The following is a 56,960-nucleotide window of genomic DNA, read 5'->3' on the forward strand; positions in this document are numbered from 1 at the left end:
CCGCCGGACAGGGCACAATACAGGCCGCCGACGATCGCGCCCGCGTTCCGCGCCGCGCCCACGGTCGCAGCACCGCTACCGCCACCGCCACGTCCCCAGCAGCGTGATCTGACGCCGCTCGCGATCGGTGCGGGCGTGGTGGCCGGTGCCGTGATCGGCGCGACCATCGCCGACATCCACGGCCAGCGACGGGAGACCATCGAAGGCGGCCGCACCGTCTACACCGAGCCGGACCGGATCATCGTCCGCGATCCGGGCGGGCAGGCCTATGTCCGCGGCAACGACCTCTATCGCTTCCGCTATGGCGCCCGCGACATTCGCACCGACACCGTCGGCGGCGAGACCCGCACGGTCGTGATCCGTCCAGATGGCAGCGAGATCATCACTGTCGTCGGTACCGACGGGCGGCTGATGCGGCGCATCCGCAGGGATCCTCGCGGGCGTGAGATCGTCATCATCGACAACACCTACCGCGATCCGCGGGCGGTCGGCGGCTTCTACGTCGACGTGCCGCCGCCGGTGGTCAGCATCCCCTATGATCGCTACATCGTCGACGCCCAGGAGGCACCGCCGCAGGTGATCTACGACACGATGCGGGCCCCGCCGGTACAGCGGATCGATCGGCGCTACTCGCTCGACGAGATCCGCTACAGCCCGAACGTTCGCATGCAGATGCCGAGCATCGATGTCAACACGATCAACTTCGAGACGGGATCGTGGACCATTCCGCCGGATCAGGCGGCGCGGCTGCAGGTGATCGCCGATGGCATCAACCAGGCGATCCAGGCCAACCCACAGGAGGTGTTCCTGATCGAGGGCCACACCGACGCGGTCGGCAACGAGGTCGACAATCTGTCACTGTCGGACCGCCGCGCGCAGGCTGCAGCCGAATTGCTGACCCAGCAGTTCAACGTGCCGGCGGAGAACCTGACGTCGCAGGGCTATGGCGAGCAATACCTGAAGGAGCAGAGCCAGGGTCCGAGCCTGATCAACCGGCGCGTCACCGTCCGCCGCATCACGCCGCTGCTCAATGGCGACCAGGCCAACGCGGCACCACCGCCGCGGCAGTAAAAACCTTCGCGAAAAGAAAATGGCCGGGAGCAATCCCGGCCATTCTGTTTTGCGCGTGTCTCGATCACTGCGCGGCAGCAAGTCCGAGCGCATCGGCGATGACGCGAAATACTTCTGTGTTGTCCATAGAACCCTGCACCCGCTCGCTGCCCGGCCCGGTCGCGGTCAGGATGACGTCCTCGCCCGAATGTACGCTGGCGCCGATCATCGCCGACAGATTGCCAGGCCGCAGCAGAGCGCCTGGTACATCCTTGTATTTGTCGTTGGCCTTGAAGGTCCCGTCGTCGCCGGCCTTCACGGTCGGCTCGTTCGGACTGTCGAGCTTCGGGCGAAACGTCTCGTAGTGATCCGGCAGGCTGGCCGAGAAGATGGCGAGCCGACGGCTGACATCGACCCGTGAAGGATAGCCTTCCGCATCCGGCGCCGGGTAATTGGGAAACCCGGCCTTGTCGTAGACGCCGACGCGCTCGCGCAAGGGAACGTTGGGCGCCGTGCCCATGCCGTCACTCACCGTGCCGACGAGACTGTTGGGATGATTGTGGTCCGCCGCCACGAGGATGAGGGTGTCGTCACCCCGCGCCCGCGCCCATTCGCGCGTCTGGCGCACCGCGTTGTCGAGCATGATCGTATCGTAGACGGCGCGCTCCATGTCGAGCAAATGCGCGTATTTGTCGATCATCCCGGACTCGACCATCAGGAAGAAGCCGTTCTCGTTCTTCGCGAGGATGTTCAGCGCCGCCCGCACCTGCTCGGTCAGGTCAGGCTGCTCGGGGAATTTCTTGACGCCGCCGCCCTTGAGGAATTTGCGATCCAGCACGCCGTCCATGTTGCCGGTGGCGAACAGGCCGAGCAGCTTGCTCGTGTCCGGCTTTGCGGCAGAAGCACTGAGCTCACCCGCAGTGGTCGCAACCTGATAGCCGGCGTCGCGAAACTTCGCGATGTAGTCGGTCTCATCCTTGCGCTTCGAGTCGGCGGCCGACTTCGGCAGGAAGTTCGCGCTGCCTCCGCCCATCAGCACATCCGGCTTCGCCGCGAAGAACTGCTCGACGATCTCATCATAGGCGGCGCGTCGGCGGGTGTGCGCGACCATCGCGGCGGGCGTCGCGTCTTCGACCTCGGTATTGGTGACGATGCCGATCGCCATGGCGAGCCGGCGCTTGGCAAGGCTCGTGATAGTTTCGACCTTGGGATCGTCGAACGCGCTCAAAGAGCGGTCCGCGTAGACGCCGAGGGCGTTGACGGCGCTCTTGTGCCCGGTCGCATAGGCGCTCGCGGAGTTTGCGGAATCCGTGATGATCGAGTCCGAGCCGGCGGTTGCCACCAGCGCCATATGAGGCATGTCGTCGATCGCGAGCTTGCCGCGGCTCTTGCCCTCCGCGATTCCCTTGGACAGGATTCGCGCGGCGATCCGATGCGCCGGCGACATGCCGTCGCCGATGAACAGGATGACGTTCTTCGCCTTGCGCGGACCGGTGTCGTAGACGGTCCATGTGACACTGCGCTGGCGCGTGCCGTCGCTCACCTCAACCGCAACGCTGCCCGGCTTGGTCAGCGTAACGTCGCGCAGGATCAGCGCCGACTGCTCCTTGCCGTCCTCGCGCTCGATCAAGGTCCCGGAACGGCCGAACGCGGCGGCATAGTCCGCGCCGTTCACCGTCACCTTCAACTTGGCGGGATCAACTAGCCCGGGCAGTTCGACCTTGAAGTCGAATCGGGCCCCGGCCAGGATCTCGGCGCGATCGATCGGATAGATCGTTTGTGCCGACAGAGACGATGTCCAACAGAGGACGATGAGAGAGGCGAGGGCCGAATTCTTGATCATGCGCGGTGCTCCGCAATCCAGTTCCGATAGGAACAGAAAGCGTAGCGATCGAGAATGACACCGTCATCACATATGGCGCGAGACAAATGGGCGACGGGTCGCAGGCCGGGGGCGATACCGGCCCTCTCAACTGCATCACGTGGTCAACGCCTCTGGCGACAGGCAGGCCTCGCAAACGGCGGCGATATGCCGGTGATCGGTGCCGCAACAGCCGCCGAGAATCCGCATGCCGGGGAAGGCGCGCCTGAGCGAAAGGTAACGGCGGCCGAGATCGGCGGGATCACCGCTGTCGAGCGTCTCGGACTCGTCGAGCTCGGCATGGCTTTTGGTCGACGCATTGGCTCTGACGCCGTGAATGCGCTGAACCCACGCCTCGCCGCCCGCGAGCGCGTTCTCGAAATGGGTCGGGTGCGCGCAGTTGATCAGGAAATATTCGCAAGCCCGCTCCGTCGCTTCGTCGACAGTTTCAATCGCTTCGCGCAGGGATTCCCCCCTGACCAGGCGACCATCCGTCTCGACCGTGAAGGAGATCGCGACCGGAATGTCCTGCCGCTTGGCCGCGCGCACGACGCCGACGGCTTCGTTGATGCTGTTCAGCGTGAACGCGGTCACCATGTCGGCGCCTGCCTCGGCGAATGCCGCGATCTGAGCCGAGTGGTAGGCTTCCGCCTCCGCCGCGTCCATGTTGCCGGCCTTGTAGCCGTCGCCGCGCGGGCCGATCGCGCCGTTGATCACGCATGGTGCGCCGGAAGTCTCCCATTCGCCGCGCAATTCCTCCAGAAAGCCGATGGCGCGCATGTTGACCGCCTTGAGCCCGGCCGCATCATAGCCGAGCTTGGCAGCCCAATCGGGATTGGCGCGCCAGGTCGGGCTGTCGAGCAGGAAGCCGAGCGCATGCCGCTGCGCGATGCGGAGATAGGCTTCGTAGTAGCGTTTCAGATGCGCGCGACCGTCCGCGCTATCGAGCAGCACGAAAGCCGCGAAATGAGCCAGCTCCAGCCCTTCGTGAAAGATCAGGGTCGTTTCCATGCCGCCATCGGTCAGGAAAATGCCGCCGCGGTGCTGCGGCAGGTCGCATCTGTATCTTGCCATTGATCGCTCCATCAATTTGCACGGCCGCTCTCATCGTGAGTCGCGTCATGCCGGCCCTCGGTTCTCGGGCCATTGGTGGCGCACAATGTCGCGCTGCTCGCGCAGGCTATCCGCCGCGCGAGACTATCGATCCCGGCGATTCGGTTCCTAGCCCGATCGGGCTGCAATCAACCCCTGTCGCTTTCGAGCCGGAATATCTGCGAGCCTTCGCTGCCCGAGAGCAGGCCGGTATCGCTGTAGAGCTTCAGCTTGGTGCGGGTGTCGGCGATGTCGAGATTGCGCATGGTGAGCTGGCCGATGCGGTCGGCCGGCGTGAACGCTGCGTCCTCGACCTTCTCCATGCTAAGCCGTTCCGGCGCGTAGGTGAGATTGGGGCTCTCGGTGTTGAGGATCGAATAGTCGTTGCCGCGGCGCAGCTCCAGCGTGACCTCACCGGTCACGGCGCGCGCGACCCAGCGCTGCGCGGTCTCGCGCAGCATGAGCGCCTGCGAGTCGAACCAGCGCCCCTGATAGAGCAGCCGTCCCAGGCGCATGCCGCTGATACGGTACTGCTCGATGGTGTCCTCGTTGTGGATGCCGGTTACGAGGCGCTCATAGGCGATGTGCAGCAGCGCCATGCCGGGCGCTTCATAGATACCGCGGCTCTTGGCCTCGATGATGCGATTCTCGATCTGGTCGCTCATGCCGAGGCCGTGACGGCCGCCGATCGCGTTGGCTTCGAGGAACAGCGCGACGGGATCGGAGAAGGTCTGGCCGTTGAGCGCCGTGGGCTGGCCTTCCTCGAAACGCACCACGACCTTCTCGGCCTTCACTGTGCAGTCGTCGCGCCAGAACGGCACGCCCATGATCGGGTTGACGATCTTGATGCCGCTGTCGAGGCTCTCGAGATCCTTGGCTTCGTGCGTGGCGCCGAGCAGATTGCTGTCGGTCGAATAGGCCTTCTCGGCGCTCATCTTGTAGGCGAAGCCCTGCGCGGTCATGAACGCCGACATCTCGGCACGGCCGCCGAGCTCATCGATGAACTGCTGGTCGAGCCAGGGCTTGTAGATCTTCAGGCCGGGATTGGTGAGCAGGCCGTAGCGGTAGAAGCGCTCGATGTCGTTGCCCTTGAAGGTCGAGCCGTCGCCCCAGATGTTGACGCCGTCTTCCTTCATCGCCGCGACCAGCATCGTGCCGGTGACGGCGCGGCCGAGCGGAGTGGTGTTGAAATAGGTGATGCCGCCGGTCGAGATGTGGAAGGCGCCCGACTGGATCGCGGCAATGCCCTCGTGGACGAGCTGCGTGCGGCAATCGACCAGCCGCGCCTTCTCAGCGCCGAACTCCGTCGCCTTGCGCGGGATCTCGTTGTAGTCGGCTTCATCCGGCTGGCCGAGATTGGCAGTGTAAGCGTAGCAGCGCGCGCCCTTCTGCTTCATCCAGAGCAGCGCCGCGCTGGTGTCGAGGCCGCCGGAGAAAGCGATGCCGACTTTCTCACCCTTGGGCAGGCTTTTCAGGATCGTGGTCATGGCGCTTCCAATCGGGTCTCAAGGGCTGTTGTGAGTGCGGTTTGACCGCGCGAATATCAAATTTCGCAGGACTCGGCACCCATTTAATGGGCTCAAGCCGAGGCCTCGGGGGCGGGCTTGCGGCCGAACAGGCGCTGGCGGAGCCGGTAGCCGGGCATGGCCAGCCGGGTCAGGGCTGCATCGACCGCCTCGTCCGAAAACCGCGCCCGCGGCCAGCGGTAGATCAGGGCATAGGCGAACCAGATCACGACGAAGCTGACGAGGCCGGCAATCGCCACATCGGTGAAGAAGTGTCCGCCGAACGCCATGCGCAGGCCGCTGGTGACGGCGCCGAACACCACGGCGCCGGCATAAGCGAGCGGCCGCCATGCCGGCGGAGCCAGCGCGGCAGGCGCCAGCGTCCAGAACGCGGTCGCGCCCTCGCCCGAGAAGAACGAGCAATTGCGCGCGCAGTCCCCGCGCGGGTCCCACCACGGCACGAACTGCTGCTCGCCGGCAAACTGCGTCACCACCACCGGACGCGGCCGTCCCCAATAGGTCTTGAAGGTCAGGTTGGTGAGAATGCCGGCCGACATGATGATCGTGACCAGCAGGAACACCATCGCGCGACCCGACACCAGCAGCGGCCGGTCCGGGCGGATCATCTTGACCACGAGCGCGACCAGCGACGGCACCACGAAGGCCCAGGCAATCCACATCGCCGCATCGCGCGCGAAGCTGGCCCAGCCGTTCAGCTTGAGCGGAAAGGTGTTAGTCGCGGGATCGAAGAACAGCGCGGCGAGCTTGAGATCGAGTTCGGGATAAAGGCCGAAGACGACGCCGATCAAAAGCCACAGCGCCAGGGCGATGAAAAGTCCGGTCCGGTTCATGGCGCGCGGTTTAGCGGAGTAGAGCCGAGATGAAAACCCTCACCGCGCATCCGGCCGAGACTGCGACGGCAATGGCGGCGGCGGTCTCCGCACCGGCGGTGGCTCGCGCCAGGCGCCGGCGTTGCGGCCGGCGATCAGCCAGTAGACCACGCCAGCGGCGATGCCCGCGCCCGTCATGATCTCCAGATGCCGCCGCACGATGCCCTCGAATTGGAGCGTGTCGGGGTGAAAGGGGACGAGACCGAGATAGCAGGCGAGCCCGACGAGCCCGCCACCGAGGGCATAGGCAAGGGCGCTCCGGATGTAGAGCGCCTCGGTGATCGCGACGATCACCGCCGCCGGCACCAGCGCGAAGCCTGAGACGAAGATGAAACCGAAGCCGAGCAGAATGTCGATCGTGCCCTGATCGACGGGACCGGCGCCGAGGTCGGCGAATTCCGGAAACAGCAGCGCGACAACCACGATCATGCCGCCGACGAAGCAGGCGGCGAGGAAGCCGATGAAGATGACGACGAGGCGGCCGATCAGGGACATGAGAGAAACGCCAACTTCATCGTCATTGCGAGCGCAGCGAAGCAATCCGGAAATGCGTCAGCGGAGGCAATCAGGATTGCTTCGTCGCTTCGCTCCTCGCAATGACGAGGATGCGAGAGCGTGGGCATAACAGACTAGTCCGTCATCGCCATGGCGCGCAGCGCCTGGCGCTCGCGGGCGGAGAGCTTCTCGGTTTCCGACTTGAGCTGGCCGCAGGCGGCGAGGATGTCGCGGCCGCGTGGGGTGCGGACCGGCGAGGAATAGCCGGCATTGAAGATGTATTCGGAGAATTTCTCGATCTGGTCCCAGTCCGAGCATTCATAGGCGGTGCCGGGCCAGGGATTGAACGGGATCAGATTGATCTTGGCCGGAATGCCCTTGAGCATCTTCACCAGCAGCTTCGCGTCATCGAGCGAATCGTTGACACCCTTGAGCATCACATATTCGAAGGTGATGCGCCGCGCGTTCGAGGCGCCGGGATAGTCGCGGCAGGCCTGCAGCAGCTCCTTGATCGGATATTTGCGGTTGAGCGGCACCAGCTCGTTGCGCAGTTCGTCGCGCACGGCATGCAGCGAGATCGCGAGCATGACGCCGATCTCCTCGCCGGCGCGGACGATGTTCGGCACCACGCCGGACGTCGACAGCGTGATGCGGCGGCGCGAGATGCCGATGCCTTCATTGTCGCCGACGATCAGCAGCGCATCGCGCACGGCGTCGAAATTGTAGAGCGGCTCGCCCATGCCCATCATCACGATGTTGGTGACGCGGCGGGTGCCGTCCTCCCGGTCAGCCCAATCATTGAGGCGATCCCGCGCGACCATCACCTGTCCCACGATCTCGCCGGCGGTGAGATTGCGCACCAGGCGCTGCGTGCCGGTGTGGCAGAACGAACAGTTCAGGGTGCAGCCGACCTGCGAGGAGACACAGAGCGTGCCGCGATCGGTCTCTGGGATGTAGACGCACTCGACCTCATGCGCCTTCTGAACGGAATCGCCGCTCGGCAGCCGCAGCAGCCATTTGCGGGTGCCGTCGTTGGAAATCTGCTCGGCCACGACTTCGGGCCGATCCACGGTGAAGTGTTGCGCGAGCTCGGCGCGGATGCTCTTCGAGATCGACGTCATGTCGTCAAAACTCTGGGCGCCGCGGAAATAGAGCCAGTGCCACAGCTGCTGCACCCGCATCTTGCGCTGCGCCGGCGCGACGCCGATGTCGCCGAGACGATCGGCAAGCTCGGTGCGCGACAGACCGATCAGCGACGGCTTGGCCGGCGGCACATAGGTCTCGAGTGGAGTCTTCTCCACCAATGTTGCGTTGTGCGGCTCGGCAGTCGGTTGCATTGAATGGACCTGGGATTACTGCTGTTTGAATTCGTCATGCCCGGGCTTGATCCGGGCATCCACGTCTTTCGTCAATCGTGGTTGCGCGTGGATGGCCGGGTCAAGCCCGGCCATGACGGCCGAAATTGCGGAACCGGCCCTATATAGCAATCGGGACCGCCGATTGCGACCGTAGCCGTGGCTTAGTCTTACCGCCGGCAGCCTTACCGCCTGCAATCCTGCGCGATCCGGTCGAGGGCCTGGGCAAGGCCCTTCAACGAGAAGGTGTCGGTCGTCTCGGTGCCCTTGGCCGAGACGCCCTTGACCACGAGATCGGCGGACTTGCGCATGGCCTCGACCATCCGCTCCTCCTCGGCCGCGTTCTTGATCCACAGGCCGTCGCCCTGCGTATACATTGCGAAAGCAGCCCCGCCGACCTCGGCCGTGGATTCCGAGCCCGGTTTCAGCGCGTAGCCGATCATGACCGAGACTTCGTTGTTGACCTTCTCCGCCGGCCGGGTCGAGACGAACGCATAGGCGGGGTCACGCGGCCGGTTCGGCGGGTTGGTCTTGGACGACGAGGGCTTGGCCAGGGCGAAGCAGACCTTCTTCCCGTTGGGCGTCGCCGAATAGGCGCCCCAGGTGCCGAATTGGCCGATCAAAGTCGGCTCCGCACCGCCCGCAATCGCAGGAGGTGGGGCCGCCGGTTTGCTCTCGGGCTTTGCAGTCGTCTTCGCCGTCGTGGGAGCCGCCGCCGGGGCAGCCGACTTCGGGGCAGCCTCTTTTGGTGCAGCTTTCGGCGCCGGTTGCGCCGTCTGCGCCCGCGCGGAGTCGGTGACCCCACCGGCCATCACGCCAGTCATCAAAGCTAAAATCAGCACCCGCCACATGGCTGGAGTGGTTCCCTCAATATTGTGACTGGAAGATGGCCCGGCCGTGCTTTGTCCCCCGGCAGGGATAGCCGGGAAAGTCCAATTTGGGAAGGCAGTTAGCAGGATGACAACAGCTAGCTTTTGCCACGCGCGGCGCGCTGCTCGGCCCATTGCGCCTCGCTCCAGCCGAGCAGGTCCTCGGCGCCGGAGCTGCGCAAATGTGCGCCACCGTCGATCACCACCATCTCGCCATTGATGTAGCCAGCGCGGTCCGAGACCAGGAAGCTGGCGAGGTCGGCAAGCTCGCCGTGCTCGCCGACGCGGCCCAGCGGATTGCGCGCGGCCCAGCTGTCGTCCCGGCCTTCGGGACGGAGCTGGCCCGACGCGCCGGCGGTGGGGAACGGGCCCGGCGCGATCGCGACGGTGCGGATGCCCTTGGGCCCCCATTCCACCGCGAGGCTCTTGGTCATCGCCAGCACCGCCGACTTCGCCATCGCCGACGGCACGGTGAATGCGCGGCCGGTGATGGTCGAGGTCGAGAGGATCGAGAGCACGACGCCGCCATGCTTGCCCTCGATCCAGCGTCTGCCGGCGGCCAGCGTGCAATACATCGCGCCATGCAGCGTCGGCGCGAGGATCGCGTCCGCGGCGCGGAACGACAGGTGCTCGCTCTGCGCGATGAAAGTCGCGGCGGCATTGTTGACGAGAACATCGAGCGGCGCGGCGCGCCAGATCGCGTCCATCATGCTGTCGACGGCCGCACCGTCGCGAATGTCGCAGGCGATTGTCGTGACCTTGCCGCCAGTCTCTTCGCGCATCTGCGCGGCCGCCGTCTCCAGCCGATCGAGTTTGCGGCCGCAGATGACCAGCTCGGCGCCGAGCGCGAGGAAACGACGTCCCATCGCAGCGCCAAGGCCCGAGCCGCCGCCGGTCACGAGGATACGCTTGTTCTCGAGCAGGCCTGTTTCAAACATCGTTTGAATCCTCGTCGTTCCACACTCCCGTCATTGCGAGCGCAGCGAAGCAATTCCGTTTATTTCCGCGGCACGGGTTCTGGATTGCTTCGCTGCGCTCGCAATGACGTGAGGATAGGACTGCTCATCGCTTTGAGCAAAGAAACCGGATTGTCGGGCCGACTTAAATCCGGCAAAACCGGACCAACTATAATTCCACCCGAAACGCCCCAAGGTGCCGCCATGAAAGCCATCCTCTGCTCGCAATATTGCCAGCCCGACGATCTCGTGCTGACCGAGGTGCCGGATCCGGTGGCGGGCCCCGGCGAAGCCGTGATCGCGATCAAGGCGGCGGCGCTGAACTTCTTCGACATCCTGATGATCCAGGGCAAGTACCAGATCAAGCCGCCGTTCCCGTTCTCGCCGGCCGCGGAAGTCGCCGGCGTGATCGAGAGCATCGGCGCCGGCGTGACCGATCTGAAGGTCGGCGATCGCGTGGTCGCCTCCTGCGGCCACAACGGCGCCCGCGAGAAGATCGCACTGCCGGCAACATCGATCGTGAAGATTCCCGACAATCTCGATTACGATCGCGCGGCCGGCATCATCATCATCTACGGCACAGCGCTGCATGCGCTCGAGGATCGCGCCAGCCCGAAGCCCGGCGAGACGCTCGCAGTGCTGGGCGCGGCCGGCGGCACCGGCCTTGCGGCCTGCGAGCTCGGCAAGCTGATGGGGTTGAAGGTGATCGCCTGCGCCTCGTCGGACGAGAAGCTCGAATTCGCCAAGGCGCACGGCGCCGAGCTGACGCTGAACTACGCCAAGGAAGATTTGAAGGAGGGCCTGCGCAAGCTCACCGGCGGCAAGGGCGTCGACATCATCTTCGATCCGGTGGGAGGTGCTTACGCTGAGCAGGCGCTGCGCTCGATCGCCTGGGAGGGCCGCTTCCTCGTGATCGGCTTTGCCGCCGGCGACATTCCGAAGATGCCGCTCAATCTTGCGCTGCTGAAGGGCTGCGACATCCGCGGCGTGTTCTGGGGCGCCTGGACAAGACAGAATCCGGAGAAGAACCGGGCCAATCTCGAGAAGCTCGTGAAATGGACCGCGGAAGGCAAGATCTCATCGCATGTCGATCGCACCTTCCCGCTGGCCCAGACCGCCGACGCCTTGAAGGTGCTGGCCGGACGTCAGGCGATGGGCAAGGTGATCTTGCATCCGTGAGGATGGGGCAGCCGCAGCCGCTTCAACACACTCAACCGTCACCGCCCGGCTTGACCGGGCGATCCAGTACTCCGAATCGATTGCGATTAGCCGACAGGCCACGGCGTACTGGATGCCCCGGTCAAGCCGGGGCATGACAGTGTGCCCAGAAGCGAAAGCTATTGCGCCACATCCCCCTCGGCCTCATCCAGTCCGCGCTTCAGCGCGGCGCGGGCGGCGTCGCGGTGCTCGGTCGTGATGTGGCCGGCGACCATGCGGATCGCGGTGGCGAGCACGGCGGCGTCATCGGCGAAGCCGAGCAACGGCATCACGTCGGCAACGAAGTCGAACGGCAGGACGAAATAGGCGATCGCGCCGAGCAGCGACGCCTGAACGTGGCGCGGCGTCTGGCGATCGAAGGCGCAGTAATAGGCGGCGAGCAGGTCTTCCGCGAACGGCAATTGCGCAGCGACGCGCTTCAGCTTGCGCCAGAAGCGGCGGCGAACGCCTTCACGGTCTTCCGCGAGCCGATCGGCCGGCTCAAAACCGACGCTGTGTTCGGCAGCCATGCTCAAGAACTCCCCGTTCAGCCGGAACGGCGCACCGGGCCCCACCTGCTGATCACAAGATGGGGATCAGGCCGGGCGCTGCAAGACATCAGGCACATGTCAGCCGGCGATCGCGTTCATCGCCTTGGCGAGCTCGATGTCGAGCGAGGTGACGCCGCCGGCGTCATGGGTCGACAGCACAACCTCGACCGTCTTGTAGACGTTGCGCCACTCGGGATGGTGATCCATCTTCTCGGCGATCAGCGCCGCGCGGGTCATGAAACCGAAGGCCTGGTTGAAATCCTTGAAAACGAAGGTCTTCCCGATGGCGTCACGGCCGGACATCTCGCTCCAGCCGGGTATAGCGCCCAGCGCCTGCTTGCGTGCCTCCGCCGTCAGCCGCTCTGCCATGACCGCCTCCGTCTTCAGGGGAACTTTACCCTAACACCGTCTGGGTGCCTGGGTTCATACGGGATTTGCCCCATCCGCTAACCATGACGCAGATGTAACCCCGCCGGACAAGAAATTTGCTACAATTGCCCGCGTAAATCGCCGGCCAAGATGAAACTGAGCCCTAAGCGCCTGTTTGGGAGATCGATGACCGGGGGATCGAACCTGGCCGAAACGCCCTCTCCGCCTTCGCCGCGATCCGCGGCGCGGAAGACGGCGCTCGTGACCCTCGCGCTGGTGCTTGCCATCGTCGGCGCGCTTGTCGGCGGTTATTATTTCGCGATGCGCCCGGTGACGCTGAAGATCGCGGTCGGTCCGGCCAACAGCGATGACGTCAAGGTCGTGCAGACTCTCACCCAGGGCTTCGCGCAGCACAAGAGCTACGTGCGGCTGCGTCCCATCCAGACCGACGGCGCCACCGCCAGCGCCAATCTGCTCGCAGAAGGCAAGGTCGACCTCGCCATCGTGCGCGGCGATCTCGACGTGCCCAAGAACGCACAGGCGGTCGCGACGCTGCGCAAGAACGTGGTGGCGCTGTGGTCCGTCCAGGGCAAGGGCAAGAAGAAGGGCGCGAAGATCACCAAGATCTCGCAGCTCGCCGGCCATCGCATCGGCGTCGTCGGCCGCACCCAGGCCAATGTCAATCTGCTCAAGGTGATCCTCCAGCAATATGGTGTCGACCCCGCCAAGGTCGAGATCGTGCAATTCCCGGTCAACGAGGTTGCCGAGGCGATCAAGGCGCAGAAGGCCGACGTCTATCTCGCGGCCGGCCCGGTCAACAGCAAGATCACGGCGGATGCGATCGCAGCCTCGGTCAAGGACGGCGGCACACCGACCTTCCTCGCCATCGATTCCGCCGACGCGATCGCGCAGAACCATCCGGTCTATGAAGCGGCCGAGATCCCCGCAGGCACTTACGGCGGCTCGCCCGATCGGCCCGAGGACGAGGTCAAGACCATCAGCTTCGCGCACCATATCGTGGCGCGCAAAGGCGTGTCCGACACCACCATCGCGGCGTTCACGCGCCAGCTCTTCTCCGTGCGGCAGCAATTGGTGACGGAATTCCCGCTGGCGGCGAAGATCGAGACGCCCGACACCGACAAGGATGCGGTGATCCCCGTGCATCCCGGTGCCGCCGCCTTCGTCGACGGCGAGGAGAAAACCTTCCTCGACAAGTACAGCGACTACATCTGGTGGAGCCTGATGGCGCTCTCGGCCATGGGCTCGGTCGGCGCCTGGTTCGCCGGCTATCTGAAGAAGGACGAGCGCGACAACAACAACCACCAGCGCGAACGCCTGCTCGACATGATCGCCGCGGCCCGCAAGTGCGAGACGACCGAAGAGCTCGACCAGATGCAGACCGAGGCGGACGACATCCTGCGCGCCACGCTACGTTGCTTCGACCATGGCGCGATCGAGGAAGCCGCGCTCACCGCCTTCAACATCGCGCTCGACCAGTTCCACGCCGCCGTCGCCGACCGCAAGGCGGTGCTGTTCAGCCTGCCGCCGAATCTGCAGCGCGCAAGCGCGCAATTCAGGGCCGCCGGCAACGCGTAGGTCTTGGACCCTCATGGTGAGGAGCGCGGAACGCGCGTCTCGAACCATGCAGGCCCGCCTCTCGCCGCGGCCATCCTTCGAGACGCCCGCCGTTGGCGGGCCCTCAGGATGAGGGCTGAGGTTGGGGCTGTGCTGTGCAGAGGGTTTGCGCGCTTAATCACTGCGTCACATTGTCTCAATATAGCGTCTGGCTTGCCGCCTCGACGGCCGTGCCAAGCGACACGAGACGGTCCCTCATGAACATCAAATTCTCCCGCCGCCGCTTCCTCACCAGCAGTGCCGGCGCGCTCGGCACGATCGCGATGCCCTCTCTCTCGCGCGCCGCGGACCGGCCAGTTGTCACCCACGGCGTGCAATCGGGCGACGTCACCGCCAGCGGCGGCGTGGTGTGGGCGCGTACCGATCGGCCGGCGCAGATGCTGGTCGAGGTCGCGACGACTGATACGTTCAGGAATGCCCGCGCGCTGCCGCCGATCGCGACGCTGCCCGAGAGCGACTTCACCGCGAAGATGCTGGTTGAAGATCTGCCGGCCGGCCAGGACGTCTTTTACCGCGTTCGCTTCCGCGATCTCGCGCACAGCGCCGTCGAGGGCGAAGCGGTGACCGGCCGCTTCCGCACCGCGCCGGCCGATCGCCGCGACGTCAGCTTTGTCTGGGGCGGCGACGTCGCCGGCCAGGGCTGGGGCATCAACCCCGATGACGGCGGCATGATCACCTTCGCCACGATGCGCAAGCATCGTCCGGACTTCTTCCTGCATTCGGGCGACACCATCTATGCTGACAGTCCGATCCAGTCCGAGGTGAAGCTTGCCGACGGCAAGATCTGGAAGAACCTCACCATTCCCGAGAAGGCCAAGGTCGCGGAGACGCTGGACGAGTACCGCGCCGCGCACAAATACAATCTTACCGACGACAACCTCCGCGCCTTCAATGCCGAGGTGCCGATCTTCGTGCAGTGGGACGATCACGAGGTGACCAACAATTGGTCGCTCTCCAAGGAGCTGCCGCCGGCCTACAAGGAGCGCAGCATCGCATTGCTCGCTGCGCGCGGCGCCCGCGCCTTCCACGAGATGTATCCGATGCGCGAAAGCATCAGCGAGCCGGGCAGGGTTTATCGCCAGATCTCCTATGGCCCGCATCTCGACGTGTTCGTGCTGGACGAGCGCAGCTACCGCGGTGCGAACGGTCCGAATCTGGAGGCGGAATACGGGCCGGCCAGTTACTTCCTCGGACCCGACCAGATTGCCTGGCTGAAGCGCGGTCTGCTCAACTCGCGCGCGACCTGGAAGGTGCTCGCCTCCGACATGCCGCTCAGCCTCGTCGTCCCGGACACGTCGAAGGGCGGCTCGGAAGCATTCGCGCAAGGCGACGGCCCGGTGCGCGGCCGCGAGTTCGAGATCGCAGACATCCTGCGCTTCATCAAGATGGCGCCGATCAGCAATACCGTGTGGCTGACGGCGGACGTGCACTACGCCGCCGCGCACTACTACGATCCCAACAACGCGCAGTTCCAGGAGTTCGAGCCGTTCTGGGAGTTCGTCTCGGGGCCACTGCACGCGGGCACCTTCGGCCCCAATGCGCTCGACAACACGTTTGGCCCGGAGGTGCGCTTCGTCAAGGCACCGGGCAAGGACAACCAGAACCTGCCGCCGTCGGCTGGCATGCAGTTTTTCGGCCACGTCAGGATCGACGGCGCCTCCGGGCAGATGACGGTGACCCTGCGCGACCGCGCCGACGTCGCATTGTGGTCGACCACGCTCGACCCGAAATTGGCCTGACGCTCAGGCGCGGTGCGCTCGCAGCACGGCTTCGAGCGCCTCGCTCGAGCACGGCTTTTGCAATCGCGGCCGCGCCGCGAATTCGGACGGAATCCCGGTCTCGGCGCCATAGCCGGTGACGAAGACGAACGGAATGTTCAGCGCGACCAGTCGCTCGGCGATCGCAAAGCTCTTCTCGCGGATCAGCTCGACGTCAAGCAGCGCGAAATCGGGGGCACGCTTCTCGATTGCGTCCAGCGCCTGCGTCACCGACCCGGCGGTGCGCACTTGCGCCACGCCGAAGCCGAGCAGACGGTCCTCGAAGTCGATTGCAATGATCGGGTCGTCCTCGACGACCAGGACGTCGGCAGGACAGGAGCCATCGGGAATCGCGGGAGCCATGATCGCATCTTGAGTAGGGGGTTTTCTGATCAGGACAGCCGCGTCACGACACCTGCGCCCAGCGCATCGGAGGGTTCCCGGAACGAAACCCACCACATCACAGTTCTACAGTCTGTCCACTTGTGCACACAGGAAACGGACGGAACTCGTTATTGTCGAGAGGAGGACAGGGGGTTTCACGATGGATGCGCGTATCGGCAGTACAAACGAGGTCGAGAGCCGACCGGCCAACAATCTGTTACGGCGCCTGAGCGTGGCAGACTTCGCACTGCTCGCATCGCACGTTTCCGTCGAGGACTGCGCGGCCGGCCAGTTGCTCTACAATCCTGGCGACGACGTCCAGGTCGTCCACTTTCCTTGCGGACCATCGCTTGCGACCTTCCTCGTGCCCAACGAGGATGGCCGCGACGTCGAGACCATTCTGGTTGGTCGTGAAGGCGCGGTAGGCGGCATCGTCAGCGAGGGATATCTGCCGGCCTACACGCGCATCTGCGTAAAGTTCGGCGGGCCGTTTGCGCGCATCCACGTCGGCAAGCTGGAGACGGCCAAGGCGCGCTCGCCGTCGCTGCGCAACATCTTCGCCCGCTACGCCGACTGCATGCTGGCGCAGATCTTCCAGTCGACCGCCTGCAACGCCATCCACTCGATCGAGCAGCGCACGGCCAAATGGATTTTGGCCGCGATGGAGCGGACCGGCGACGAGCGCAGCGTGCCGCTGACGCATGAGCAGCTTGCGACGCTGCTCGGGGTCGGGCGCAGCTATGCGAGCCGCGTGCTGCAGTCGTTCAAGGCCGAAGGCGTGCTCGACACCCGACGCGGCTCGATCCTGGTCCGCAGCCGCGAGGGCCTGCGCTTGCGCGCCTGCCTCTGCAACGACGCCGTGAAGATGCATTTCGAGGAGGTGCTGCGCGGGGTCTATCCCACTGAGGAGCGGGAGGCGGGATAGCGGGCCATTCCGCTCGTTCGGCATGAAGAGGCGGCGGGCGCACTATCCCGCGCAGCCCGGACCTGCGCTACTATGCCCGCATGAGCGGGGCTTTCCTTCACACCATCTTCGACATCGCGGCGTGGCTGGTAGCGGCCGCTGCCGTCTATTGGCTGTCGCGGCGCCGCCTGGCGTTCCCGGCGCAATCGTTCGAAATGCCTTACATCGCTGCGCTGGTGTTCGGCGCGGGCCTCGGCGCCTATGTGTTCGGCTCAGCCAATCTGTGGCTGTCGGGCCAGCACGGCATAGCCCGCTCGGTGGAGGGCGCGCTCGCGGGCGGCATCGTGGCGATCGAGCTCTACAAATGGTCGGCAGGGATAGCGTTGCGAACCGGCGCCCGCTTTGCGCTGCCGCTGGCACTCGGCATCGCGATCGGCCGGCTCGGCTGCTACTTCGCGGGCCTCGACGATTTCACCTACGGCACGCCGACGACGCTGCCCTGGGCCCATGATTTCGGCGATGGTGTCCCTCGTCATCCCGTGCAGCTCTACGAGAGCGCAGCCATGGCCCTGTTCGCGACCTTCTATGTCGCGGTGGTCTTGAACCGGAACGGGTTTGTGATCACCAATGGTTTCTACCTCGTCCTCGTCTATTATGGAGCGCAGCGCTTCCTGTGGGAATTCCTCAAACCCTATGGCACGCTGATCGGCCCTTTCACGCTGTTTCACCTGCTGTCGCTGTCCATCCTGCTCTACGCGGTCGTCATGCTGGCGACGGCGCCCAAAGCGAGATCCCTGCATGAACGCGCCGCTGCGTAAGTCGCGCCCCTATATCTTCTGGGGGCAGACCCAGTCTCTCTGCGAGACCTGCCTGACGCTGGTGCCGACCAAGATCCAGATTCTCGGCAACGAGGTCTGGTACGAAAAGCGCTGCAAGCAACATGGCGTCCAGTCGACGCTGGTGTCGACGGACGCAGCCTATTGGCGCCTGTGCAAGGATTTCATCAAGCCGGGGGACCGTCCGCTGCAATTCCAGCAGCGCACGGAATTCGGCTGCCCCTATGATTGCGGCCTCTGCGCCGACCACGAGCAGCATTCCTGCCTGGCGCTGATCGAGATCACCGAGCACTGCAATCTCACTTGCCCGGTCTGCTTCGCCGAATCCTCGCCCGCCCGGACCCGCTTCACACCGCTCGCGAAGGTCGAGAGGATGCTGGACGCGCTTGTCGCCAGCGAAGGCGAGCCCGACCTCGTGCAGATCTCCGGCGGCGAGCCGACGCTGCACCCTGACTTCTTCGATATCCTGGACGCGGTGCGCGCCCGCCCGATCCGTCACGTCATGATCAACACCAACGGCCTGCGCATCGCCCGCGAGAAGGATTTCGTGGCGCGGCTCGCCGAGAACAAGCGCGGGCTAGAGGTCTATCTCCAGTTCGATTCGCTGCAGCGCGACGCCCTGATCAATCTGCGCGGCGCAGATTTGCGCAAGATCCGCCAGCAAGCGCTGGAGAATCTCGAGCATTTTGGCGTATCCACCACGCTGGTCGCGACCATCAAGCGCGGCGTCAACGATGCCGAGATCGGCGCCATAGTCCGCCATGCATTGACATGGAAATGCGTACGCGGCGTCACGCTGCAGCCGGTGCAGGACGCCGGCCGCAACGAGAATTTCGACAAGAATACCGACCGCATCATGCTGTCGGAGATCCGTCAGCGCGTCGTCGAGACCGGCGTGTTCGGCGACAAGGACATGATCCCGCTGCCCTGCAATCCCGAAAGCATCTCGATCGGCTACGGCCTGCGCAACGGCGAGAAGGTGCTGCCGCTGACCTCGCTGATCCCGCAGGAGCAGTTGGTGGCGGTGATGCCCAACACGATCAGCCCGGAGAAATATCCGGTGCTGCGGGAGAAATTTGTCGATCTGTTTTCGTTGTCGTCGGGGCCGCTGAACACCAGTGAGCGCGTCTGCGAATTGCTGTGCTGCCTGCCGAGCTTTCAGGTGCCGGACGGGCTCTCGTACGAGAATGTCTTCCGCGTCACCATCGTGCAATTCCTCGATCGCTTCAATTTCTGCGTCGGCAACGTCAAGCGCAGCTGCATCCATTTCGTGACGGAGCAGGGCGCGATCATTCCGTTCGACACCTACAATCTGTTCTATCGCAACGGCAAGATCGACGGCATCCGCGCGGCGCTGACCGCGCAGGCGAGCGAAGGAGTCCTGCAGGGATGAGCGTCAGCGACACACCGCCGCCGGCGCCCCCGGTACCGCCGCCCTCGCCCCCGACGCACAAGCGGCACGGCTGCCTGACCGCGCTCATGGTGGTTTTTGGGATCTTCATGCTGCTGCCCGGCTTCTGTGCGCTGCTCTTCGGCGGAATGTCGGTGGTCGACGGTGGGCAGATCCCATCCGACATCGCGTCGCTGATTTTTCTGGGGCTGGTCATCGGCATCGGCGGGGTCGCCCTGATCTGGGCCGCGATCAAGGGGCGGAACGCTCCTCCCCGTCCCCGGACCGGGCCGTAAGCACCGGAGATTCCCGGACAAAATTCAGTCAACCAACCGCCAAAGAACACATTGTTTTTTGGCCGTTTTTGCATATATTGCGCCGCAACGCGCAGGGTGCCCGGTCGATATGGCCGGGCTTCCCTTTTGGGCGGCGAGCGCCCGTTTCCAGTCTTCCAGCGTTGTTTCGAGAAGAGGTCCCGGTCCGACCGGCGAGATCGCGCTTAACCCATTGTTCGAACGCAAAGAAGCCCACTCATGAACCTCCGTAACGTCGCCATCATCGCCCACGTCGACCACGGCAAGACGACCCTGGTCGACAAGCTCCTCCAGCAGTCCGGCACGTTCCGCGAGAACCAGAAGGTGACCGATCGCGCCATGGACTCCAACGATCTGGAGCGTGAGCGCGGCATCACCATCCTGGCCAAGGCAGCCTCGGTGCAGTGGAAGGACACCCGCATCAACATCGTCGATACCCCCGGCCACGCCGATTTCGGCGGTGAGGTCGAGCGCATCCTGAACATGGTGGACGGCGCGCTGGTGCTGGTCGACGCTGCCGAAGGCCCGCTGCCGCAGACGAAATTCGTGGTCTCCAAGGCGCTCAAGGTCGGCCTGAAGCCGATCGTCGTCATCAACAAGGTCGACCGGCCCGACGCACGCCCGACCGAGGTCATCAACGAAGTGTTCGACCTGTTCGCAGCGCTCGACGCCAGCGAGGAGCAGCTCGATTTCCCGATCCTCTACGGGTCGGCCAAGCAGGGCTGGATGGCCGACAGCCCGGAGGGTCCGAAGGACAAGGGCATGGAGCCGCTGTTCGACCTGATCCTGCGCCACGTTGCGCCGCCCAAGGTCGAGGAAGGTCCGTTCAAGATGATCGGCACCATTCTCGAAGCCAACCCCTATCTCGGCCGCATCATCACCGGCCGCATCTCCTCTGGCGTGCTCAAGCCGAACCAGCAGGTCAAGGTGCTGAACGCCGACGGCAAGCTGGTCGAGTCCGGGCGCATCACCAAGATCCTGGCCTTCCGCGGTCTCGAGCGCACCCCGCTCGATGAAGCCGAAGCCGGCGACATCGTCGCGATTGCGGGCCTCACCAAGGGCACGGTCGCCGACACCTTCTGCGACCCGACCGTCGAGGTGCCGCTGCCGGCCCAGCCGATCGATCCGCCGACCGTGTCGATGTCCTTCATCGTCAACAACTCCCCGCTTGCCGGCACCGAAGGCGACAAGGTGACGAGCCGCATGATCCGCGACCGTCTCTTGCGCGAAGCCGAGGGCAATGTCGCGCTGCGCGTGGTCGAAGCCGCCGACAAGGACGCGATGGAAGTCTCGGGCCGCGGCGAATTGCAGCTCGCCATCCTGATCGAGACCATGCGCCGCGAAGGTTTTGAGCTCTCGGTGTCACGTCCGCGCGTCGTCTATCAGAAGGACGAAGCCACCGGCGCCACGTTGGAGCCGATCGAGGAGGTCGTGATCGACGTCGACGAGGAGCATTCCGGCGTCGTCGTGCAGAAGATGAGCGAGCGCAAGTCCGAGCTGATCGAGATGAAGCCCTCGGGTGGCAACCGTCAGCGCCTGGTGTTCTACGCGCCGACCCGCGGCCTGATCGGCTACCAGGGCGAGCTGCTCACCGACACCCGCGGCACTGCGATCATGAACCGCCTGTTCCACGGCTACGCCCCGTACAAGGGCGAGATCCAGGGCCGCCGCAACGGCGTGCTGATCTCCAACGACCAGGGCGAGGCGGTGGCCTACGCCATGTTCAAGCTGGAGGACCGCGGTCCGATGATGATCGAGCCGGGCTGGAAGGTCTACAAGGGCATGATCGTCGGCGAGCACACCCGGGACAACGATCTCGAGATCAACGTCCTCAAGGGCAAGCAGCTCACCAACATCCGCACGACGTCGAAGGACGAAGCCGTGCGCCTGACCCCGCCGATCCGCATGACGCTGGAAAAGGCGCTCGCCTATATCGAGGACGACGAGCTCGTCGAGGTCACGCCGAAGTCGATCCGTCTGCGCAAGAAGCATCTCGACCCGAACGAGCGCAAGCGCGCCGAAAAGGCCAAGGAAGCGGTGGCGTAACCGAGCGAATGGGAGGTGGCGAGTAGCGAATAGGGACGTTTGGCCAGAGCCGACGTTTTCTTATACTCTATTCGCCATTCGCAACTCACTAGTCGCTCTTCCATGTCCCTTCCATCCTCCGTCGACGTCGCGATCATCGGCGCCGGTGCCGCCGGCCTTGGCGCCGCGCATGCGCTGGCGGGCTCCGGCCGCTCCGTGATCGTGCTCGAGGCACGCAACCGGCTCGGCGGCCGGGCCTGGACCGTGCAGGCCTCGCCCGAGGTCACCTTCGACGTCGGCTGCGGCTGGCTGCATTCGGCGGACCAGAACTCCTTCGTCGCGATCGCGCGGCAGCTTGGTTTCGAGCTCAACACGAACCTGCCGCCCTGGCGCGAGCGCGCCTTTGGTAACGCTTTCCCACAGAGCGAGCGCGACGATTTCATGCGTGCGATGGACGCGTTCTACGAGCGCCTCTGGCAGGCCGCACTGAAGGGCAAGGACGAACCTGCGAGCCTGAGCCTCGAGCCCGGCAATCGCTGGAATCCGATGATCGATGCGATCTCGACTTACATCAACGGCTGCGAACTGAAGGACATGTCGACGCTGGACTGGGACGCCTATGAGGACAGCGATCTCAACTGGCGGGTTCGGCGCGGGTATGGCGCTCTGATTGCCGCCTATGGCGCCGCTTGTCAGGTGGCGCTGAACTGCAATGTCACGCTGATCGATCATTCCGGCAAGCGCCTGCGCATCGAGACCTCGCGGGGCACGCTGACCGCGGACAAGGCGATCGTCACCGTCCCGACCAATCTGATCGCCGATGAAGCGATCCGCTTTTCACCACAGCTGCCGGCCAAAGTGGATGCAGCAGCCGGCCTGCCGCTCGGCGTCGACGATAAGGTGACGCTCGCGCTGAGCGATCCCGAAGCTTTCCCGAAAGAAGCAAACTTGCGCGGCGCGACCATGCGCACCGAGATGGGCACCTACCATATCCGCCCGTTCGGGCAGCCCTGCATCGAAGGCTTCTTCGGCGGCAGCTTTGCCCGCACCCTGGAAGATTCCGGCGAAGGCGCCATCGCCGCGCAAAGCATCGACGAGATCGCGGGCTTCCTCGGCAACGATATCCGCCGCAAGCTGAAGCCGCTGTACGAATCCCGCTGGGCGCATGATCCGTTCGCGCGCGGCTCCTATTCACACGCGCTGCCGGGGCACGCGGGGGATCGCGCGATGCTGGCGGCACCGGTCGATGGCCGGCTGTTCTTTGCCGGCGAAGCGACGTCGCCGAGCTTCTTCTCAACCGCACACGGGGCGCGGGACAGCGGGGAGCGGGCGGCGAAGGAAGTGCTGGCGGCGATTGGCGGGCAATAACCGCAAGCTCCGTCATTGCGAGCGTAGCGAATCAATCCAGAATCTCTCCGCAGAGGCGATCTGGATTGCTTCGTCGCTTCGCTCCTCGCAATGACGAAAATACTACTCGATCACGCGCGCCCGCAAATCCGCGTCCGGCACGACGCACGCATCGTACTTCCCAAAAATGCGATAGCGGTTGCGTGCGACGAGGCTGTACACGGCATCCCGCATCGGCTGCGGCACGGCGAACAAGACGCGGACCCAGCCCCAGCGCGGGAGTTGAGACAGCACCGTCAGCGCGGCGTCCGATTTCATGAACACTTCGCCGCCATGCACCACGGCGTTGGTGTCGGGATCATCGGGATCGATGCCGAAGGTGCGTGCGAGCCGCGCTCCATAATCCGACTGGACCGGTGTGAACCGAAAGCGCTTCCCTGTATCGCGCGCCGCAACGAACCGCACCCAGCGCGAGCAGAAGATGCAAACGCCATCGAAGAGGATCACGTCGTCGTCGGGCCATTTGGGCATCAGCGATTATCCAGCATCAGTAGCGCCACGAGCATCAGCACGATAGCCGGCCCGGTCTTCACCAGCGCACCGAGCGGCTCGATCCAGAGATCGGGCGTGAGAATCGCGGCGCCGAACATATAGCCAAGCGACGCCAGAATGCCCGCAACGAGTCCGAACGCAGCCGTCCGGCGAAAAGCGATCAATACGCCGATGCTCATGTCCATCAGGCTGGTGCCGATGGTGATGGGATCGACCAGCGCAGGCGGAAAATTGTGCGCGATCAGGATGCCAGCGGCGTCGCGGTAAGACACGAACAATGCGATGAAGCCTGAGACGAGCCAGAAAACGACCAGGCTCGCGACGATCAGCGCCTTGGCCATGAATAGCCGTGCAAACCATTTGTCCTGGACAGCGGCGGGATGACACCCGATCGTCTCGGTCAACGACTTCGGCACGATGCCGGTGGCCGCGATCCACGCCGAGGGATCACCCTGTACGCCGCGTCGCAGTTCGGCAATGGCAGTTGAACGCATCGGCGGCATCCAACCGAGATGGCAAGCCAAATCACCGATTTTCGCGCCGAGATCGAGCAGGAAGGACGGCATCGCGAGGCGCGGCCAGCCATCCGTGCCGAATGCAAGGCGAAAATGCTTGACGACGCCGGCCATGGTGACCGGCTCTGGCTGCATCAGATCCCAGCTCACGGCCCTCACCGCGACGTCGTCTATATCGCGCGCGGCGAGCCAGGCGATCGTGGCCGAAACATCCTCGATCGCAACGGACTGGAACGGTGTCGTCATCTCCGCCGCCGGCAGATCAATCGGAAGAGCGGCCAGCGCGCGCAGCATGGCGCTGCCGCCATAGGCCGACGGCGCAACCACGAAGCCGGGCCGCAGGATGGCGTATGGGATGCCCGAGGCCGCGATCAGACGTTCGGCCTCACGCTTGGTTGTCGCGAAGGCGGTGCGGTCGGCCTCAGCAATTCCCGGGATCGAGATGTGCACCAGGCGGATGGCACGGCCGCTATCGCCGATCGCCTGAACGAGACGACCGACGAACTCGCGATGCACGGCATTGGTGTCGCTGCCGGGCCCATCCTGGAGCACACCGAGGCAATTCACGACGACGTTTACGGCGTGCTGGCTGAGAAGACGCGCCAGCGCAGCCACTTCGAGGGTGAGGATCGGCAGCTCGATGTCGAGCGCGCTCATCTGCTGCGCCGGCGACAGGCTGCGCGCCACACCGACGACACGAAAACCACGCGCGCGCAGGTCGCAGGTGACGAAACGGCCGATCAGGCCGGAGGCGCCGAAGACCAATATGGTTCGTTCACTCATCGCAGTTCTCAAAACGGTTTCGCGATCATCAGCCACAGGATCAGCATGGTCGCCCCAAACCCGGGGAAGCCGAATGCGAACCAGCGGCGGAACAGGACGAAATAGCGCTCCGGAAGCGCGACGCGCTCGCCGGCCGCCTTGCGGGCGAGGTCGCGCATCTCGATCTGCATGAAGACCACGGGGATCCAGAACAGGCCTGCGACGGCGTAGAGCGCGAGCGAGGCCAGCAGCCAGCGCTCGGTGATTGGCGTCGCCGACAGCATCATCAGCAGGCCACCACTGACCGGCTGGAGGATCACGGCGGACAATGTGAAAATCGCATCCGCAAGCACGACGACCGAAGCGGTGCGCGCGATGAACTCGGCATCGTTCGTGCGATGCGCCATCAGCATGAAGAAGGCAATGCCGCTCCCAGTGCCGAGAATGACGATGGCGCCAAGCACATGCAGATATTTGACCAGGAAATACAGCGTCATGGCTTCTTGGTCGCCATTGGCTTCGGCGGGTTCAGCGCGCGGGCGAGGTCGCTGCCTGCGGCGTTGACGCCGGCCTCGGTCTCGATCATCCAATGCCCCTCGTTGCCGACGGAAGGCAGGATATTGAAGTCGACCTTGCCACCAGCGCCGCGAAACGCCTCGACCAATTTCTTGGAGAATGCCGGCGCGAAGTAACTGTCATTGGCTGCAACGAGCCAAGTGACGGGAATGCGCGCGGCCTTGCCGAGTTCGGCTGCGGCCGCAAGCAGCCTGTCCGGCGCGCAGATCTTGTTCGGCTCGTCATTGGCATGGCCGCCGCGCCCCGGTGCGAATGCAATGATGGCGGAGATCGCCTTCGGATCGGCATTGGCGAGCGCGAATGCACCCCAGCCGCCGGCGGAATGACCGAGCACGATGGCGGCATCCTTGCGGATGAAATCCTGCTTTCGCAGATAGTCCAGCGCGAGCCAGATCTGGTCCGCCGTCGCACGGGCCGATCGTGCATAATCCGCCTCGTCGCAGCCGCCCTGGTCCTCGACATAGCGGCCACCGGTCGCGCCATGGCCGAGCCGCTCCGGCACCAGCACGGCAAAGCCGCGCGCGACGAGATACGCTGCGAGCGCACGGTATTCCGGCTGCGGCATTTGCGCGCGACGCAAGCCATTCTGCGTCGACGCGTGCGCGATGACGGCGAGCCGAAACGGGCCGGCACCTAAGGGACGAAACAGCAGGGCATGCGCGGCAAGGCCGGGATCCGGTGACGGCACGTGCCACACCTGCCGGCGCAACGGCTCGCCTTCCGCGCCCGATGGCCCAAAGGTGACCTGAGCGCGCAGAGGTGACGAAGTCAGCACCAGTAAAGATAGAAGCGCAGAGACGATGGGGAGCCGCATGAATTGCCTGAGAAGGCGGACCGAACTGCGATGGCCAGACTAATAGGAACGAATCAGTCCAGGCAGACTTTCTGCGTTGTCATTGCCTTTCGTTCATTGCCGCAACGAGTTTTGCACCGACGCATGGCGGGCCGATGCCATCCAAGACGGCGGCTTGTCCTCTTTCGGTACAACATGGGCAAAAACTGATGCAGAAAATCCACACGTTAACCGATAATTAACGATAGGTCTTGCCGCCGGCGCGGCGACTTGGTTTGATCGTGTCCATGAGCACAACCCTGATCGAGGTCCGGCCGGCCAAAGCTGCAGATGCAACTGCGGTGGCATCGACCCATGACGAAGCCTGGCGGTCAGCCTATCAGGGCATCATTCCCGGCGGCGAGCTGGAAAAGCTGATCAACCGCCGCGGTCCGCAGTGGTGGGACAGCGCGATCCGCAAGGGCAGCCGCGTCAGCGTGCTGGTGTTCGGCGACAAGATCGCCGGCTATGCCAATTACGGCCGCAACCGCGCCCGCAGCCTGCATTTCGACGGCGAGATCTACGAGCTTTATCTGCGCCCGGAATTCCAGGGCCTCGGCTTCGGCCGCCGGCTGTTTGCCGCCGCCCGCCGCGACCTGATGCAGAGCGGGCTGAAGAGCATGGTGGTGTGGGCGCTGTCGGACAACGATCCGGCCACCGAGTTCTACCGCGCCTTGGGCGGCCGCATGGTGGCGCGCTCGTCCGAGCGGTTCGGGCCGAAGGCGCTCGACAAAGTTGCCTTCGCTTGGACCAACTAAGAATTTGGACCAATTGAGCTGCTGAAACCCGAATCGGCAGCGTTTTCCATCCGTCGATACCGTCCGCCTCTGCGCCGGTGATCGCTGGATTCATTATTTCACAAAAACGCGATGGATCAGCGGGCCAAGCCCGCGTATGACAGCGCCAAAATCGCTGCCGGGCGCGATTTATCCTCGGCAACAACGGAGCCTTGAATGCGTATCGATGCTATCTCGATCGGGAAGAACGTACCCCACGACGTCAACGTCGTCATCGAAGTCCCCGTGGGCGGCGAACCGATCAAGTACGAGATGGACAAGGAGGCCGGCACGCTCGTCGTCGACCGCTTTTTGTACACGCCGATGCGTTACCCCGGGAACTATGGCTTCATCCCGCACACGCTGTCGGACGATGGCGACCCCTGCGACGTCCTGATCATCAACACCCGCGCCATCATCCCTGGCGCCGTCATGAGCGTGCGCCCAGTCGGTGTCCTGTTCATGGAGGACGAAGCCGGCGGCGACGAGAAAATCCTGGCGGTGCCGTCATCGAAGCTGACGCAGCGCTATGACAAGGTGAAGAGCTATTCCGACCTGCCTGACATCACGCTGCAGCAGATCCAGCACTTCTTCGAGCATTACAAGGATCTCGAGAAGGGCAAATGGGTGAAGATCCTGCGCTGGGGCGGCCCGGAGGATGCGCACAAGCTGATCCTCGAAGGCATTGAGCGCGAGAAGAAGAAGAAGGGTTGAGCCTTGCGTGTCCCGGACGCGATGCGGCACGAAGTGACGCGTCGCAGAGCCGGGACCCATGGCGCCACTTGTACTGGGCCCCGGCTCTGCAGCGCACCGTTTCACGCTGCGCTGCGTCCGGGGCACGAGAGTTCAACTACACCGCCGGCTTCGGCAGTCCGGCAATCGCACACGCCGCACGCAGCGTGTTCACCAACAAGCACGCGACCGTCATCTGACCGACGCCGCCCGGCACCGGTGTGATCGCGCCGGCAACGCCAAGCGCTTCCGGATAGGCGACGTCACCGACGAGGCGCGTCTTGCCGTCGTCCTTGGGAATGCGGTTGATGCCGACGTCGATCACGGTCGCGCCCGGCTTCAGCCAGTCGCCGCGCACCATCTCCGGCTTGCCGACCGCGGCATAAACGAGGTCGGCGCGCTTCACGAGCCCGGGCAGATCGCGCGAGCGCGAATGCGCGATGGTGACGGTGGCGTTCTCGTTCAGCAGCAACTGCACCAGCGGACGGCCCACGAGGTTGGAGCGGCCGATCACGATGGCGTTCATGCCCTCGAGCGATGCGTGCACGCTCTTGGTCAGGATGATGCAGCCCAGCGGCGTGCAGGGCGACAGCGCCTCGAAACCGCCGGCGAGCCGGCCGGCATTGCTCGGATGCAGGCCGTCGACATCCTTGGCCGGATCGATGGCATTGATGACGGCCTCGGTGTTCAGCCCCTTCGGCAGCGGCAATTGCACGAGAATGCCGTGCACGGCTGGATCGCGGTTGAGCTTTGCGATGAGCGCCAGCAGATCCGCTTGCGAGACGTCAGCCGGCAGCTTGTGCTCGAAGGAAGCCATCCCCGCCGCCTGCGTCTGGGTGTGCTTTGAGCGGACATAGACCTCGCTGGCGGGATCGCTCCCGACCAGGACCACCGCAAGGCCCGGCACGAGATCATGCTCGCGCTTGACGCGGGCGACCTCGTCGGCGACGCGGGCGCGGAGTTCCGCGGCGATGATTTTTCCATCGATGATCTCTGCGGTCATGTCAGTTCCCCTGGTCTGTCGATTTGGCGGCGGCGAGCTGGCGCAAGGCTTCGCCGAGCCGCGCCGGGTCGCCGTCGACCGCGATCTGCTTCAGCCGCGAGGTCGCCCCGGACAAAAGCCTGACGCTGGCCTTGGGCACACCCAGCGATTTCGCCAGCAGGACCACAACAGCCTTGTTGGCCGCGCCGCCATCGGCAATGGCGCGCACCCGCACCTTGAGCACGCTGCGGCCGTCGGAGAGCTGCTCGATCCCGTCGATGTCGTCGCGGCCGCCGCGCGGCGTCACCCGCAGCGCGATGCTGATACCCGAGGCCGAATAGCGCCAAGGCTCCTTGTAAGGCTCCTTGTTGCCAACCAAGGCGCTCCGCCCGCTCAGATCACGTTCGGGTAGATGTAATACAGGATCACCCGTTCGATGAACATGATGAGCAGGATTAGGATGATCGGCGAGATATCGAGGCCGCCGAGACTGGGCAGGAAATTGCGAATCGGCGCCAACAGGGGCTCGGTGATCCGGTACAGGAACTCAGCCACCGCCGAGACGAACTGGTTGCGGGTGTTGACCACGTTGAAGGCGATCAGCCAGGACAGGATCGCGGAGGCGATCAGCAGCCAGACGTAGAGATCGAGCACGATGATGACGATGTCGAGAACGGCACGCATGGCTTTGCAGACTCTGCCTTTTGAAACTCTGGCTGCGGTCGGGATTGACGCCCGTTGCTAGATATCGGTTCCCCCCGACCCAAACAAGGGAAGTCGGCGCCCGGGATGGCTAAAACCGGGTGACACGCGTCCTTGACTTGACCTTGGCGGGGACTTAAATGGCGCCCGGTTGTCGGCCGCATTCACCAGAGCGGCCAGCAAAGGGGCCATAGCTCAGCTGGGAGAGCGCGTCGTTCGCAATGACGAGGTCGGCGGTTCGATCCCGCCTGGCTCCACCAACCTTCGCTCGCTGCGCGAGCTACGGCTAGGCAAGCCCTCATGTAGCGAAGGCAGTCCCGCCATAGCCCGCAGGGCGACGGCGGACCTCCCCTACCTCCCCGTAAACCTCGGCGGCCGCTTTTCCATGAAGCTCGCGACTCCCTCGCGGAAATCGCTGCCAGCCAGCGCCACCATCATCTCCCTGTTGGCCTCGATCGTCGCCTCGGCCAGGGTCTGGAATGGCACCTCGTAGAGCTGCCGCTTGATCACGGCCATCGCGCTCGGCGAGACCATATCTGCAAGATCGCGCGCATAGCCATAGGTCTCCTCGCGCAGCTTTTCCGGCGAGCAGAGCCGGTTGACCAGCCCGATCCGCAACGCCTCTTCGCTCGGCACGCGCCGGGCTGAGAGCAAGAGATCCATCGCATTGGCGTGGCCGACGATGCGCGGCAGCATCCAGCTGATGCCGTGCTCGGCGATCAGGCCGCGCCGCGCGAAGGCGGTGGTGAACACCGTGTTGTCGGCTGCGAAGCGCAGATCGCAGTAGAGCGCGTGGACGAGGCCGATGCCGGCGGTCGCGCCGTTGAGCATGGCGATGACCGGCTTCCTGATCGACGGATAATAGCCGTAGCGCGTCTGCCAATCCGGCCGGCGGTTCATGTCGAAGGGTGGCAGGTTCGAGGCGCGCCTGACATCATCGGGATCGAGGCCTTTCAGCGCATCCATGTCGGCGCCGGCGCAGAACGCGCGGCCCGCGCCGGTGAGCACGATGACGCGGACATCGTCGTCGGCATTTGAGGCTTCCATCGCATGGCGCACGTCGCGCTCCATGATCGGCGTCCACGCATTCATGCGGTCCGGGCGATTAAGCGTGATGGTCGCGATCCTGTCCCTCACCTCGTAGAGAATGTGTTCGTAGGCCATGGCGCTCTCCCAGTGTTTGCCGGCGCAGTTTCGCGTGCGCGCGTTGGCAGGGAGCGTAGCATATCCAGGAGAGAGGCAAGGACTTGCGCGGAGGCGCGATCACTCGGCGGCTTGCGCCAGCAGCGGGCGGCGCGCCAGCCAGCCGTCGATGAAATGATCGAGCCAGGCACGCTCTGCGACGTCGTAGACGGCACGATCGGCGAAATGATGATGCCGCTGCCGCGCACCGGGCGCGCTGAAGCCGTCATAGCCGCGCGTGGTCCAGCAATGCATCATCGCGTAGGTCACGTCGGGGTGAAACTGCACACCGAAGGCATGGCCGGCGCGAAACGCCTGCACCGGAAAATCATCGCCTTCCGCAAGCAGCTCCGTGCCAACCGGCAGCTCAAATCCCTCGCGATGCCAATGATAGACCTGGGCCGGCCAATGCGGACAGAGCGCATGGCCCGCCGCGGTCGGCCTGATCGGGTAATAGCCGATCTGGGTCAACGCCTCCGGATGCGGCGCGACGCGAGCACCAAGCTGCATCGCGAGCATCTGGGCACCGAGACAAATGCCGAGAAACGGACGCTGTTCGCGGAGCGGAATTTCGATCCAGTCGATCTCGCGGCGGATGTAATCGTCGGGATCATTGGCGCTCATCGGACCGCCAAAGAACACGGCGCCGGCATGCCGGTCGAGCGTCTCGGGCAAGGGATCGCCGAAGCGGGGCCGGCGAATGTCGAGGCGATGGCCGAGCGCGCGCAACGCATTGCCGACCCGGCCGGGTGTCGAGGATTCCTGGTGCAGGACGATCAGAACCGGCAACCGGGCTTCCGGAGCAGGGGCGGCCGCGCCCGGCGTCCTTCTTGGGAAGGGCACCAATTCTGCGCCACCAAACCTGTCCGTCCGGAACGACATGGCCTCTGCGAGTGCTATCGGTTCAGACCATCAGCATAGCTAAGCGATGGTTAACATCGTGTGAGTTCGCGCACACAAGCCCGACGAAGCAAGCTCCGGGCCACTACGGACGCGTGCCGCTTATCTAGTGCCTGCGCCTCTGGAACCGGCTGGTGGCAGCCAGGATGAAGCCGCGCGGGAAGAAGCGCAGTGCGAACGGCACAATCTTGATGCCAAGACCCGGCAGCACTGCCCGTTTGTTCGCCATCAAGCCACGATACGCCTCCCGCGCGACGTCGGCGGCAGAGACCTTGAGAGCGGCCGTATCATGTTGAGAGCCGATGCCGGCGCGGCCCTGGAATTCGGTGGGCACCGGGCCCGGACACAGCACCGTGACGCGGACGCCGCGCGGCGTGAGCTCCGCCCGCAACGCTTCGGTGAAGGAGATCACATAGGCCTTGGACGCGTAGTAGACGGCCATGCCCGGGCCAGGCAGGAATCCTGCGACCGATCCGACATTGAGAAGGCCGCCCTTGTTCCTGATGAGCTGATCGGCAAAGCGCAGCGACAGATCCGTCAGCGCGCGGACGTTGACGTCGACGATGCCGAGCTGCTCGGCGCGATCTCGCTCGATCGCATCGCCGAACACGCCGAAGCCGGCATTGTTGACGAGATGATCGAGCTCGACACCTTCGGCGGCAAGCGCCGCCGCGATTGCGTCGCCGGCATCCGCTTGCTCGAGGTCGCAGGCGATCACGATCGGCTTCTTGCCGCCCTTCGCGGCGAGCTCGGTGGCGAGCGCTTCCAACCGGTCTACCCGTCTCGCGGTCAATGCGAGGCGATGTCCATTGGCGGCAAACACGCGCGCCAGCTCCACGCCGATGCCTGCCGAGGCACCAGTAATCAGCGTCACCCGCTCAGTCACGATCGAAGTCTCTTGAGTTCAAGTTCTTTGGCCCTGCAATGGCGGAACGAGAGCATAGGCCGCGCGCGGCATGCAAGCTGTGCCGCGGGCATGCCCGCCTGCGCAGAGCGGCAGGACGTGCTGGAAAACCGTTGATTTGCAGGTGAATTCAACGCAGGGCGACGAATAAATTAAAGTTTCGTCATGTCTCCGCGCAGACTGCGATCGGCCGGGACCAGAGCCGTCAGCCGCCGACGGCACTGTCCTTCACCTGGCCGCCGGCACGCTCGGCGATCGCGTGCTTCAGTTCGATCCGGTCACGCTGGGATATCCCGAGCAGGTCGGATGCGCGCCACACGACGTTGTCCTCGAACTCGCTGACCTGCCCATCGGCAAAGACCAGCTCCCACATCATCTGCACGATGCGCTTGCGGCCATCCTCGTCGAGTGAGCGCATGATGACGCTGGTGAAGTGATAGAGATCGACCGCCTCGCCCTCGACCTGGGTGGCGTCGGCGATCAGCCGGTCCGCGGTACCCCGGTCCAGCCCAAAGTGGCTTTCAATCAAGCCGTGCAGCTTGCGCTGCTCGGTCGCGGTCGGCTGGCCATCCAGCGAGATCACGTGAACCAGCAGCGCCGTGGCCGCCAGCCGATAGTCGCTGTCGCCAAATGCGCGGTCCTGGTCTTGGGGAGCAACAATGTCGGCAATGAATTGGCGCAAGCCGTCGAGCATGAAGTCCTACCGAGGTCAATGAAGCCGCAAGTCGCGGCCGTTACCAGCATTATATGAGCGGGAAACTCAACCGGCGCAACGTGCGTCAGTTCCGCGCGCTGCATTACGTTTCGGCAATCTGGGCTATCTCTTTCACCGTCATGGCCGGGCTTGTCCGGCCTTCCATGCGTCACCACCAACTAAAGACGTGGATGCCCGGGTCAAGCCCGGGCATGACGACGGAGAGTGTGGCGCGCATCCGCCTCCACATCGTCATTGCCCCTCACGGTATCTCGTACACCACCATCTTGTCGGCGATGCCGCGCAAGGCGGCCTGCTTCTGGATCGGCTTGATCGCGCGCTGCTCGAGCACCTCGGCGACCGCGGGCGCATCGAGCACCGGTCCGGTGATGTGGATCTCCTGCGCGGTCGACAGGCTCTGCACGCGGGCGGCGATGTTGACCGTCTGACCGAAATAATCCTGCCGCTCGTTCAGCATCACCGCGAGGCACGGGCCTTCGTGAATGCCGATCTTGACGATGAGATCGGCGGTGCCGCGACTCTTGTTGAGCTCGTCCATCGCTGCGCGCATCCGCAGGCCCGCGACGATGGCGTGCTCGGGACGGACGAAAGTCGCCATCACGGCATCGCCGATGGTCTTCACCACCGCGCCTTTCTCGGAGGAGATGATCTCGAGGAGCGCATGGAAATGCGCGCGCACGAGATCGAAGGCGGCGAGATCGCCGACGCGCTCGTACAGCGCGGTCGAGCCCTTCAGATCGGTGAACAGGAAGGTGAGCGAGGTGATCTGGAGTCGCTGGTCGAGACTGAGATTGTCGGCCTTGAACACGTCGCGAAAGGTCTGGTTCGACAGCATCCGCTTGGCGGTGAGGAACGGCTTGCGCTTGCCGATCAGATGATGGAGCGCCTCGGCCGCGATGAACACCGACGGCAGCACGCGCACGCCCGCCTGGTTCTCCAGCGACAGCCTGAGCGGGCCGGGCCGCATGGTCGTGGTTCCCGTCGGCGCCTGCACCTTGTTGTACATGATGGCGAGCTGCTGGCGATCCCTGGTCGGCTCGCCCTGGACGTCGATGAAATGCGCGGCGTGCGTCACCGGCTCGAAGATGATGACGAAGTCACCAGGCAGTTGTAGCGACATGGTCGCTTTCTCGCCCGCCGGCAGCTCCATGGTGTCCAGCGTCACCTCGTTCGCCAGCGTCGCGAACGATTCCTTGTTGAAGTCGACGCCGGAGCTCCAAAACACCTGCTTGAAATATTCCCACACCGGAAGCGTATCGGGATCATGAGCCGCGATGCGCCGGACGCGCGGGTTCACGGTGAAGGAGACCTCGACCTGATCGTCGACGGAAGCCTTGTAGCCGCAGGCGCAGAGCGCGCAGTGATAGTCGTCGGGCTTGAGCGCCTTCAGCGTCGAATGTGCGCCCAGCACGCCACCGCAGCCCGGACACAGCACGTTCCAGCCGAGATCGAACAGGCCGAGCCGCGCCGCGTGCAGGAAGGCGGAGATCGCGTGCTCTTCGTCGACGCCATGCTCCGTGGCGAAGTCGAGGACGTTGACGCGGTTGAGTTCGTGATCCTCGCCCTTCTCGATGAGGCGCGCAATCGCATCGACCACCTTCACGTCGGCGGTCTGCTGCAGAACGGATAATTGGGCCTGGATGTCGCTCATGACGGGACTCTATCTGAGATGGATCACGCCTCCAGCCAGGCAAATCGCCCGTCACCGACGCGTGATGCGGAACATGGGTGAATGGTCCGGCTGGGTCGTGACGACACCGAGCGGGATCACGGGATTTGTCAGATCGGCAAGCTCGACGCGAAACGCGCCGATCAGCCGGGCCAGCGCCAGCACGGATTCGGCCTGCGCGAACGGCGCGCCGATGCAGACGCGCGGACCCGCGCCGAACGGCAGATAGGCGAACCGATCGGGCGCCTCTTTCGACAGGAAGCGCTTTGGAATGAATGCGTTCGGCTGATCCCACAGCTTCTCGTGCCGATGCAAGAGCCAGGGCGCGATCATGATGATGTCGCCCTTGGCGATCTCGACGCCGGCCGCGTTGTCCTTGTCGCGCGCGGCGCGCGCGACAAGGAAGGCGGGCGGATAGAGCCGCATCGTCTCCTCGATCACCGCGCGGGTGAACTTCTGGCGATCGATGTCGGCGATGCTGTCGAGGTGCTCGCCGCGCGTCTCGGAGGCGACCTCTTCCTGCGTCTCCGGATCGAGCGCGAGCAGATAGAGCGCCCAGAACAGCGCCGTTGCCGTGGTCTCGTGACCCGCGAGAATCATCGTCGCGACCTCGTCGACGAGCTGCTCGTCCGAAAACCCCTTGCCCGTTTCGGGATCGCGCGCCGCGTCCATGAGATCGAACAGGTCGCGCGGCGGCGCGCCTTCCTTTTTGCCCATCGCACGCCGCTCGGCGATCAGCATCGCGACGAACTCGGTCCAGCGCTTGCGGAAGCGGGCGCGGGCAAAATCCATCGGGCTCGGCCAGGACACCGGCAGCAGCATGTCGAGGAAGTATGGCCGTCCCAGCCGTGCCGCATATTCCATGATGAAGTTGCGCAAGGTCGCGCCATGGCGGTCCATGCCGAACGAGAACATCGTGCGTCCGGCGATCTCGAGCGTCATGCGCTGCATGATTTCGCGCAGGTCGACATCTTCACCCGTTCGCGCATCCAGCTTCGCGATGGTCTCGTCGAGCACCGCCGTCATGTGCGGTACGAGATTGGCGGTAGCGCGCGGCGTGAAGGCCGGTGCAAGCGTGCGGCGTTGAAACGTCCAGGAATGGCCTTCCGCGATCAGGAGACCGTCGCCGAGCACGGGGCGCAGCATGCGGATGCCGGCCGGCGTGCGCGTATAGTTCTCGTAGTTGCTGAGCAGGACGTGCCTGATAGCATCCGGCTGGTTCAGGATGAAGCTGTTGCGGAAGAAGAAGCGGCCCTTGATGACGTCTTCCTCATAGGCGCGCTGCCCCCAGGTTGCGATCATGTTCCGGCGGATCACCGCAACCCGGGCGAAGAACGACATCTCGTCTGGGGCGCGCGGAGGAGCCGGAGGGATGATGGGCCGACGCACGCTGGCGATGTTCATGGCTCTCTCCCGCAGATGTGTCGCAAGCAAACAGCTAATAAGTCAGCTCGGCAATCGCAATCCTGTTCTCGGCGGCAGGCCAGGCGCGTGCCACAATTCGTTCTTCGCCGAACTGGGCCACGATGTTACGTCCGACCTCGCCCGCTGCAAGCCGCAATGTCGCTGCCGCATCGGTCGGCACGCCCGGCTTGACGTCGGCCGGCTCCTTGCCGTCGAACAGCACCACGTCCCGTGGCAGGCCGAAATAGCCGCGCGGCCGCGACATGATCACGACAGAGCCGGCGTCCTTGTCGGCCGGCCCAAGCGGCCGCGCAGGCCTCAAGTGCACGACCTCGGAGGAGCGCGGGAAGGGCGAGCGGTAGATGTGCGTCGTCGGCGCGCCAGGCGAGGCCAGGACGAATTCGAGCGACCAGGCGGGATCGACCTGCACCGGCCCCCAGCGGCCGTCGGCGCCAGTCTTCGAGCTGTGCAGCGCCTCGCCCTTGCGCTCGCCGGTATCAGGGTCGACCCGGAAGATATCGACGGTTGCGCCGGCGACCGGACGGTTGGTCGGCACGCCGCCCGGCGCTCCCGAGACCAACCCGCTCAGCTTCACGCCGGCCTCCGGCACGATCGCGATGCGCGCGGGCTCGCGGCCGGCGATGAACTTGTAGACCTCTCGGAACGCGCGCGGGTGAAACGCCACCTCGCGATGATCGAGCGCACCGAGCACGAGGTTGGTGGCGCCTTTCAGCTCCGGGCCTTCGGCGGTCACGCCGGTCGGCGTGCCGGGCTTGCCGATGAAGCGGCCGTCGGGCTGCGCATATTTGTCCAGGCCCTCGCTGCGCAAGGTGAGGAAGGCGACGCCTGGCGTCACCTCGCTTTCGCCCTCGTTGAGGCTGCGCAGGAATGCGCCGCGACCGTTGAATTCGTTGTTGGGCTGGTCGTCGGTTGCGAACACGCCGTGATTGGGCGTGCCGCACAGCACGGCGTGGCTGACATCGCCAGCACCACCATTCTTGATGACGTTGCGGATCGCGTAGCCGCCGCGCGAACTGCCGACCAGCGCCACGCGAGGTGCTCCAGTCCGGCGCTTCAACTCGGCAATCGCGGCAGCGAGCTCGCGGCGCTGGTCCTCGGTCGAGGAGCGGTTCGCCTGCTCGACCTTGTCGTCACTGCGCGCCAAGGGGTCAGTGAAATTGATCGCCATCATGCGATTGCGCGCGATGCCGTTGGATTCCATCCGCCACAGGGTCGTCATCCAGAGCGCATCGTAATCGCCGTTGCCGTGGACGAATAGGATCGACGGCACCTCCGTGTCCGGCGCCGCAGCGGGTGCCGTTTGGGCGATCGCGCCGGCCCGCAAGCTCGCAACCGCGAAAGGCAGGCTGCCCACGCCTTGCAGGATCGTCCGTCGCGACAGCTTCATCTGTTCCTCCCCGGCAAACCAGTCTTTGCACCGCTTATACCGGCCTAACCACTGGACAGCGAAGGACTTTCGCAGGCATCACTGATTAGCCGGAATCGCCAGGGCCACTTCTAGCACCACTTCTGACACCCAAAATGGAAGGGGATATGACCGAGCAGACCAATCGCCAGACATTTGCCGGCGACGGCATCACCGCTCCCCTGCGGTACACATTGTTCCGGCGCATCTGGCTCGCCAGCCTGCTCTCCAATCTCGGCCTCCTGATCCAGGGCGTAGGTGCGGCCTGGGCGATGACGCAGATGGCAGCCTCGGCTGACAAGGTGGCGCTGGTGCAGACTGCACTCATGCTGCCGATCATGCTGATCTCGATGCCGGCCGGCGCCATCGCCGACATGTATGACCGCCGCATCGTCACCCTGATCTCGCTGGCAATCGCGCTGATCGGCGCGAGCGCGCTCACCGTGCTGGCTGGCTTCAACCTGATCTCTCCGGAACTGCTGCTCGTCTTCTGCTTCGTGGTCGGCAGCGGCAATGCGCTGTTCGGCCCGGCCTGGCAGTCCTCGGTCAGCGAACAGGTGCCGCCCGAGGCATTGGCGTCCGCGGTGGCGCTGAACGGCATCAGCTACAACATCGCCCGCAGCTTCGGCCCCGCGGTAGGCGGCGTCATCGTCGCCTCGCTCGGCGCGGTCGCGGCGTTCGCCTGCAATGCGATCCTGTATATTCCGCTACTGGTGGTGCTGCTGCTCTGGCGCCGATCGGTCGAACCCTCGCGCCTGCCGCGCGAGAAGCTCAACCGCGCCATGGTCTCCGGCTTCCGCTACATCACCAATTCGCCGCCGATCAAGATCGTGCTGCTGCGCACGCTGGTGATGGGCCTGATCGGCGGGGCCATCATGGCGCTGATGCCGCTGGTCGCACGCGACCTCTTGCATGGCGGCGCACAGACCTACGGCATCATGCTCGGCGCCTTCGGCATGGGCGCTGTGGTCGGCGCACTCAACATCCACGAATTGCGCAAGCGCATGAGCGGCGAGGCCGCGATCCGCGCCTGCACCATCTCGATGGCTTTCGCGATGGCCGCGATCGCCTTGAGCACGGAGCCGGTGCTGACGGCGACTGCGCTGGTGCTGGCCGGCGCGGTCTGGATGGCGGCGATCGCGCTGTTCAACATCGGCGTGCAGCTTTCGGCGCCGCGCTGGGTCGCCGGGCGCTCGCTCGCGGCGTTCCAGGCATCGATCTCCGGCGGCATCGCGATCGGCGCCTGGGGTTGGGGCCGTCTCACCGACCATGCCGGCGTCGAGATCGCGCTGCTGACCGCGGCCGGCCTGATGCTGATCTCGCCGCTGCTCGGCATCTGGCTCACCATGCCGCGCGTCGGCGCGCGCAACGAGGATGCCGAGGTGCTGGCCGATCCCGAGGTGAAGCTGTCGCTGACGGGCCGCAGCGGACCGCTGGTGGTCGAGATCGAATACCGTGTCTCCCAGGAGAATGCGCGCGCCTTTCACAACGTGATGCAGGACGTGCAGCTCTCGCGGCAGCGCAACGGCGCCTATGGCTGGTCGATTGCGCGCGACATCGCCGATCCCGAATTATGGACCGAGCGCTATCACTGTCCGACCTGGTTCGATTACCTGCGCCAGCGCAACCGCTCGACGCAGTCCGAACGCGCACTGCACCAGCAGGCAATCGCCTTCCACATCGGGCCTGAGCCGGTGCGGATCCGCCGCATGCTGGAACGTCCATTCGGCTCGGTGCGCTGGAAGGATGAGACGCCGGACCGAGCCAACAGCGAGGTGCTGCCGGTGGTCGCAACTGCAGCGGGAAGCAGCACGTAGTCCCACGCCGTCATTCCGGGGCGCGCAAAGCGCGAGCCCGGAATCCATCGAACGAGACGTGACGCGGACAAATTGATTCCGGGCTCGCGCCTGGCGGCGCGCCTCGGAATGACAGGAGACAATTACTGCCCGTGATCCGTCAGCACCTTGTCGCAACCCTTGCTCAGCCGGGGGCGGTTCTGCTTGAGGCAGGCGAGCACGGCGCCATCGCCATTGTTCATCACGGCGCGGCAGAAGCGCGAGACATCGCGCGCGCAGGCGTCATGGCCGGGCTGCTGTTGCGCCGATGCAGCCGATGCGCACAGCAGAAAAGGAATAATGAAAAAAGCTCTGGTCATCGCGGAATTGCCTCTTACCCGGAACGAGTTGCGGGCGAAGCTAGTGCGATGATCCCAAGGCCGCAACGGCTTTGTTGACTGATGTTGCTGCCGCCCCGTGGCCCCGGCTTTGAAGCCGGGGCTTCGCGAGGGGAGCTGACCGACGCAATGATCGCAGCCTTGCTTACTGCTGGCCCTGGGCGTCAGCGACCTTGCGCGACGCGCCCTTGGCGAGAGTCTTGTCCATCACCGCGCGGCAGCCGGCGCTCAGATCCGAACGATGCTTGATCATGCACGCGGTGATCTTCGGGATGTTGGGGATTTCCGCCGAGCAGAGACGGAGGGCGTCGCCGGTGCACATCTGCTGCGCCTCAGCCGAGAAGGCGAAGCTCGAACCCGTCGAGACGATCGAGACGATGGCGGCAAAGCCCAAAGCGAGGCCTGTGTCGCGGATATTCCGCGTCAGAGACTTGGAAAAAGAGTTGGTCATTTGAAGCTCCCATTGGCACCGCCGTTGGCGGGCCCGTTGTTGATGGGAACTACGATGCTCCGCCAAAACCGTTTCCACTGTGATGACGGTCACGACAGACCCAGCCTCTGTGACTTCGGTCACTTTGGTGCACTTCGCTGAAATTCCTACGCAACCGCTGTCGCGTTGGTGTCACGTTAACTGTTCCTTCGCATTAATGGCTCGTCGCGCGGGAAATTCCGCCGGTTTGGTTGCGTAATTGGAAAGAATAGCGATGCGTAATGCGTTGGGCCTGATGCTGGCCAGTGTAGTTGCGGCGGTCGTGATCGCCGCCGGCGGTTGGTTTTATTATTCCTCGCGCGCCGATCAGGGCGCCCCCAAGACAGTTGCCGCCCGTGCCGCCGATCCGTTGCCGGCACCGGCGAAGCTCGCCGCCAAGGACGACGTCCAGACCACCGCGACGATCGCAGCCAAGCCGGCGCCGGCAGCTCCGGCACCTGCGCCAGCCCCGGCCATGCCGGTGCAGCAAAAGCAGGTCTGCGCCAATCCGAACGCGCTCGGCGTGTCCCGCGTGGTCGAGATCGACACCACCGGCGGTCCCGGCTTCGGCTTCGAGCACTTCAAGCAGTTCGACTTCCTCACCGAGAAGGAGGTCGTGCTGACCTTCGACGACGGTCCATGGCCGGTCAACACGCCCGCGGTGCTGAAGGCGCTCGCGGACGAATGCACCAAGGGCCTGTTCTTCTCGGTCGGCAAGCACGCGACTTATCATCCCGAGATCCTGAAACAGGTGCTCGCCCAGGGCCACACCGTCGGCACGCACACCTGGTCGCATGTCAACCTGAACAGCAAGAAGATGACGGAGCAGCAGGTCAAGGACGAGGTCGAGAAGGGCTTTAGCGCGGTGCGGTTCGCGCTCGGCACCAACCCGGCGCCGTTCTTCCGCTTCCCGCAGCTTCAGCACAATCCGGCGATGGTGGCCTATTTCGGCACCCGCAACGTCGCGATGTTCTCGACCGAGATCGACTCCTTCGACTTCAGGAAGGGTGCGACGCCGGAGAAGATCGTCGAGACCGTGATGACCAGGCTCGACAAGCTCGGCAAGGGCATCATCCTGATGCACGACTTCCAGAAGAACACCGGCATCGCCATGCCGACGCTGCTCGCGCGGCTCAAGGCCGGCGGCTACAAGGTCGTGCAGATGAAGGCCAAGACGAGCTTGCAGACGCTGCCGGAGTATGACGAGGCGCTGATGAAGGACATGAAGGTGCCGACCGCCGGCACGAACGCCCGTCCGATCGCAAGCGTGGTGCAGACGGTCTCGCAGTAAGCCGCGATCACGCATCAATATTCGCGTGGCCGGGCGTTCGCCCGGCCATTTGCTTTGGACAAGCAGCTTACCAATAGATGCCGTGCCGGTGCAGCTCGCTGATGATGCGGCGCTCGGTCCAGCTGCGCCGCACCGTTAGCGCCGGACACTCAGCTCCCTGATCGCAAATCCAAGATCGCGGGGATCGCCGGGAAAGCGCGTGATGGCGTTCGTCGCCAGTTCGACAGCCAGCTTCTCCTCGCCCGCGAACGCATCGAGCGGGAATGACAGCGGCTCCGCAGGCACGCTGCCTCGATAGACCTCATGGCCGTTGAGCTTGACGAGGAATTCGCTGCCCGAAATCGGCATCGGCCATAGCGCGAGCCGCAAGGTTCGCGCCGGCGCCGATGGGTTGTTCGGGACGTCGAAATGCGCGCTGGGTGCCGCCCATTGCAGCGCGCCGCCAGGCGTCGCTTCCTTGCCGAACAGGCCACGTATCGCGATTCCCGGCGGCGCTTCCGTGCCGATCTCGAGAACGTCGCGGCGTCCGTCGAGATAATCCCGTGACGAACGATCCGTCGCCACCGATATCAACCGCTGTCCCGGATTGGCACTCAGCCGGTCGGCCGACGCGAGACAATCGAACTTGTCCCAACCGGCGGGCAAATAGGCCCACCCGGTCTTGCCGGACCACGAGAAGACGTTCGGCGACGCCCAAGCGATGCCGAGATCGGCCGCGAGGCTGCGCAAGACGTGATTCATCATCGGATGGGCGACGTCGATGACGACGCCATTGCAGCTTTGGAGTTCCGCGGATACGCGATTGTAATCCCAATCGAGCGATCCCTTCTGCACATTGACCTGTGCGGCAGCCGTCGGAAGACCGGGAAGGCCCCCACCCAGCGCTTGCAAGACCAGCAGAGGTCGCAACGCACCGAGGATCAGGTGAGCGGCCACGACGATGAAGCTGGCAATAACGGCACGGAAGCGCCACTGCGCGGATGCCAGGGGGGCAATGATGAGGATGAACAGCATCGGCGCCGCCATGGCCAGGCCTTTGCCTGCCGCCCAGGCGTGACCAGCCGCGAGAATCGCAATCGGCACGAGGCAGCCTGCGAGGCTGCCGGCCAGGAGGCGCGCGGCGCTTCCGTCCGGCTCGGTACGCCATATCGTCCGGACCGCCTTGGCGATGCTCCTCAACAGCACGAACAGGAAGCCGTAGAGCAGCAGCTTCCACACGAATGCGATTGCGACAGGCCAACCCGCGGACGGCAGCAGCGCGTACAGGCCGAGGCCGGCGACCGCCGCCTCGACGGGCAGCGAGAACCACGCATTTGCCAATTCTCCGGCCCGACTGTCGGGGCTGGCAATGGTCTCGAGAAAATTCGTTTCACCGCCGAACAGGTAACGTTGAAAATACTTCCACCAGTCCGGCGGATGGGCCGCCGCCTGACTCAGCTGGCGAACGACATAGGCGCCCGTGCCCGACCAGTGTGGAATGCAGGCGAGCAGCGATAGCCCGACACCGACCGCGAGGCCGGTTGCAGCAACAGGCAGAGTCTGCCGCGATGCGCGTTGGCCGATCGCCATCACGACGACGATCGTGGCGGCAAGTCCATAGACCGTCAGCGCTTCCGGGTAGAGAAAGAATGCGCCGGATATCAACGCTGCAAAGATGGCTCCGAGTCGCGCGATCGACCCCGGGACCTGCCCAAAACGATCCTTGTCGAAGGCCAGCGCGACAAAGGCGAGAAGGAGCAGAAAGATCGGCTGCGTCGCAAGCTGAGACCATGCGTTGATGTCGAAGATATACTGCTCGAAGAATCCGACCGTGAGCGCCGAGGCACATATCCATGCTAGCCACCGCCGCATCGCGATCACGTTGACGAAAACGAACAACGCCGCAAACAGCATGTTGAGCTGCATGCCGACCATGTAAGGATAGGCGCAATCGACCACACCGCCGCGGCTCACGACGGCGAAGGCTGCATGCATCATCGACACGGCGGCGCGCCAATCGATGAACCACAGCGCTGCGACAGCCAGCGGGTCGGCCTGCGCGCTTTCTATGCCCTCGACGACCAGGCTTGCATAGTCGAGCGTTCGATAGGAGATCGCAGCTCCCACATAGAGCAGGTGATCGTAGACATTCGCCTGGAATATGCGGAAGCGTGAACCGCCGGTCCAGCCGGGCGCAAGACAGACGATCGCAACGGCCGCAACGGCCATCGCCGTGGCAAGCCATGGCCCAGCAGATATCCTCGACCATCGTCCGCCCGGAACAATCATTGCAACCGCGACGAGGAGACCAATGGCCGCCATCGCCAGCAGCGTGACCCACGGCGCGACGCCCGACAAATACAGGACGGCGGTTCCGGCTGCGAGCAGGCCGAAGCCGAGCGGCGGCGCGAGCGCCCAGCGGACGGCAAAACGTTGCGACGGCAAAAGCAGGGAGAACGGAAGGCCGATGGCTCCGCACATCGATACGAAGAGCCCGACGACCAGGATATCGTGCATCACTGCGAGTGCCCCCTGACCGGGAGTAGTCGCGGCGAACGCGCGCCCTGTCAATTCGGACGCGGCCTGGCTTCGGGCAGCAAGCAGCCGCCATCGCCAACCGGAATATGATCGCAGGCAGGTGGGGAGAGAGCTACGCCGGGATCGAGGCAATGGTGCCGCAAGAGGGATTCGAACCCCCGACCCCGTCATTACGAATGACGTGCTCTACCGACTGAGCTATTGCGGCGAACCCTGCCGGAGCCCGAACGGATGTTGGCTCCAATACGCGGGCCCCTGATATCGGGCATGGCCCGAATTGGCAAGGACAAGCGGCGCTCGAAATGCGCCTCACGCGCCCCAGCGGGACCAGAATCCGCGCCAGCCGCCGGCCTGAGCCTTGGGCGTGCCGATTTGTTCCGTAAATTCATCGCTCGGGCCCTCGTCATCAATCCCGGGATCATCCGGCGCGCGGACGATCGGGATCACGGCGGGGATTGGGGCCGGTCCGGGCTTGCCGAGATCGGCACGGCTTTGGAACACCGGCGTGGCCGGCGGCGGCGATGATTCGGCCGGCGCCGGTGCCGGATCGGCCAGATCGGCGGGCGTGACCGCCGGCTCTTCTGTGGCAGCTTCGTTGGCGGCTTTGGGGGCTTCCTTGGCGGCCTCTTTGGCCTGTGGGGGCGAATTGTCCTGAGCGGCCGGGGCTGGGGCCGGAGCCGCCACCGGCGGTTCCATCGGAGCTTCGCTGGCTGCCGCCGTCACCCGCTTCGGCGGCGGGGCCGCCAGCATGGCTTCCTCGAACGCCGAGGACTCGATCGTGGTGCTCCTGTCCGAGGGCAGGCTTGCGACCGGGGTCTGCCATTGGAAGGCGTCGAGGCGGCCGGTGACCGGGGAGACCGGACGCCAGCGGTCGCTGACATAGCCGTCCGCCGTCCAGGCGGGATCGTGGCGGGCGCGCACCGCGCGCAAGGTCCAGGCGCGGGCACGGCCGCCGTCGCCATGCTCGGTGCGCTCGATATCGGCCATCAGCAGCGCGACGCGCTGCGTCGGGTCCTTGAGATGTGGCGCGAGTACCTCGCGCGCACGGGCGAACTCGGAGGCATCGATCGCGGCCCGCGCGATTGCGAGCTGGCCCTCGACATGACCGGGCTTGTCCGCCGGCGTCTTGGCCGCGAGCGTCTCGACCCGCTGCAGGCGGTGCCACGCGGTATCGCCGAGCTTCACATGCGCATAGGCATCGGCGAGATCGGGATGCGGATTGGCGATCCAGGCGGCCTCGACCAGCTTCATGGCGCGGCGCACCTGATGCGCCTCGCTCTCGAATTTCGCGGCGAGCACCGCGGCCGGCACCAGGGTCGGTGCGAGCTTGACCGCCTCCATCACGCTCTCGCGCGCGACGTCGCGGTCCATGGTTTCCAATTCCAGCGCACGCGCGGTGAGCAGGACGCCGCGTTGCCGGCGATAGGTCGGCTTGTCGATCTGCCCCGCGGACAGATTGGAATCGAGGATCGCGAGCGCACCGCTCCAGTCGCCACGCGCGCAGCGGAAGCCGAGCACCGCATGCGAAGCCCAGGCCGAGGACGGCGACAGCTTGATCGCTTCTTCGGCGATCATCACGGCGCCAACCGCATCGTCCGCGCGCTGCGCCTCGATGAACAGGCCGCGCAGGCCGAGCAGGCGCGTGTCCTCGCGCTCGGCCATGGCGCGGAAGGCGCGCCGCGCCTCATCGCGATTGCCGTCGAGCTGCGCCGACTGCGCATGCAGCAGCAGCGCGAGCGGATCGTTCGGCGCATGCCGCCGCGCCGCCACCGCGTGCCGACGGGCAAGCGCGGTGTCGCCGTGACCGATCGCGAGCAGGCCGTGGGTGATGGCGTGGCGGCCGCGCGCATGGCGTTTCTCGTGACGACGGCGGCGCAAACGCCCCGGCGTGCGCCAGATCATGGTCACGATGCTCCAGAGCAGGACGACAGCAACGGCGAAGATGCCGAGAAGGAGCACGAACACTGGAATGGTTGGCGAGGCCCGCCAACCGCCCCAGGTCAGGACCACTTCGCCGGGCTGGTCGGCAACCCAGGCGCCGCCGGCCGCCGCCAGCGCGATCAGAATGAGAAAGAGCACGATGCGAAGCATGACAGTCCCTATACGCGCTGATTGTTGCGCGAACCTTATTGAGCGGGCTTGACTGAATCGGATTTGGCGAGATCCGCCATGGCATCGTCGGCGAATTTGCGAGATGCGGCGAGCGCGGCATCGCGGGCATCGGCCTTGTCGAGCCAAGCCTGCGCCGCGGTGCGATCTGCCTCCGGCAGCGATTTCAACTCGCGACGCGCCTCGACGAAATCGTTGCGCAGCGCCGCCGCCGTGACGCGCGCCACGATCGCACCGCGGTCATTGCCGACGCCGTCAGTGCGCTCGATGCGAACGAGCTTCGACGCGCCCGCCTGGAGACGCTCGACGATACCGCTGCCACCGGCCTGGGCTTCCGCCGGCGGCGACAGCTTCGGCACGATGGTGAGCAGCTCGCGGCTCAGTGCGACCGGCGTCGGGATGCCCGACGATGCAAAATTATCGAGCGGCTTCAGCGTATCGGGCTTGGCCGCCAGCGACCGAGCCGCCGCCAATTGCTGCTGATAGGGATCGCCATGGCGAACTGCGACGTCGAGCAGAGCGGCGGCCACCACGTGGCGCAGCGGCCTATCGTCCATTGCCTTGACGTCGGCAATCTTCTCGCCCTGCTGCGCGATCTCGGCCCGTTCGGCCTTGCTGGCACGTTCGAGCTGCGCGATGCGGTTGTTGAGCGCGGAAAGATCGGGCGCGGGCTTCACGTCATTCAGTGCGCTCGCTGTCTTGTCGGATTGCGCGCGCAGATTGGCGAGGTCGCTACGCAAGCTGCCGACGGTTTTCTCCAGCGCGTCGATTCGCGCCACCGTCGCCGGATCGGCGACGGGCTTGCCCGTTTTGGCTTCGACTGCGCTGACACGCCCGCTGAGCGCATCGACCGCAGCGCTTGTGACTTGCGGTGCGGCAGGCGGCGCCTGCACCGCGGGCCAGCCCAGCATCCAGCCGACCGCGATCACGACGGCCGCGGCCGCAGCGCCGGAGAACGGCGCGATCACCCAAGGCGAAATCGGCGGCGACCCGGCGGCAGCCGCGATGGCGGCTTCCGCCTCATTGCGCTCCGGCCCGGCGTCGGCGTGCTCGGGCTGAAGCTCTTCGGGCTGAACCTCTTCGGACTTGGCCTGCTCGGATTGTGGTTGCGCGGTCTCGGCGGGCTCTAGCGGCGGCTGAGCTGCGGGCTCGCCCGCCGCCTCCTGCGGCTGGGTCGAGACTTCGGTCGCCTCGAGGTCGATGGTGGGCGGGGTGCGCTTGGCACGACCGGCGTCGGGGGCCAATCCTGCGTCTTCAGGCTTGTCGTCGGCCATCGTGACGGTTCCTCACACTTCCATACCTTGCACGGATCCTTTGGGAGGCTCCGATTGTGTCGGATTCGGGCCGACCTCTTACGCCAAACGGGTGCGCAAAGCACGCTCCAAGGTGTCGAACAGGGCATTTTCGTCCGGCGTGGCCGCGACCAGAACCTGCGACGCGCCGGCCTCGCGGAGCACGCCAGCAACCGTCTCGGACAGGCAGCATTGCGGTATCGCCAGCGCCGAGATTTCAACACCTTCCTCCCGCGCCGCGTCCAGGAACGCCCGTGCGCTGCGCCGGGAGTAATGCAGCACCGCCTCGATGCCGTGGGCAGCGAAGCCATCGCACACCTCGCGCGGCAGCACCTTGACGGGCGCCATGCGATAGGTGGTCTGTGTGACCACGTTGAATCCTTCGGCGCCGAGCTCACCGCCGAGATCGCGCGACAGATCCGCGCCCGCCAGGTAAAGCAGCGTGCAGTTCTTCTTCAGCACCTTGTCGCGTGCACCCTGCACCACCTTGTCGCGCAGCGCCGCCGCATCGCCGCCGGCGACGGTCACGTCGGCAAAGCCGGCGTCGCGTGCCGCGGCGGCCGTGTGCTCGCCGACCGCAAACAGCGGCAGGTGCGCCAGACCAAGGTCCGGCAGTTGCGGCGCGATGCCGCGAATCGCATTGGCTGATGTGACGACGATGCCGTCATAGCTCGTCTCTCTCTCGGCGTGAAAAGCGACCGGCTCGAACTTGAGCACAGGCGCAAGCAACACCGCGTACCCCCGCGCGCGCAAATTCTCTGCCGTCGCCTCATTGTCGGGATGCGGCCGTGTGACAAGAATGGACATCGCTGCTGTTCCCGAACCAATTGGCGGCGCATGGACGAGGACGACCGCGCGTGGCGATTGCGCAAGCCATCCCCGGAATGCTACCGGACGTACCAGAACTCGGCTTTCCGGATGAGCGCAAGGGCGCAAATTGGATAACAATTCGCCAATGCTGGTATTGGGCATCGAAACCACCTGCGACGAAACCGCCGCGGCGGTGATCGAGCGCGCACCCGACGGCAGCGGCAGGATCCTGTCCAACATCGTGCGGTCGCAGGTGGAAGAGCACGCCCGCTTCGGCGGCGTGGTGCCGGAGATCGCAGCCCGCGCCCATGTCGATCTGCTCGACGGCATCATCGACCGCGCGATGCGCGAGGCCGGCATCGGCTTCGCCCAGCTCGGCGGCGTCGCGGCGGCCGCAGGGCCGGGGCTGATCGGCGGTGTCATCGTCGGGCTCACCACCGCCAAGGCGATCGCGATGGTGCACGACACGCCGCTGGTCGCGGTGAACCATCTGGAGGCGCATGCGCTGACGCCGCGCCTTACCGATGGCATCGAATTTCCCTATTGCCTGTTCCTTGCCTCGGGCGGACACACCCAGATCGTGGCAGTGACCGGCGTCGGCCAATATGTGCGGCTCGGCACCACGGTCGACGACGCCATCGGCGAGGCCTTCGACAAGGTCGCCAAGATGCTGGGCCTGCCCTATCCCGGCGGTCCGCAGGTCGAGCGTGCTGCCGCAAGCGGCGACGCCGCACGCTTCGCCTTCCCCCGGCCGATGCAGGGCCGTCCCGATGCCAATTTCTCGCTGTCGGGCTTGAAGACAGCGGTACGCACCGAAGCGAGCCGGATCGCTGAGCTCACGCCGCAGGACGTCAGCGATCTCTGCGCCAGCTTCCAGGCCGCCGTGCTGGACTCGACGGCGGACCGGCTGAGCGTCGGCCTGAAGCTTTTCCGCGAGCAGTTCGGCGCACCGCGTGCGCTCGTGGCCGCCGGCGGCGTGGCCGCCAATCAGGCGATCCGCAGCGCCTTGCACGACGTCGCGCAGCGGGCCGGGACAGAGCTGATCATGCCGCCGCCGGCGCTCTGCACCGACAACGGCGCGATGATCGCCTGGGCCGGCGCCGAGCGTCTCGCGCTCGGCATGACCGACACGATGGACGCGCAGCCCCGCGCGCGCTGGCTGCTCGATGCCAACGCGACGGCACCGGCGGGTTACGGCAAGACGCGGGCGGGATATTAGCCATGACCGCGTTCCAGTCCGTCGCGGTGATCGGAGCGGGCGCCTGGGGCACCGCGCTGGCCACCGTGGCAGCGCGGGCAGGACGGAATGTGACGCTGTGGGCGCGCAATGCCGAGCATGCGGACCGGATTGCCGCAACGCGCGACAATCCACGGCTGCCCCGCGTGCCGCTCGCTCCGGAGATAGTCGTAACGAGCGATCTGGCCCTCGCTGCCGGCGCCGACATGCTGCTGATCGCAACGCCTGCGCAACACCTGCGCGGCGCGGTCAACCTGCTGGCTTCGCACATGGCAAGGCCGGCGCCCATCGTCGCCTGCGCCAAGGGCATCGAGCACGGCACCCATAAATTTATGACCGACGTGATCACCGAAGCGGCGCCGCATGCGCTGCCCGCGATCCTGTCGGGCCCGAGTTTCGCCGACGACGTCGCGCGCGGCCTGCCGACCGCGGTGACATTGGCCGCGAAGGAAGAGGCGCTGGCGAGCCGCCTGGTGCAGGCGCTGGGCTCGGCGACATTCAGACCCTATCACACGACCGACATCCGCGGCGTCGAGATCGGCGGCGCCGCCAAGAACGTGCTGGCGATCGCGGTCGGTATCGCGGTCGGACGCAAGCTCGGCGCCTCCGCGCAGGCTGCGCTGACCACACGCGGATTTGCCGAGTTGACGCGTCTCGGCCGTGCCCTCGGCGCACGCGGCGAGACGCTCACGGGCCTGTCCGGCCTCGGTGATCTCATTTTGACTTGCTCGAGCCCGCAATCGCGCAATTTCGCACTCGGCCTCGCGCTCGGCCGCGGCGAGCAGCCGGCTGCGGGCAAGCTCGCGGAAGGCGAGTCAACCGCACCGGTGCTGATCGAACTCGCGGCTTCGCAAAACATCGAGATGCCGGTATCGAACGCGGTCGCGTCGATCCTGAGCGGCCGGAGCACGATCGACACCGCGATCTCGGCACTGATGACGCGCCCCTTCAAGGCAGAGGAATGACATCCTCTGGTCATGCCCGCGCTTGTCGCGGCCATCCACGTCTTGATATTGAATTGGTTGTAGAGACGTGGATGGCCGGGACAAGCCCGGCCATGACGAATGGATAGGGCGTGCGATGAACTACTGGCTGGTGAAATCCGAACCGTCGGTGTGGTCCTGGGACCAGCAGGTCGCGAAGGGCGCCAAGGGCGAGGCCTGGACCGGCGTGCGCAACTACACCGCGCGCCAGAATCTCGTTGCCATGAAGAAGGGCGACAAGGCGTTCTTCTATCATTCCAACGAGGGCAAGGAGATTGTCGGCATCGCGGAGATCATCAAGGAGGCCTATCCGGACCCGACCGACAAGACCGAAAAATTCGTCTGCGTCGACATCAAGGCCGACAAGCCCTTGAAGACGCCGGTGACCATGGCCGCGATCAAGGCCGAGAAGAAGCTCGCCGACATGGCCTTGGTGAAATATTCGCGGCTGTCGGTGCAGCCGGTGACGGCGGAGGAGTGGAAGCTCGTCTGCAAGATGGGTGGGGTTTAGGCTTATCCAGCCTCAGAGTTGTAGGGTGGGCAAAGCGCAGCGTGCCCACCATTCAAGATGAAAGCTCGCGGCTGGATGGTGGGCACGGCGCGCGAAGAGCGCGCCTTTGCCCACCCTACGGCTCCGCAGCTCGGGCCTCCGGCAATGCGAAGACTTGGCACGGCGAAGCAATGCCGCGCAGCGGATGCGATCCGAGCGCGATGAGGGGCGTCTCCGTTTCCGCGGCGAGCGCGCCCGACACCAGCACGGTCCGCCCCAACGGCTTGCACAATCCCTCGAGACGGCTCGCCAGATTGACGGCGGGACCGATCGCCGTGAAGTCGAGCCGGTTGGCAGCGCCGATATTACCCCAGAGCATCTCGCCGAGATGAAGCGCGGCCCCGAAGGCGAGTGGCGGCAAGCCCTGGCCGCGGCGCTCTTTGTTGAGAAAGGCCATCCCGGCTTCGGCCGCGCCGGCCGCGCGCAGAGCCGCCTCGCAGGCATGGCGCGGTGACGCCTCGATCACGGGAAAGATTGCCAGCACGCCGTCGCCGATGAATTTCAGCACCTCGCCGCCAAAGGCGTGAACCGCACCGGCGATGCGATCGAACCAGGCATCGAGCGCCGCAATGACATCGGCCGGCGGATTGGTTTCCGACAGGAGCGTGAAGTTGCGCAAATCGGCATAGAGCAGCGCGGCCTGGATGGTCTCGCCGAGATCGCGCCGCAACGGTGCCGCGAGCACCCGTTCCGCGCTGCGCTTGCCGAGATAAGCATCCAGCGCCGCCCGCAACGTGGCACGCCCGGCGAGCACCGCGAGGGGCGTTGCGGCAAATCGCGCCGCCTGACGCAACTGCTCGATCTCGCTTGCGGTGAACGGCCTCGGCCCGATCCAGCCAAGCTGCGGCCCATCAGGTCGTCCGACGATATCTTCGTGCACCTCGCCGCCCGCAATGTCGCGCAACCAACGACGGCCAGCATCGTCGGGCGGATCGGGCGCGAGGCCACCCGGTGCAAAGCCGAGCGCTTCGATCACCCGACCGTTATCGGCACGCCACAACCAGGTCCGCTTTGCGATCAGCGGATGCGGCACCTCCAGCGTCAAGGCGCCCGCCGCGAGCGGCACGCCGTCGGCGACCAGATGTGCGCCGAGTTCCGCAAGCAGGCGGTCCGCCCCAGGACTGTCTGAGGCAGCATCGACAAGCCAGGCTAGCGTCGGGGAGAGCTGCATCGCCCGATCATGACGAAGGCACGCCGCCTTTGTCACGGGCAATCCTTGACGGGCCGCGTCACCACCGCCATGTCCGGGTGTCTGTCCAGGGATGATCGCCCAAGGATCGCAAATGACCGAACCCTTCATAGTGCGACGCGAGACCCAGATCGCCGCCCCGCGCGCCACCGTTTTCGCCTATCTGACCGACCCAGATAAAATCCTGAGCTGGATGGGCTCCGATGCGACCACGGAGCCGCATCCCGGCGGACTCTACCTGCTCAAGGGCGTTGGCCCGCGCGGCCGCATCGCCCGCGGTGCTTTCCGCGAAGTCGTGCCGGTGCATCGTCTGGCCTACACGTTCGGCTGGGAGGACGGCCAGGAAGTGCCGCCCGGTTCGAGCCTGATCGAGATCGACCTGATCGATCGCGACGGCGGCACGCTGCTGCGCATGACCCATAGCGGCCTGCCGACCGAGGAACAGGCCGCTGCGCATGCAAAGGGATGGGCGCATTATCTGGAACGGCTCACGAGCGCAGCCGCCGGCGGCGATCCCGGTCCCGACAGGGGCTTGTCAGAAAAGCCGTAGCAACGGCAGATCACACTGCCGCGGTCGCCACCACCTGCGCCAGCAGCTGCTCGCGCCGCGCCTGCGAGCGCTGGCCCTTCATGGTCGCGGCGAAGCGTTCGAGGATGCCGTCCTCGAAGGCGGTGACGATGGTGTCGTGGACGTAGCTCTTGCGGCAGATCGCCGGCGTGTTGGAGAGCTGGTCGGCCGCGGCACGGATCGCGTCCAGCACCTGCTTCTTGCGGCCGCGCTGGCTGGTCGCCGGCGTGATCCGCGACAACGATTCCACGACCACGGCGGACGCCATCAGCGTGCGAAAATCCTTCAGCGAAATCTTGATGCCGGCGATCTCGCGCAAAAATGCATTCACCTGCGTGGTGCTGACCGCGCGCACGATGCCGTAGGCGTCGCGATACTGGAACATGCGCTTGCCCGGAACGCCCTGCAAAATCCCGATGGCGCGCACCAGCTTGGCTGCGTCGCACTCTTTCCGCACGGCCTTGCCGCCCTTCGCCTTGAAGGTCAGCACGAAGCAATCGTCTTCCAGCGTCACGTTGGACTTGAGCAGCGTGGTGGCGCCGCGGGTGCCGTTGAGGCGGGCATAAGATTCATTGCCGGGACGGATCGCCGTGCGGGCGATCAGCTCGATCACGGCCGAGAGCGCGAATTCACGCGTCGGCTCGTCGCCCGACAGGAATGCCGACACCTTGCGCCGAATCTTCGGCAGCGCGCCGACGAGCTTCTCCAGGCGATGCGCCTTACGATGCTCGCGGACCTTCTCCCAATCGGCGTGGTAGCGGTACTGTAGCCGGCCCGCGGCATCGCGTCCCACGGCCTGCAGATGCGAGCTCGGATCGGCGGAATAGCGCACCTCGCGATAGGCCGGCGGCACCGCCATGGCGTGCAGCCGGCGGATGGTGCGGGCGTCGCGGATATGGGCGCCGTTGGGTCGCACGAAGGAATAGCCCTTGCCCCGCCTGATGCGCCGAATGGTCAGCTCGTTCTGGTCGCCGAGCCGCAGGCCGAGCTCCTTTGCGAGCGCCTCGACCGTCGCCGGCGCCCCGTCGAAGGTCTTTTTGGGGCTAGAACGCCTAAAACCGGCCGGCTTGGGCCATTGTCCGAGAGCCTTGGCGAGGGCAATGGCCGCAGGATCGGCTGAAGCGGGCCGCATAGTCCCGAGATTCTGCTGATCCATCATAGTCTTATGCCTAGCCCTGTCTGTTACCGTTCAATGCCGCTGTTCTGATTTTTGTTCCAAGAGGTCTCTCCGGACCCGGGTTGGCCATTTAGGGTGTTCCGAACCGCATTGCGAGTCCCGAATCGGTGAGGAGAGGTCTCTAAATACCTCCATTCGCCGCATGGCGCTCTGCGCAAGCCTGTTCCGGTCGATTGGGTAAAGCCCCGGAAGCCGGAGCGCCGGCCTGTTTCAGATCTGCGACAATCGCACCAAGCGGGCTTGATCCGCCGCATGGCCGGCAGCCCGCCGAAGGTCCAGCTTGTGCTCCTTGTCGGGTCCGGTTAGCCCGACGCATAATCGTTCAACGATCAAGTCGGTACGCCAGAAGCCTGTGCCTGGCTTGCCGTATGTGGAGGGAAACATGTCCGAGAAGATCTACGACGTACCCGCAGAGTGGGCGAAGCGCGCTTGGGTCGACCAGGCCAAGTACAAGGACATGTACGCGCGCTCGATCTCGGACCCGAACGGTTTCTGGGCGGAGCAGGCCAAGCGCATCGACTGGATGAAGGCCCCCACCAAGATCGAGAACGTCTCGTTCGCGCCCGGCAACATTTCGATCAAATGGTTCGAGGACGGCGTCCTCAACGTCGCCCACAACTGCATCGACCGCCATCTGCCTGCGCGCGCCCACCAGACAGCGATCATCTGGGAAGGCGACGATCCCTCGCAATCCAAGCACATCACCTACAAGGAGTTGCACGACGAGGTCTGCCGGATGGCCAACATCCTGCGCACCCGCAACGTCAAGAAGGGTGACCGAGTCACCATCTACCTGCCGATGATCCCGGAGGCGGCCTACGCGATGCTGGCCTGCGCGCGGATCGGCGCGATCCACTCCGTGGTGTTCGCCGGCTTCTCGCCCGACAGCCTCGCCCAGCGCATCAACGACTGCCAATCCAAGGTGATCATCACCGCGGACGAAGGCCTGCGCGGCGGCAAGAAGGTGCCGCTGAAGGCCAATGTCGACGCGGCGCTCGCCAAGGCCGACGGCGTCGACTGGGTCGTCGTGGTCAAGCGCACCGGCACCAAGATCGACATGAACCCGACGCGGGACCTCTGGTATCACGAGGCGGCGGCGATGGTGACGACCGAATGCCCGGTTGAGCACATGCATGCCGAGGATCCGCTGTTCATCCTCTATACCTCGGGCTCCACCGGCCAGCCCAAGGGCGTGCTCCACACCTCCGGCGGTTATCTCGTGTTCGCCGCGATGACGCATCAATACGTCTTCGACTATCACGACGGTGACATCTACTGGTGCACCGCCGACGTCGGCTGGGTCACCGGTCACAGCTACATTCTCTATGGGCCGCTGGCGAACGGCGCGACCACGCTGATGTTCGAAGGCGTGCCGAATTACCCCGATAATTCCAGGTTCTGGAACGTCATCGACAAGCACAAGGTCAACATCTTCTACACCGCGCCGACCGCGATCCGTGCGCTGATGCAGGCGGGCGACGATCCCGTGAAGAAGACCTCGCGCGCCTCGCTCCGCCTGCTCGGCTCCGTCGGCGAGCCGATCAACCCTGAGGCCTGGGAGTGGTATCACCGCGTCGTCGGCGATGATCGCTGCCCGATCGTCGACACCTGGTGGCAGACCGAGACCGGCGGCATCCTGATCACGCCGCTGCCGGGCGCGACCAAGCTGAAGCCGGGCTCGGCGACGCAGCCGTTCTTCGGCGTCGTCCCTGAAATCGTCGACGCCGACGGCAAGGTGCTGGAAGGCGAGACATCAGGCAATCTCTGTCTCACGCGCTCATGGCCGGGCCAGATGCGCACGGTCTATGGCGATCACGCCCGCTTCGAGCAGACCTACTTCTCGACCTACAAGGGGAAGTATTTCACCGGCGACGGCTGCCGGCGCGACGCCGACGGTTATTACTGGATCACCGGCCGCGTCGACGACGTCATCAACGTCTCCGGTCACCGCATGGGCACCGCAGAAGTCGAGAGCGCGCTGGTCGCGCATGAGAAGGTGTCGGAAGCCGCCGTGGTCGGTTACCCGCACGACATCAAGGGCCAGGGCATCTATGCCTATGTCACCCTGATGGCCGGCGTCGAGCCAACCGAGGATCTGCGCAAGGAGCTCGTGACCTGGGTCCGCAAGGAGATCGGCCCGATCGCCGCGCCCGACCAGATCCAGTTCTCGCCGGGCCTGCCCAAGACCCGCTCGGGCAAGATCATGCGCCGCATTTTGCGTAAGATCGCCGAGGATGAGCCGGGCAGCCTGGGCGACACCTCGACGCTGGCCGATCCCGCCGTGGTCGACGACCTCGTCAAGAACCGGCAGAACAAGAAGTCGGCGTAAGACTTCGATCTCGTGCCCCGGACGCAGCGCAGCGCTACTTCGCCGGTGCGCTGCTGAGCCGGGGCCCATCTGACGACAAGACGCGTGGCCTTCTGTTGGGGTGGACGGCCCCCGACGGGTCCCGGCTCTGCGCAGCAGCGCCAAAGCGCTGCAGCGCGTCCGGCACACGAGATTGGATCCCGCGCCAGCGCTCCCCTCAAACCAAAACAACGGCCGTTCACATCCTCACGCGCTTGTCAGCGTGTGCCCGGTCGCGCCCGCATCTTTCCGGCCGAGTGTTGTTTTCAAGTCATTTACTTTATTTCGAACATTTTCTTTGTTCCGCCTGCTGGCGGGCCCTTGGCGGCCGTGCCTGGAAACCATCCGGTTAACAGGCGCGGTTAAGATTGTCTGGGCAAGCGGCAATTGCCGGTTTGCGTGAATTTGGACGATCCGTTCGAGGGCAGGGGTAGATTGATGGCGATGAGGATTGCTGTGGCGCTGGCCGCCACCATCGGGGCTGGGGTCTTGATGTCGACGGCCGCCGAGGCGCGGCCGGAGATGGTAGGTGCACATCTGGCCGATTATTCGCCGGGCACCATCGTGGTCAAAACCAGCGAGCGCCGCCTCTATCTCATCCTCGATAACGGCCATGCCGTGCGCTATCCGGTCGGCGTCGGCAAGTCCGGCAAGCAATGGGCCGGCACAACGAAGATTGACGGCAAGTATCTCAACCCGGCCTGGGCGCCACCCGCCGAGGTGAAGCGCGACAAGCCGAACATTCCCGACATGATTCCGGGGGGCTCGCCGCGCAACCCGATGGGCGTTGCGGCAATGACGCTATCAGGCGGCGAATATGCGATCCACGGCACCAAC

At 65.1% G+C, this 56,960-nt stretch carries 53 protein-coding genes and 2 tRNA genes (1 of these 55 cut by a window edge); 21 read left to right on the top strand and 34 right to left on the bottom strand.

Annotated features, from left to right (window positions below; all coding sequences use genetic code 11):
- Positions 1-1,071, top strand: a 1,071-nt coding sequence (locus SE91_RS31275) for an OmpA family protein (protein WP_245318572.1), incomplete at its 5' end; no start/stop codon positions are given.
- 64 nt (positions 1,072-1,135) lie between these two features.
- Here SE91_RS31275 and SE91_RS31280 read toward each other — a convergent pair.
- The 8 genes from SE91_RS31280 to SE91_RS31315 form a co-directional block, all read right to left on the bottom strand.
- Positions 1,136-2,893 carry an alkaline phosphatase gene (locus SE91_RS31280; protein WP_061850391.1) on the bottom strand — a complete coding sequence of 586 codons (1,758 nt, stop codon included), beginning with the start codon at positions 2,891-2,893 and terminating at the stop codon, positions 1,136-1,138.
- A 135-nt stretch (positions 2,894-3,028) separates the two neighbouring features.
- Complete coding sequence (locus SE91_RS31285) at positions 3,029-3,985, bottom strand: homocysteine S-methyltransferase family protein (RefSeq protein ID WP_061850392.1); 957 nt, start codon at positions 3,983-3,985, stop codon at positions 3,029-3,031.
- Between the two features lie 167 nt (positions 3,986-4,152).
- Positions 4,153-5,490, bottom strand: a complete 1,338-nt coding sequence (gene argG / locus SE91_RS31290; RefSeq protein ID WP_061850393.1) for an argininosuccinate synthase — start codon at positions 5,488-5,490, stop codon at positions 4,153-4,155.
- Between the two features lie 92 nt (positions 5,491-5,582).
- Positions 5,583-6,359 (bottom strand): phosphatase PAP2 family protein, encoded by a 777-nt coding sequence (locus SE91_RS31295; RefSeq protein ID WP_061850394.1) that lies wholly within the window; start codon positions 6,357-6,359, stop codon positions 5,583-5,585.
- Between the two features lie 39 nt (positions 6,360-6,398).
- On the bottom strand, positions 6,399-6,893 hold the full coding sequence (locus tag SE91_RS31300; RefSeq protein ID WP_061850395.1) for a hypothetical protein: 495 nt from the start codon (positions 6,891-6,893) through the stop codon (positions 6,399-6,401).
- Positions 6,894-7,027: 134 nt separating this feature from the next.
- On the bottom strand, positions 7,028-8,230 hold the full coding sequence (rlmN, locus tag SE91_RS31305; protein ID WP_061850396.1) for a dual-specificity RNA methyltransferase RlmN: 1,203 nt from the start codon (positions 8,228-8,230) through the stop codon (positions 7,028-7,030).
- A 203-nt stretch (positions 8,231-8,433) separates the two neighbouring features.
- On the bottom strand, positions 8,434-9,099 hold the full coding sequence (locus tag SE91_RS31310; protein WP_060734464.1) for an invasion associated locus B family protein: 666 nt from the start codon (positions 9,097-9,099) through the stop codon (positions 8,434-8,436).
- 116 nt (positions 9,100-9,215) lie between these two features.
- Positions 9,216-10,055 (bottom strand): SDR family oxidoreductase, encoded by an 840-nt coding sequence (locus SE91_RS31315; protein WP_061850397.1) that lies wholly within the window; start codon positions 10,053-10,055, stop codon positions 9,216-9,218.
- A 222-nt stretch (positions 10,056-10,277) separates the two neighbouring features.
- On the opposite strand from SE91_RS31315, the gene SE91_RS31320 reads away from it, so the two are divergent.
- Positions 10,278-11,252, top strand: a complete 975-nt coding sequence (locus SE91_RS31320; RefSeq protein ID WP_061850398.1) for an NADPH:quinone oxidoreductase family protein — start codon at positions 10,278-10,280, stop codon at positions 11,250-11,252.
- 158 nt (positions 11,253-11,410) lie between these two features.
- Here SE91_RS31320 and SE91_RS31325 read toward each other — a convergent pair whose 3' ends face one another.
- Positions 11,411-11,800, bottom strand: coding sequence for a YkvA family protein (locus SE91_RS31325; protein WP_008539157.1), 390 nt, complete (start codon positions 11,798-11,800; stop codon positions 11,411-11,413).
- A 99-nt stretch (positions 11,801-11,899) separates the two neighbouring features.
- Entirely contained in the window at positions 11,900-12,190 is a 291-nt protein-coding gene (locus tag SE91_RS31330) for a 4a-hydroxytetrahydrobiopterin dehydratase (RefSeq protein WP_061850399.1), read from the bottom strand.
- Positions 12,191-12,340: 150 nt separating this feature from the next.
- Here SE91_RS31330 and SE91_RS31335 point away from each other — a divergent pair, with 150 nt between their 5' ends.
- Positions 12,341-13,786, top strand: a complete 1,446-nt coding sequence (locus SE91_RS31335; RefSeq protein ID WP_061850400.1) for a TAXI family TRAP transporter solute-binding subunit — start codon at positions 12,341-12,343, stop codon at positions 13,784-13,786.
- A 236-nt stretch (positions 13,787-14,022) separates the two neighbouring features.
- Complete coding sequence (locus SE91_RS31340; RefSeq protein WP_061850401.1) at positions 14,023-15,564, top strand: alkaline phosphatase D family protein; 1,542 nt, start codon at positions 14,023-14,025, stop codon at positions 15,562-15,564.
- A 3-nt stretch (positions 15,565-15,567) separates the two neighbouring features.
- Here SE91_RS31340 and SE91_RS31345 read toward each other — a convergent pair whose 3' ends face one another.
- Positions 15,568-15,945: a response regulator gene (locus tag SE91_RS31345; RefSeq protein WP_061850402.1), complete on the bottom strand. Its 378-nt coding sequence runs from the start codon at positions 15,943-15,945 to the stop codon at positions 15,568-15,570.
- A 181-nt stretch (positions 15,946-16,126) separates the two neighbouring features.
- Here SE91_RS31345 and SE91_RS31350 point away from each other — a divergent pair, with 181 nt between their 5' ends.
- The 6 genes from SE91_RS31350 (at position 16,127) to SE91_RS31375 (ending at position 22,803) form a co-directional block, all read left to right on the top strand.
- Positions 16,127-16,891, top strand: a complete 765-nt coding sequence (locus SE91_RS31350) for a Crp/Fnr family transcriptional regulator (RefSeq protein WP_061850403.1) — start codon at positions 16,127-16,129, stop codon at positions 16,889-16,891.
- 80 nt (positions 16,892-16,971) lie between these two features.
- Positions 16,972-17,688 carry a prolipoprotein diacylglyceryl transferase gene (locus SE91_RS31355; RefSeq protein ID WP_061850404.1) on the top strand — a complete coding sequence of 239 codons (717 nt, stop codon included), beginning with the start codon at positions 16,972-16,974 and terminating at the stop codon, positions 17,686-17,688.
- Positions 17,669-19,099, top strand: coding sequence for a radical SAM protein (locus SE91_RS31360; protein ID WP_061850405.1), 1,431 nt, complete (start codon positions 17,669-17,671; stop codon positions 19,097-19,099). The genes SE91_RS31355 and SE91_RS31360 overlap by 20 nt, the downstream gene beginning before the upstream one ends.
- Positions 19,096-19,392 (top strand): hypothetical protein, encoded by a 297-nt coding sequence (locus tag SE91_RS31365; protein ID WP_061850406.1) that lies wholly within the window; start codon positions 19,096-19,098, stop codon positions 19,390-19,392. The genes SE91_RS31360 and SE91_RS31365 overlap by 4 nt, the downstream gene beginning before the upstream one ends.
- Before the next feature lie 237 nt (positions 19,393-19,629).
- Positions 19,630-21,456, top strand: coding sequence for a translational GTPase TypA (gene typA, locus SE91_RS31370; protein WP_060734456.1), 1,827 nt, complete (start codon positions 19,630-19,632; stop codon positions 21,454-21,456).
- 102 nt (positions 21,457-21,558) lie between these two features.
- Complete coding sequence (locus SE91_RS31375) at positions 21,559-22,803, top strand: flavin monoamine oxidase family protein (protein WP_061850407.1); 1,245 nt, start codon at positions 21,559-21,561, stop codon at positions 22,801-22,803.
- A 102-nt stretch (positions 22,804-22,905) separates the two neighbouring features.
- On the opposite strand, the gene SE91_RS31380 is transcribed toward SE91_RS31375, so the two are convergent.
- The 4 genes from SE91_RS31380 to SE91_RS31395 are packed head-to-tail and all read right to left on the bottom strand — an operon-like array spanning position 22,906 to position 26,001.
- Positions 22,906-23,313 carry a thiol-disulfide oxidoreductase DCC family protein gene (locus SE91_RS31380; RefSeq protein WP_061850408.1) on the bottom strand — a complete coding sequence of 136 codons (408 nt, stop codon included), beginning with the start codon at positions 23,311-23,313 and terminating at the stop codon, positions 22,906-22,908.
- On the bottom strand, positions 23,313-24,632 hold the full coding sequence (locus SE91_RS31385; RefSeq protein ID WP_061850409.1) for an SDR family oxidoreductase: 1,320 nt from the start codon (positions 24,630-24,632) through the stop codon (positions 23,313-23,315). The genes SE91_RS31380 and SE91_RS31385 overlap by 1 nt, the downstream gene beginning before the upstream one ends.
- 8 nt (positions 24,633-24,640) lie before the next feature.
- Positions 24,641-25,108, bottom strand: a complete 468-nt coding sequence (locus tag SE91_RS31390; protein ID WP_061850410.1) for a DUF2269 family protein — start codon at positions 25,106-25,108, stop codon at positions 24,641-24,643.
- Positions 25,105-26,001, bottom strand: coding sequence for a dienelactone hydrolase family protein (locus SE91_RS31395; protein ID WP_061850411.1), 897 nt, complete (start codon positions 25,999-26,001; stop codon positions 25,105-25,107). Before SE91_RS31395 ends, SE91_RS31390 begins: the two co-directional genes overlap by 4 nt.
- A 266-nt stretch (positions 26,002-26,267) precedes the next feature.
- Here SE91_RS31395 and SE91_RS31400 point away from each other — a divergent pair, with 266 nt between their 5' ends.
- Positions 26,268-26,777, top strand: coding sequence for a GNAT family N-acetyltransferase (locus tag SE91_RS31400; protein ID WP_061851425.1), 510 nt, complete (start codon positions 26,268-26,270; stop codon positions 26,775-26,777).
- Between the two features lie 195 nt (positions 26,778-26,972).
- A complete protein-coding gene (ppa, locus tag SE91_RS31405; protein ID WP_008539231.1) occupies positions 26,973-27,509 on the top strand; it encodes an inorganic diphosphatase in 537 nt (178 codons plus the stop codon).
- Between the two features lie 136 nt (positions 27,510-27,645).
- On the opposite strand, the gene folD is transcribed toward ppa, so the two are convergent.
- The 3 genes from folD to SE91_RS31420 are packed head-to-tail and all read right to left on the bottom strand — an operon-like array spanning position 27,646 to position 29,193.
- Positions 27,646-28,530, bottom strand: a complete 885-nt coding sequence (gene folD / locus SE91_RS31410; RefSeq protein ID WP_061850412.1) for a bifunctional methylenetetrahydrofolate dehydrogenase/methenyltetrahydrofolate cyclohydrolase FolD — start codon at positions 28,528-28,530, stop codon at positions 27,646-27,648.
- 1 nt (position 28,531) lies between these two features.
- Entirely contained in the window at positions 28,532-28,888 is a 357-nt protein-coding gene (locus tag SE91_RS31415; RefSeq protein ID WP_061850413.1) for a DUF167 domain-containing protein, read from the bottom strand.
- Between the two features lie 14 nt (positions 28,889-28,902).
- The gene (locus SE91_RS31420; protein WP_008539240.1) at positions 28,903-29,193 is read right to left on the bottom strand and encodes a YggT family protein; all 291 of its coding nucleotides are present in this window, start codon (positions 29,191-29,193) and stop codon (positions 28,903-28,905) included.
- Between the two features lie 202 nt (positions 29,194-29,395).
- On the opposite strand from SE91_RS31420, the gene SE91_RS31425 reads away from it, so the two are divergent.
- Positions 29,396-29,471 (top strand) — tRNA-Ala (locus SE91_RS31425).
- A gap of 91 nt (positions 29,472-29,562) precedes the next feature.
- Here the strand turns inward: SE91_RS31425 and SE91_RS31430 are convergent.
- The 7 genes from SE91_RS31430 to SE91_RS31460 form a co-directional block, all read right to left on the bottom strand.
- On the bottom strand, positions 29,563-30,375 hold the full coding sequence (locus SE91_RS31430; RefSeq protein ID WP_061850414.1) for an enoyl-CoA hydratase: 813 nt from the start codon (positions 30,373-30,375) through the stop codon (positions 29,563-29,565).
- A gap of 99 nt (positions 30,376-30,474) precedes the next feature.
- A complete protein-coding gene (locus SE91_RS31435; RefSeq protein ID WP_061850415.1) occupies positions 30,475-31,275 on the bottom strand; it encodes a glutamine amidotransferase in 801 nt (266 codons plus the stop codon).
- A gap of 124 nt (positions 31,276-31,399) precedes the next feature.
- The gene (locus tag SE91_RS31440; RefSeq protein WP_061850416.1) at positions 31,400-32,179 is read right to left on the bottom strand and encodes an SDR family NAD(P)-dependent oxidoreductase; all 780 of its coding nucleotides are present in this window, start codon (positions 32,177-32,179) and stop codon (positions 31,400-31,402) included.
- Positions 32,180-32,402: 223 nt separating this feature from the next.
- Positions 32,403-32,891 carry a tellurite resistance TerB family protein gene (locus SE91_RS31445; protein ID WP_061850417.1) on the bottom strand — a complete coding sequence of 163 codons (489 nt, stop codon included), beginning with the start codon at positions 32,889-32,891 and terminating at the stop codon, positions 32,403-32,405.
- A 262-nt stretch (positions 32,892-33,153) separates the two neighbouring features.
- A complete protein-coding gene (locus SE91_RS31450; RefSeq protein ID WP_061850418.1) occupies positions 33,154-34,563 on the bottom strand; it encodes an adenylate/guanylate cyclase domain-containing protein in 1,410 nt (469 codons plus the stop codon).
- Between the two features lie 51 nt (positions 34,564-34,614).
- Entirely contained in the window at positions 34,615-35,985 is a 1,371-nt protein-coding gene (locus SE91_RS31455; protein WP_061850419.1) for a cytochrome P450, read from the bottom strand.
- Positions 35,986-36,019: 34 nt separating this feature from the next.
- Complete coding sequence (locus SE91_RS31460; RefSeq protein ID WP_061850420.1) at positions 36,020-37,393, bottom strand: hydrolase; 1,374 nt, start codon at positions 37,391-37,393, stop codon at positions 36,020-36,022.
- Between the two features lie 146 nt (positions 37,394-37,539).
- On the opposite strand from SE91_RS31460, the gene SE91_RS31465 reads away from it, so the two are divergent.
- Entirely contained in the window at positions 37,540-39,228 is a 1,689-nt protein-coding gene (locus tag SE91_RS31465; protein WP_060734448.1) for an MFS transporter, read from the top strand.
- A gap of 122 nt (positions 39,229-39,350) precedes the next feature.
- Here SE91_RS31465 and SE91_RS31470 read toward each other — a convergent pair whose 3' ends face one another.
- Together SE91_RS31470 and SE91_RS31475 are read right to left on the bottom strand one after the other, a co-directional pair.
- Positions 39,351-39,566 carry a cysteine rich repeat-containing protein gene (locus SE91_RS31470; protein ID WP_060734447.1) on the bottom strand — a complete coding sequence of 72 codons (216 nt, stop codon included), beginning with the start codon at positions 39,564-39,566 and terminating at the stop codon, positions 39,351-39,353.
- A 163-nt stretch (positions 39,567-39,729) separates the two neighbouring features.
- Positions 39,730-40,035 carry a hypothetical protein gene (locus SE91_RS31475; protein ID WP_061850421.1) on the bottom strand — a complete coding sequence of 102 codons (306 nt, stop codon included), beginning with the start codon at positions 40,033-40,035 and terminating at the stop codon, positions 39,730-39,732.
- Between the two features lie 253 nt (positions 40,036-40,288).
- Between SE91_RS31475 and SE91_RS31480 the strand changes: the two genes are divergently transcribed.
- On the top strand, positions 40,289-41,344 hold the full coding sequence (locus SE91_RS31480) for a polysaccharide deacetylase family protein (RefSeq protein ID WP_008539291.1): 1,056 nt from the start codon (positions 40,289-40,291) through the stop codon (positions 41,342-41,344).
- A 135-nt stretch (positions 41,345-41,479) separates the two neighbouring features.
- Here SE91_RS31480 and SE91_RS31485 read toward each other — a convergent pair whose 3' ends face one another.
- The 5 genes from SE91_RS31485 to SE91_RS31505 form a co-directional block, all read right to left on the bottom strand.
- The gene (locus SE91_RS31485; RefSeq protein WP_197489546.1) at positions 41,480-43,843 is read right to left on the bottom strand and encodes a hypothetical protein; all 2,364 of its coding nucleotides are present in this window, start codon (positions 43,841-43,843) and stop codon (positions 41,480-41,482) included.
- 150 nt (positions 43,844-43,993) lie between these two features.
- Positions 43,994-44,069 (bottom strand) — tRNA-Thr (locus SE91_RS31490).
- Positions 44,070-44,170: 101 nt separating this feature from the next.
- On the bottom strand, positions 44,171-45,952 hold the full coding sequence (locus SE91_RS31495) for a heme biosynthesis protein HemY (RefSeq protein ID WP_061850423.1): 1,782 nt from the start codon (positions 45,950-45,952) through the stop codon (positions 44,171-44,173).
- Between the two features lie 35 nt (positions 45,953-45,987).
- Positions 45,988-47,244: a COG4223 family protein gene (locus SE91_RS31500; protein WP_061850424.1), complete on the bottom strand. Its 1,257-nt coding sequence runs from the start codon at positions 47,242-47,244 to the stop codon at positions 45,988-45,990.
- A gap of 78 nt (positions 47,245-47,322) precedes the next feature.
- The gene (locus SE91_RS31505; protein ID WP_061850425.1) at positions 47,323-48,069 is read right to left on the bottom strand and encodes a uroporphyrinogen-III synthase; all 747 of its coding nucleotides are present in this window, start codon (positions 48,067-48,069) and stop codon (positions 47,323-47,325) included.
- A 148-nt stretch (positions 48,070-48,217) separates the two neighbouring features.
- On the opposite strand from SE91_RS31505, the gene tsaD reads away from it, so the two are divergent.
- From tsaD to SE91_RS31520, 3 genes are all read left to right on the top strand, one after another.
- Complete coding sequence (gene tsaD, locus SE91_RS31510) at positions 48,218-49,291, top strand: tRNA (adenosine(37)-N6)-threonylcarbamoyltransferase complex transferase subunit TsaD (RefSeq protein ID WP_061850426.1); 1,074 nt, start codon at positions 48,218-48,220, stop codon at positions 49,289-49,291.
- A gap of 2 nt (positions 49,292-49,293) precedes the next feature.
- Positions 49,294-50,274, top strand: a complete 981-nt coding sequence (locus SE91_RS31515) for an NAD(P)H-dependent glycerol-3-phosphate dehydrogenase (RefSeq protein ID WP_061850427.1) — start codon at positions 49,294-49,296, stop codon at positions 50,272-50,274.
- A gap of 115 nt (positions 50,275-50,389) precedes the next feature.
- Positions 50,390-50,803 carry an EVE domain-containing protein gene (locus SE91_RS31520; protein WP_061850428.1) on the top strand — a complete coding sequence of 138 codons (414 nt, stop codon included), beginning with the start codon at positions 50,390-50,392 and terminating at the stop codon, positions 50,801-50,803.
- A gap of 115 nt (positions 50,804-50,918) precedes the next feature.
- On the opposite strand, the gene SE91_RS31525 is transcribed toward SE91_RS31520, so the two are convergent.
- Positions 50,919-52,013, bottom strand: coding sequence for an adenylate/guanylate cyclase domain-containing protein (locus tag SE91_RS31525; protein ID WP_061850429.1), 1,095 nt, complete (start codon positions 52,011-52,013; stop codon positions 50,919-50,921).
- Positions 52,014-52,125: 112 nt separating this feature from the next.
- Between SE91_RS31525 and SE91_RS31530 the strand changes: the two genes are divergently transcribed.
- Positions 52,126-52,581, top strand: coding sequence for an SRPBCC family protein (locus tag SE91_RS31530; protein WP_061850430.1), 456 nt, complete (start codon positions 52,126-52,128; stop codon positions 52,579-52,581).
- A gap of 10 nt (positions 52,582-52,591) precedes the next feature.
- Here SE91_RS31530 and SE91_RS31535 read toward each other — a convergent pair whose 3' ends face one another.
- The gene (locus SE91_RS31535; RefSeq protein ID WP_061850431.1) at positions 52,592-53,758 is read right to left on the bottom strand and encodes a DNA topoisomerase IB; all 1,167 of its coding nucleotides are present in this window, start codon (positions 53,756-53,758) and stop codon (positions 52,592-52,594) included.
- Positions 53,759-54,158: 400 nt separating this feature from the next.
- Here SE91_RS31535 and acs point away from each other — a divergent pair, with 400 nt between their 5' ends.
- Complete coding sequence (gene acs / locus SE91_RS31540) at positions 54,159-56,105, top strand: acetate--CoA ligase (RefSeq protein ID WP_061850432.1); 1,947 nt, start codon at positions 54,159-54,161, stop codon at positions 56,103-56,105.
- Positions 56,106-56,561: 456 nt separating this feature from the next.
- Positions 56,562-56,960, top strand: partial view of a L,D-transpeptidase gene (locus tag SE91_RS31545; protein ID WP_008539418.1) — the 5' portion only. Its footprint extends 117 nt past the window's final position; only the first 399 of its 516 coding nucleotides appear in the window; the start codon lies at positions 56,562-56,564; its stop codon lies beyond the right edge, outside the window.

Origin of the sequence: Bradyrhizobium sp. DOA1, assembly GCF_001593325.1 — a bacterium.
In the GTDB taxonomy this organism is placed as follows: Bacteria; Pseudomonadota; Alphaproteobacteria; order Rhizobiales; family Xanthobacteraceae; genus Bradyrhizobium.

Coding starts and splice junctions, on each gene's coding strand:
- SE91_RS31280 (WP_061850391.1), bottom strand. CDS start 2,893: ATGATCAAGAATTCGGCCCTCGCCTCTCTCATCGTCCTCTGTTGGACA.
- SE91_RS31285 (WP_061850392.1), bottom strand. CDS start 3,985: ATGGCAAGATACAGATGCGACCTGCCGCAGCACCGCGGCGGCATTTTC.
- argG (WP_061850393.1), bottom strand. CDS start 5,490: ATGACCACGATCCTGAAAAGCCTGCCCAAGGGTGAGAAAGTCGGCATC.
- SE91_RS31295 (WP_061850394.1), bottom strand. CDS start 6,359: ATGAACCGGACCGGACTTTTCATCGCCCTGGCGCTGTGGCTTTTGATC.
- SE91_RS31300 (WP_061850395.1), bottom strand. CDS start 6,893: ATGTCCCTGATCGGCCGCCTCGTCGTCATCTTCATCGGCTTCCTCGCC.
- rlmN (WP_061850396.1), bottom strand. CDS start 8,230: ATGCAACCGACTGCCGAGCCGCACAACGCAACATTGGTGGAGAAGACT.
- SE91_RS31310 (WP_060734464.1), bottom strand. CDS start 9,099: ATGTGGCGGGTGCTGATTTTAGCTTTGATGACTGGCGTGATGGCCGGT.
- SE91_RS31315 (WP_061850397.1), bottom strand. CDS start 10,055: ATGTTTGAAACAGGCCTGCTCGAGAACAAGCGTATCCTCGTGACCGGC.
- SE91_RS31320 (WP_061850398.1), top strand. CDS start 10,278: ATGAAAGCCATCCTCTGCTCGCAATATTGCCAGCCCGACGATCTCGTG.
- SE91_RS31325 (WP_008539157.1), bottom strand. CDS start 11,800: ATGGCTGCCGAACACAGCGTCGGTTTTGAGCCGGCCGATCGGCTCGCG.
- SE91_RS31330 (WP_061850399.1), bottom strand. CDS start 12,190: ATGGCAGAGCGGCTGACGGCGGAGGCACGCAAGCAGGCGCTGGGCGCT.
- SE91_RS31335 (WP_061850400.1), top strand. CDS start 12,341: ATGAAACTGAGCCCTAAGCGCCTGTTTGGGAGATCGATGACCGGGGGA.
- SE91_RS31340 (WP_061850401.1), top strand. CDS start 14,023: ATGAACATCAAATTCTCCCGCCGCCGCTTCCTCACCAGCAGTGCCGGC.
- SE91_RS31345 (WP_061850402.1), bottom strand. CDS start 15,945: ATGGCTCCCGCGATTCCCGATGGCTCCTGTCCTGCCGACGTCCTGGTC.
- SE91_RS31350 (WP_061850403.1), top strand. CDS start 16,127: ATGGATGCGCGTATCGGCAGTACAAACGAGGTCGAGAGCCGACCGGCC.
- SE91_RS31355 (WP_061850404.1), top strand. CDS start 16,972: ATGAGCGGGGCTTTCCTTCACACCATCTTCGACATCGCGGCGTGGCTG.
- SE91_RS31360 (WP_061850405.1), top strand. CDS start 17,669: ATGAACGCGCCGCTGCGTAAGTCGCGCCCCTATATCTTCTGGGGGCAG.
- SE91_RS31365 (WP_061850406.1), top strand. CDS start 19,096: ATGAGCGTCAGCGACACACCGCCGCCGGCGCCCCCGGTACCGCCGCCC.
- typA (WP_060734456.1), top strand. CDS start 19,630: ATGAACCTCCGTAACGTCGCCATCATCGCCCACGTCGACCACGGCAAG.
- SE91_RS31375 (WP_061850407.1), top strand. CDS start 21,559: ATGTCCCTTCCATCCTCCGTCGACGTCGCGATCATCGGCGCCGGTGCC.
- SE91_RS31380 (WP_061850408.1), bottom strand. CDS start 23,313: ATGCCCAAATGGCCCGACGACGACGTGATCCTCTTCGATGGCGTTTGC.
- SE91_RS31385 (WP_061850409.1), bottom strand. CDS start 24,632: ATGAGTGAACGAACCATATTGGTCTTCGGCGCCTCCGGCCTGATCGGC.
- SE91_RS31390 (WP_061850410.1), bottom strand. CDS start 25,108: ATGACGCTGTATTTCCTGGTCAAATATCTGCATGTGCTTGGCGCCATC.
- SE91_RS31395 (WP_061850411.1), bottom strand. CDS start 26,001: ATGCGGCTCCCCATCGTCTCTGCGCTTCTATCTTTACTGGTGCTGACT.
- SE91_RS31400 (WP_061851425.1), top strand. CDS start 26,268: ATGAGCACAACCCTGATCGAGGTCCGGCCGGCCAAAGCTGCAGATGCA.
- ppa (WP_008539231.1), top strand. CDS start 26,973: ATGCGTATCGATGCTATCTCGATCGGGAAGAACGTACCCCACGACGTC.
- folD (WP_061850412.1), bottom strand. CDS start 28,530: ATGACCGCAGAGATCATCGATGGAAAAATCATCGCCGCGGAACTCCGC.
- SE91_RS31420 (WP_008539240.1), bottom strand. CDS start 29,193: ATGCGTGCCGTTCTCGACATCGTCATCATCGTGCTCGATCTCTACGTC.
- SE91_RS31430 (WP_061850414.1), bottom strand. CDS start 30,375: ATGGCCTACGAACACATTCTCTACGAGGTGAGGGACAGGATCGCGACC.
- SE91_RS31435 (WP_061850415.1), bottom strand. CDS start 31,275: ATGTCGTTCCGGACGGACAGGTTTGGTGGCGCAGAATTGGTGCCCTTC.
- SE91_RS31445 (WP_061850417.1), bottom strand. CDS start 32,891: ATGCTCGACGGCTTGCGCCAATTCATTGCCGACATTGTTGCTCCCCAA.
- SE91_RS31450 (WP_061850418.1), bottom strand. CDS start 34,563: ATGAGCGACATCCAGGCCCAATTATCCGTTCTGCAGCAGACCGCCGAC.
- SE91_RS31455 (WP_061850419.1), bottom strand. CDS start 35,985: ATGAACATCGCCAGCGTGCGTCGGCCCATCATCCCTCCGGCTCCTCCG.
- SE91_RS31460 (WP_061850420.1), bottom strand. CDS start 37,393: ATGAAGCTGTCGCGACGGACGATCCTGCAAGGCGTGGGCAGCCTGCCT.
- SE91_RS31465 (WP_060734448.1), top strand. CDS start 37,540: ATGACCGAGCAGACCAATCGCCAGACATTTGCCGGCGACGGCATCACC.
- SE91_RS31470 (WP_060734447.1), bottom strand. CDS start 39,566: ATGACCAGAGCTTTTTTCATTATTCCTTTTCTGCTGTGCGCATCGGCT.
- SE91_RS31475 (WP_061850421.1), bottom strand. CDS start 40,035: ATGACCAACTCTTTTTCCAAGTCTCTGACGCGGAATATCCGCGACACA.
- SE91_RS31480 (WP_008539291.1), top strand. CDS start 40,289: ATGCGTAATGCGTTGGGCCTGATGCTGGCCAGTGTAGTTGCGGCGGTC.
- SE91_RS31495 (WP_061850423.1), bottom strand. CDS start 45,952: ATGCTTCGCATCGTGCTCTTTCTCATTCTGATCGCGCTGGCGGCGGCC.
- SE91_RS31500 (WP_061850424.1), bottom strand. CDS start 47,244: ATGGCCGACGACAAGCCTGAAGACGCAGGATTGGCCCCCGACGCCGGT.
- SE91_RS31505 (WP_061850425.1), bottom strand. CDS start 48,069: ATGTCCATTCTTGTCACACGGCCGCATCCCGACAATGAGGCGACGGCA.
- tsaD (WP_061850426.1), top strand. CDS start 48,218: ATGCTGGTATTGGGCATCGAAACCACCTGCGACGAAACCGCCGCGGCG.
- SE91_RS31515 (WP_061850427.1), top strand. CDS start 49,294: ATGACCGCGTTCCAGTCCGTCGCGGTGATCGGAGCGGGCGCCTGGGGC.
- SE91_RS31520 (WP_061850428.1), top strand. CDS start 50,390: ATGAACTACTGGCTGGTGAAATCCGAACCGTCGGTGTGGTCCTGGGAC.
- SE91_RS31525 (WP_061850429.1), bottom strand. CDS start 52,013: ATGCAGCTCTCCCCGACGCTAGCCTGGCTTGTCGATGCTGCCTCAGAC.
- SE91_RS31530 (WP_061850430.1), top strand. CDS start 52,126: ATGACCGAACCCTTCATAGTGCGACGCGAGACCCAGATCGCCGCCCCG.
- SE91_RS31535 (WP_061850431.1), bottom strand. CDS start 53,758: ATGATGGATCAGCAGAATCTCGGGACTATGCGGCCCGCTTCAGCCGAT.
- acs (WP_061850432.1), top strand. CDS start 54,159: ATGTCCGAGAAGATCTACGACGTACCCGCAGAGTGGGCGAAGCGCGCT.